This is a genomic window from Streptomyces sp. NPDC048696 (assembly GCF_043198895.1).
Taxonomy (GTDB): Bacteria; Actinomycetota; Actinomycetes; order Streptomycetales; family Streptomycetaceae; genus Streptomyces.
This window is the reverse complement of sequence record NZ_JBICVJ010000017.1, coordinates 114,232-155,604: the sequence shown is the minus strand read 5'-3', so window position 1 is coordinate 155,604 and position 41,373 is coordinate 114,232. Positions and strand designations below refer to the sequence as shown.

25 protein-coding genes and 1 pseudogene (1 of these 26 only partly in view) are annotated in these 41,373 nt (G+C 68.5%); 12 read left to right on the top strand and 14 right to left on the bottom strand.

What is annotated here, in order from left to right; translation table 11 throughout:
* The 5 genes and pseudogenes from ACGFRG_RS30210 to ngcE form a co-directional block, all read right to left on the bottom strand.
* Positions 1 to 342, bottom strand: a pseudogene (locus tag ACGFRG_RS30210) (ABC transporter substrate-binding protein); the annotation flags it as partial.
* Between the two features lie 120 nt (positions 343 to 462).
* Positions 463 to 1,662, bottom strand: coding sequence for an ROK family transcriptional regulator (locus ACGFRG_RS30205; RefSeq protein WP_393268997.1), 1,200 nt, complete (start codon positions 1,660 to 1,662; stop codon positions 463 to 465).
* Positions 1,663 to 1,879: 217 nt separating this feature from the next.
* Complete coding sequence (locus tag ACGFRG_RS30200) at positions 1,880 to 2,800, bottom strand: carbohydrate ABC transporter permease (protein WP_361426358.1); 921 nt, start codon at positions 2,798 to 2,800, stop codon at positions 1,880 to 1,882.
* On the bottom strand, positions 2,797 to 3,723 hold the full coding sequence (locus ACGFRG_RS30195; RefSeq protein WP_361426355.1) for a sugar ABC transporter permease: 927 nt from the start codon (positions 3,721 to 3,723) through the stop codon (positions 2,797 to 2,799). Before ACGFRG_RS30195 ends, ACGFRG_RS30200 begins: the two co-directional genes overlap by 4 nt.
* A 59-nt stretch (positions 3,724 to 3,782) precedes the next feature.
* Complete coding sequence (gene ngcE, locus ACGFRG_RS30190) at positions 3,783 to 5,234, bottom strand: N-acetylglucosamine/diacetylchitobiose ABC transporter substrate-binding protein (protein WP_393268992.1); 1,452 nt, start codon at positions 5,232 to 5,234, stop codon at positions 3,783 to 3,785.
* Positions 5,235 to 5,773: 539 nt separating this feature from the next.
* Between ngcE and ACGFRG_RS30185 the strand changes: the two genes are divergently transcribed.
* The 5 genes from ACGFRG_RS30185 to ACGFRG_RS30165 all read left to right on the top strand — a co-directional run bounded on the left by ACGFRG_RS30185 (position 5,774) and on the right by ACGFRG_RS30165 (position 14,373).
* Complete coding sequence (locus ACGFRG_RS30185; protein ID WP_393268989.1) at positions 5,774 to 9,625, top strand: GH92 family glycosyl hydrolase; 3,852 nt, start codon at positions 5,774 to 5,776, stop codon at positions 9,623 to 9,625.
* Between the two features lie 154 nt (positions 9,626 to 9,779).
* Positions 9,780 to 10,715, top strand: a complete 936-nt coding sequence (locus ACGFRG_RS30180) for an FG-GAP repeat domain-containing protein (RefSeq protein ID WP_393268986.1) — start codon at positions 9,780 to 9,782, stop codon at positions 10,713 to 10,715.
* Positions 10,716 to 11,031: 316 nt separating this feature from the next.
* On the top strand, positions 11,032 to 12,012 hold the full coding sequence (locus tag ACGFRG_RS30175; RefSeq protein ID WP_393268984.1) for an FG-GAP repeat domain-containing protein: 981 nt from the start codon (positions 11,032 to 11,034) through the stop codon (positions 12,010 to 12,012).
* Between the two features lie 253 nt (positions 12,013 to 12,265).
* The gene (locus ACGFRG_RS30170) at positions 12,266 to 13,204 is read left to right on the top strand and encodes a VCBS repeat-containing protein (protein WP_361426340.1); all 939 of its coding nucleotides are present in this window, start codon (positions 12,266 to 12,268) and stop codon (positions 13,202 to 13,204) included.
* Positions 13,205 to 13,452: 248 nt separating this feature from the next.
* Positions 13,453 to 14,373, top strand: a complete 921-nt coding sequence (locus ACGFRG_RS30165; protein ID WP_393268980.1) for an FG-GAP repeat domain-containing protein — start codon at positions 13,453 to 13,455, stop codon at positions 14,371 to 14,373.
* A 157-nt stretch (positions 14,374 to 14,530) separates the two neighbouring features.
* Here ACGFRG_RS30165 and ACGFRG_RS30160 read toward each other — a convergent pair whose 3' ends face one another.
* Complete coding sequence (locus tag ACGFRG_RS30160) at positions 14,531 to 16,108, bottom strand: FG-GAP-like repeat-containing protein (protein ID WP_393268977.1); 1,578 nt, start codon at positions 16,106 to 16,108, stop codon at positions 14,531 to 14,533.
* Positions 16,109 to 17,204: 1,096 nt separating this feature from the next.
* On the opposite strand from ACGFRG_RS30160, the gene ACGFRG_RS30155 reads away from it, so the two are divergent.
* The 5 genes from ACGFRG_RS30155 to ACGFRG_RS30135 all read left to right on the top strand — a co-directional run bounded on the left by ACGFRG_RS30155 (position 17,205) and on the right by ACGFRG_RS30135 (position 26,266).
* Entirely contained in the window at positions 17,205 to 17,690 is a 486-nt protein-coding gene (locus ACGFRG_RS30155; protein WP_393268974.1) for a hypothetical protein, read from the top strand.
* Positions 17,691 to 18,166: 476 nt separating this feature from the next.
* Positions 18,167 to 21,424, top strand: a complete 3,258-nt coding sequence (locus ACGFRG_RS30150; RefSeq protein ID WP_393268972.1) for an ALF repeat-containing protein — start codon at positions 18,167 to 18,169, stop codon at positions 21,422 to 21,424.
* 640 nt (positions 21,425 to 22,064) lie between these two features.
* Positions 22,065 to 23,738 carry a DNA/RNA non-specific endonuclease gene (locus tag ACGFRG_RS30145; protein ID WP_393268969.1) on the top strand — a complete coding sequence of 558 codons (1,674 nt, stop codon included), beginning with the start codon at positions 22,065 to 22,067 and terminating at the stop codon, positions 23,736 to 23,738.
* 31 nt (positions 23,739 to 23,769) lie between these two features.
* On the top strand, positions 23,770 to 24,816 hold the full coding sequence (locus tag ACGFRG_RS30140; RefSeq protein ID WP_393268966.1) for a hypothetical protein: 1,047 nt from the start codon (positions 23,770 to 23,772) through the stop codon (positions 24,814 to 24,816).
* A gap of 358 nt (positions 24,817 to 25,174) precedes the next feature.
* Positions 25,175 to 26,266 carry a hypothetical protein gene (locus ACGFRG_RS30135; protein ID WP_393268963.1) on the top strand — a complete coding sequence of 364 codons (1,092 nt, stop codon included), beginning with the start codon at positions 25,175 to 25,177 and terminating at the stop codon, positions 26,264 to 26,266.
* Positions 26,267 to 26,556: 290 nt separating this feature from the next.
* Here ACGFRG_RS30135 and acnA read toward each other — a convergent pair whose 3' ends face one another.
* The gene (acnA, locus tag ACGFRG_RS30130) at positions 26,557 to 29,271 is read right to left on the bottom strand and encodes an aconitate hydratase AcnA (protein ID WP_361426334.1); all 2,715 of its coding nucleotides are present in this window, start codon (positions 29,269 to 29,271) and stop codon (positions 26,557 to 26,559) included.
* Positions 29,272 to 29,850: 579 nt separating this feature from the next.
* Here acnA and ACGFRG_RS30125 point away from each other — a divergent pair.
* Positions 29,851 to 31,377 carry a UDP-N-acetylglucosamine 1-carboxyvinyltransferase gene (locus ACGFRG_RS30125; RefSeq protein ID WP_361426331.1) on the top strand — a complete coding sequence of 509 codons (1,527 nt, stop codon included), beginning with the start codon at positions 29,851 to 29,853 and terminating at the stop codon, positions 31,375 to 31,377.
* Positions 31,378 to 31,450: 73 nt separating this feature from the next.
* Here the strand turns inward: ACGFRG_RS30125 and ACGFRG_RS30120 are convergent, their stop codons facing one another.
* The 7 genes from ACGFRG_RS30120 to ACGFRG_RS30090 form a co-directional block, all read right to left on the bottom strand.
* Positions 31,451 to 32,998, bottom strand: a complete 1,548-nt coding sequence (locus ACGFRG_RS30120) for an MFS transporter (protein ID WP_393268959.1) — start codon at positions 32,996 to 32,998, stop codon at positions 31,451 to 31,453.
* Positions 32,999 to 33,157: 159 nt separating this feature from the next.
* Positions 33,158 to 33,868 (bottom strand): GntR family transcriptional regulator, encoded by a 711-nt coding sequence (locus ACGFRG_RS30115; RefSeq protein ID WP_361426325.1) that lies wholly within the window; start codon positions 33,866 to 33,868, stop codon positions 33,158 to 33,160.
* 61 nt (positions 33,869 to 33,929) lie between these two features.
* Complete coding sequence (locus ACGFRG_RS30110; RefSeq protein WP_393268955.1) at positions 33,930 to 34,865, bottom strand: ornithine cyclodeaminase family protein; 936 nt, start codon at positions 34,863 to 34,865, stop codon at positions 33,930 to 33,932.
* A gap of 8 nt (positions 34,866 to 34,873) precedes the next feature.
* Complete coding sequence (locus tag ACGFRG_RS30105; protein WP_361426319.1) at positions 34,874 to 35,875, bottom strand: proline racemase family protein; 1,002 nt, start codon at positions 35,873 to 35,875, stop codon at positions 34,874 to 34,876.
* 36 nt (positions 35,876 to 35,911) lie between these two features.
* Entirely contained in the window at positions 35,912 to 36,841 is a 930-nt protein-coding gene (locus ACGFRG_RS30100; RefSeq protein WP_393268950.1) for a dihydrodipicolinate synthase family protein, read from the bottom strand.
* A 121-nt stretch (positions 36,842 to 36,962) separates the two neighbouring features.
* Entirely contained in the window at positions 36,963 to 38,117 is a 1,155-nt protein-coding gene (locus ACGFRG_RS30095) for an NAD(P)/FAD-dependent oxidoreductase (protein ID WP_393268947.1), read from the bottom strand.
* Positions 38,118 to 38,196: 79 nt separating this feature from the next.
* Positions 38,197 to 40,554, bottom strand: coding sequence for a collagenase (locus ACGFRG_RS30090; protein WP_393269008.1), 2,358 nt, complete (start codon positions 40,552 to 40,554; stop codon positions 38,197 to 38,199).
* A 243-nt stretch (positions 40,555 to 40,797) separates the two neighbouring features.
* Between ACGFRG_RS30090 and ACGFRG_RS30085 the strand changes: the two genes are divergently transcribed.
* Positions 40,798 to 41,373: the 5' end (the start) of an aminopeptidase P family protein gene (locus ACGFRG_RS30085; RefSeq protein WP_393268944.1), read on the top strand. It continues 810 nt past the right edge of the window; 576 of the gene's 1,386 nt are visible here — the first part of the coding sequence; it begins with the start codon at positions 40,798 to 40,800; its stop codon lies off the right edge, out of view.

The window sequence follows — 41,373 nt, the reverse complement described above, 5'->3', positions numbered from 1 at the left end:
CACCGCGTCCACGATCAGCGCGTCGACCTTGTTCGTGATCATCGTGTCGACCTGCTGCGTCTGCGTCGTCGCGTCCTGCTTGGCGTTGGCGTAGATCACCTGGCCCTTGCCGTTGGTCAGGTCGCTGACCTTCTTCTCGATGAGCGGCTTGTCGAACTTCTCGTAGCGCGCGGTCTGGTTCTCCGGCAGGAGCAGACCGATCTTGATGGCGTCGCCCTTGGAGGAGCCGCTGGACTCCTTCGTCTTGTTGCCGGATTCCTTGGCGCTGCCACAGGCGGCGAGAGAGACAGCCATCGCGGTGGCGGCCACGGCCACGGCGGCACGACGCATACGCGTGTTCATTCTGAAACCTCCCTGACGAGGCCGCGACGTTGCGGCCGAGGTGGCTGGAAGTCAACTCGGCCGGGGGGCCACCGTCAAGGAGTAAATCCTTAACGAGATGACAACGGTGCCATCCGTTATCTAAGTGAAGGCAGGAGTGGCCGCGGGGAGAGCGTTCTCCAACAGGGTCGAATCGCCCATTTCACTCAGTACCAGAGCCAGCGCGCCGAGCACCTCGGCGCGCCCGCCCAGGGCCCCCGGAAGCACCGAAAGCTGGCGCGCCGCACTGGGGATGGCGTAACGCGACACGGAGTCCCTGATGGGCCCCAGGACCAGCTCCCCGGCTTCCGCCAGATCGCCGCCGAGCACGACCCGGCTGGGGTTGAGCAGATTGCAGAGGTTGGCGACACCGCTGCCGATGTGGCGGCCCACGTCGGCGACGACACGCCGGCAGCCGGGGTCGCCCTCGCGGGCCAGCTGGACCACGCGTTCCATGGTCAGATCGGCCCCGTGGCTGGACTGGAGCAGGGGCAGGACGTAGCGCGCGGCCGTGAAGGTCTCCAGGCAGCCGCGGTTGCCGCAGCGGCACACCGGGCCCGACTCGTCCAGGGTGATGTGCCCGATCTCGCCGGCCGTGCCGCCCGGGCCCCGGTACATCTGCCCGTCGATCACCAGACCGGCGCCGACACCGCTCGCGACCTTGATGTACGCGAGGTCCTTGACCCCGCGCCCGCTGCCCCAGACCAGCTCGCCGAGCGCGCCCAGGTTGGCGTCGTTGTCGACGTAGACCGGCACGCCCAGGCGGCCCGAGAGCTCCTCGCTGGGGTTGATGCCGGTCCAGCCCGGCAGGATCGAGGTGGAGCCCAGCGTGCCGGACACCACGTCGATGGGGCCGGGCACGCCCAGGCCCACGCCGATGACCTTGTCGGGGCCGATGCCGGTGGCCGCGATCAGGCGGTTGACCAGCTGTTCCGCCCGGTCGAAGCCCTCCGCGGAGGAGGCGTCGACATCCAGCGGCTCGGACTCCTCGGCGAGCACCTGGTGGGCCAGGTTGCCGACCGCGACGCGCAGGTGCGTATGCCCGAAGTCGACGCCGATCACGATGCCCGCGGAGCCGCTGAGCGAGACGCTGCGGGCCCGGCGGCCGCCCGCCGACGTGGGCGTGACCTCGACGGTTCCGCCGTCCTTCAGCTCCCGAACGATATTGGAGACGGTGGCCGCGGAGAGCCCTGTCGTCCTGGCGATCTCGGCCTGGGTGAGCGAGCCGGCCATGCGGACCGCGCGGACCACCCGCTCAAGGTTGGCCCGGTGCAATGACGTCTGCGACCCCGGAGTCTCCATCGACTCATCCACTCCTGCCGTAGGCAGGCGGCACGACGGCCGCCCCCGCACGGGACCGCCACTTCGAGGCCCCGTCCTATCTCCAACATGTGAACTCTAAGCTGAGCCTTTCGGGTTGTCTCCCGTCAAGACCTGAGCAGTGGGACATACGACGGGACCGCCCGTCGGCGTGTCGCCGACGGGCGGTCCCGGGATGAATACGGAACGTTACCTACCGCTACTTCAGCGCCCCCGCCGTGAGACCCGCGACGACCTGCCGCTGGAAGACGATGTACGCGGCGAGCACCGGCAGCATGGCCATGACCAGTCCCGCCATCAGCCCGGACCAGTCGCCCTTGTACCCCTGGCTGGTCGCGAGCTCGACCAGGCCCTGCGAGAGCACCCGCTTGTCCGGGTCCGTGTTGAGCACCGTCGGCAGCATGTACTGGTTCCACTGCCCCAGGAAGTTGAAGATGCCCACGCTGATCAGACCCGGACGGGCCATCGGCAGCATCACCTGGAAGAAGGTACGGGTGTGCGAGGCGCCGTCGATCATCGCCGCCTCGGCGACCGAGGTCGGCAGCGTCCGGAAGAACGAGGTGAGGAAGAAGACCGTGAACGGCAGCGAGTACGCGATGTAGACCAGGATCAGCCCGTGCGTGGTGTTCAGCAGGCTCAGGTTGTTCATCACATAGAACAGCGGCACCAGGGCCAGCATGATCGGGAAGCTCATCCCGCCGATGAACAGGTAGTAGATGAACCGGTTGCCGGGGAAGTCGAAGCGCGCCAGGACGTACGCGGCCATCGAGCCGAGCAGCAGCGTGCCGAAGAGCGAACCGCCCACCACGATCAGGGTGTTGCCGAAGTAGTCGCTCATGTGGGCCTGGGACCAGGCGCGCGACCAGTTGTCGAAGTGCAGCTTGTCCGGCAGCGCCCACGGGGTCGACAGGATCGAGTTGTCGTCCTTGAACGACGCCATGAACGCCCAGAGCAGCGGGATCACGACCATGATCGCCCAGATGATCAGCACACCGTGCGAGAAGACGTTGAGGATCCGTCCCTCGCCCTTGGACTCCCTGGCGGCGGGTGCGGCCTTCTTGGTCACGTCAGGACGCTCCTCCCCCTCGGCGAGGTCGGCGGTCGAGGTGTCAGTGGTCATGAGAACTCCAGCCGCTCGCGCCGCCCCAGCCGCATCACGATCGCCGCGAAGAGCAGCGTGACGACGAGGAGCGCGACACCGATCGTGGTCGCGTAGCCGGCCTGCCCGTCGCGGAACGCCGACTGATAGACGTACAGCGGCAGCACCGTGGTCGAGTAGTCGGGGCCGCCGGGGCCCACCGTCATGATCTGCACGGAGGCGAACGCCTCGGCACCGAGCGCCAGGATCCCCATGTAGACCCAGCCGGACTGCACGGTGTCCCACAGGAGCGGCAGGGTGATCCGGAAGAACGTGGTGAAACGGCTGGCCCCGTCGAGCAGCGCCGCCTCGTAGAAGTCGCGCGGAATGGAGGCCATTCCGGCGGAGAAGAGGACGACGAAGAATCCGACCGTGGACCAGACGAGCACGGCCATCACGCAGTAGAGGGCCAGCTTCGGATCGCCCAGCCAGTTCGGCTGGACGCTGCCGAGACCGACGCCCTTGAGCGCCGAGTTGATGACGCCGTTGTTGGGGTTGTACGCGAACTGGAAGAGCAGCGCGACGATCGCGATCGAGAGCACCTGCGGAAAGAAGTACGCGATCTTATAGAAACCGGAGCCGCGCACTCCGGCGATGGCGGCGCCTTTTCGGCGCCGCCCGCCGACATTCAGCATGAAGGCGAAGAACAGCGCGAGACCCAGCGTCACCAGCGGCAGCAGCGCCACGAACAGCAGACTGTGCCGCAACGACTTCCAGAAGACATCGTCGTGGAACATCCGTTTGTAGTTGTCGAAGCCGACCATCTTGAAGTCCGGGCTCAGGCCGGTCCAGTCCGTGAACGAGTAGTAGATGGACTGGACGAACGGCCAGATGACGAAGAGTGAGTACAACGCCAGTGGGAGTACCAGAAATCCCACGATGAACCGGTACTTGCCGTGTTGCATGGTTACCGACCCCGATCTGCTGGCGGGTGCCGCCGCTGGTGACGCTTGCCCACGTGCCGTTACTTCTTGTGCTTGTAGTGCTTGATGTTCTGGTCCTGGGCGGCCTTGTCGGCGTACCCCTGGATCTTCTTGATGGTTTCGGCCGGGGTCGCGCGGCCGGCCATCATCTCGCCGAGACCGGAGACACCGATCTGCTCCTTCTGGAGCTTCACATACCAGTCCTGCAGGCGCGGGTTGACGACATTGGTGCCGGCCTTCTTCAGCGCGTCGACACCGGACTGCAGCGCCGTGGAGAGCTGGAGGCCGTCGGTGCCGCCGTTGAAGGCGGAGAGCGACTTCACCTGGGTGGTGAAGTTCTTCGAGGACGCCTCGCTGAGCATGATGCGCAGCTGCTCCATGCCGCCCGCCGGGTTCTTGGCCTTGGCCGGAACGATGAACGGCTCGCCGCCGGACGCCCAGATGGTGCCGAACGGCATCTTGTCGTTGCCGTCCAGACCGGAGGGCGCGCCCACCATCATCTTGAAGTCCTTGGGCGTGGTGGGGGCCGCCTCGTTCTCCACCCAGGAGCCGTTGGGGATGAACAGCGCCTGCCCCTTGGTCCAGGCGGTCTGCGCCTGGATGTGGGTCATGCCCGGGGTGCCCTGGAGGATGTAGCCCTTCTTGTAGAGCTCGTAGTACGCCTCGAACGCGGCCTTGACGGCCGGGTGCTCCCAGGCCTTCGGCTCCAGGTTGTCGATGGCGTCGAGGACTTCCTTGCCGCCGATCTTGGCGATGAACGGGTAGAGCGAGAACGGCAGGTAGTACGGGTACTTGCCGGGGTAGGTCCAGCCGGCGATGCCCTGCTTCTTCGCCTTCTCGCACAGGGCGAGCATCTCGTCCCAGGTCTCCGGGTACTTGGCGTCCAGCTTGTCGAGCGCGGTCTGCGAGTACCAGACGCCGTACACGGTGTACGCGTAGTAGAAGATCCAGCACTGGTCCCCGTCGAACTGGCCCATCTCGACGATGCCGGGCCGCAGCGTGTCGCGGACCTTCTTGCCCGGGTCGTCGATGGACGGCGCGTCGAGCAGCGGGGTCAGGTCGGTGAGCTGGCTCTTGCCGACCAGGACGCCCATGTCCATCTGCTCGGCGCCCGAGTTGTCGATGAGGTCCGGCGGGGTGCCGCCGTTGAACTTCGGCTGGAGTTCCGACTGGATCTTCTGGGTCTTGTGGAAATTGATCTTTACCTTCGGGAACGCCTTCTGGTACACGGCATTCGCGTCGGTGGCGTACTTGGTGCCGAATCCGCCGTCGAAGATGACGACGTCGAGAGGCGCCGACTCATTGACCGCGAGCGGGTTCTTGTCGGTCTTGGTGCCCTTGGTGGGTTTCGTACTGCTGTCGTCGCTGCTGCTCGCACAGGCGGACAGGAAGCCCATCGCCGGAACGGTGATCAGACCGAGCGCCGCGGACCGCTTGATCAGATCGCGACGGCCCAGGCCCTCATTGGTGTCGTGGGCGGAGGTGGATCCCATGCTCAAGTCCTCGCCTTCTCCAGGACTCAGGCGGTGTACCGGTCGCCCGTACCGAATCGCCTGCAGGCGAAGGGCCCCGCCACCGCGGTCAGTTGTGCTGAAGCTTGGGTAGTGCAGGGTACGCAGCGGATACGTCGGACTTTGCGGAGGATGACGTGCCGTTGCTTCCCCGACGTCCCCCGTCCCCCAGGTCCGCCGGTTTCCCGGCGGAGCGGACGCCGACAGGTATAGTCCACTTTCCGTCAACTGAGCAAGATCGAAAGCATGGTTGGACGGCATCCTTTCCCGAGTTGAGACCTCCTGGATATCTGACGGCGGAGCGTGCCGGGCCGGACCCCCGCGACACTTCCGGCAAGATCCGAAACGACCGCGCCATTCCCCCTCAACACCCTTGACACCACCTATGACTTGCCTTCCTACTGGATCCTGCATTTTCACTCTGACAACGTTGTCCAGATCGTATGACCGCCGTACACCGGCCGGACGTGTCCCCGTTTCGGCCGAGGTGTGTCATGCGCCCGCCAATCGAAAGGCCCCTTATGCCGCTCGGATCCCGGCACGGACAAGGACCGGCGGCCGCCCTGGCGGCGGCCGCCTTCATGCTCGTCGTGACCGCCCAGTGGGCCGCGACCGCCCAGCCTGCCGCCGCCACCCCCGCCTCGGACGGCGACACGTTCCGGACATCGTTCGAAACCGGCCAGCCACAACCCGACTGGCTCAACACCGTGGACACCGGACCCGACGGCGCCAAGCGCGCGTCGGGTGTCGACGGCTCCTTCGCCAGCGGCATACCGGGCAATGTCACCGACCGGGTGACCGAGGTCCGGGCGAGCGCCGAGAACGAGGGCTCGGGCGAGGTGAAGGAGAACCTCGTCGACGGCCAGCCCAGCACCAAGTGGCTCGCCTTCGCCCCGACGGCCTGGCTGGAGTTCGATCTCGACGCCCCGGTCAAGGTCGTCACCTACGCCCTGACCTCGGCGAACGACGCCGCTCCCCGCGACCCCAGGGACTGGACGCTGAAGGGGTCGGCGGACGGCAAGAGCTGGAAGACGCTGGACACCCGGTCGGGCGAGACGTTCGCCTCGCGCTTCCAGACCAAGTCGTACGACTTCACCAACTCCACGGCGTACGCGCACTACCGCCTGGAGATCACCCGCAACAGCGGTGCGGACATCACCCAGTTGGCGGACATCCAGTTCTCCGACGGGAACACCCACACCCCGGTCCCGCCGGACATGCGCACCCAGCCCGACCGGGGGCCGGGCGGATCCCCGACCGCCAAGGCGAACGCCGGATTCACCGGAAAGAGGGCCCTGCGTTACGCCGGTACGCACAAGGCGGACGGCCGGGCGTACTCGTACAACAAGGTCTTCGACGTGCACACCCGGATCGGCCGGGACACCGAGCTCGACTACAAGATCTTCCCGTCGATGCCGGAGACGGACCTCAGCTACCCCGCCACGAACGTGTCGGTGGACCTCGCCTTCACCGACGGCACCTATCTGAGTGATCTGCGGGCCGTCGACTCGCACGGCGCTCCGCTCAGCCCCCAGGGCCAGGGCGCGGCGAAGACGCTCTATGTGAACCAGTGGAACCACGTGTCGTCGCGGATCGGCGCGGTGGCCGCGGGCAGGACCGTCGACCGGATCCTGATCGCATACGACTCGCCCAAGGGCCCGGCGAAGTTCCAGGGCTGGATCGACGACATCGCGATCGCCCCGAAGAAGCCCGCCAAGCGCCTCGCGCACCTCTCCGACTACGCGCTGACCACCCGGGGCACCAACTCCAGCGGCTCCTTCTCGCGCGGCAACACCTTCCCGGCGACGGCCGTGCCCAACGGGTTCAACTTCTGGACGCCGGTGACCAACGCCGCCTCGCAGGACTGGCTGTACGACTACGCGCGGCGCAACAACGCGGACAACCTGCCCGTGCTCCAGGCGTTCGGCGCCAGTCATGAGCCGAGCCCGTGGATGGGCGACCGGCAGACCTTCCAGCTGATGCCGTCCGCGGCGACCGGCACCCCGGACGCCTCGCGCACCGCGCGGGCGCTGCCGTTCCGGCACGAGAACGAGGTCGCGAAGCCGTACTACTACGGGGTCACCTTCGAGAACGGCCTCAAGGCCGAGATGGCGCCCACCGACCACGCGGCGACCATGCGGTTCACCTATCCCGGTGATGACGCGAGCGTCGTCCTCGACAACGTCAACAACAACGGCGGGCTCACCCTGGACCCGTCCTCGTCCTCGTTCACCGGCTACTCCGATGTGAAGAGCGGTCTGTCGGCCGGTGCCACCAGGCTCTTCGTGTACGGCGTCTTCGACGCGCCGGCCACCGCCGGGGCCAAGCTGCCCGGCGGCGGGGGCGCGGACGTCACCGGGTATCTGCGCCTGAAACCCGGCAAGGACCGGACCGTCACCCTGCGTCTGGCGACTTCACTCATCAGTGTGGACCAGGCCAAGGCGAACCTCGCCGCCGAGATCCCCGCCGGGACGCCCTTCGACCGGGTGAAGGACCAGGCACAGCGCGCCTGGGACCGGATCCTGGGCCGGGTCGAGGTCGAGGGCGCGAGCCAGGACCAGCTCACCACCCTGTACTCCTCGCTCTACCGGCTCTACCTCTACCCCAACTCCGGCTCCGAGAAGGTCGGTTCGAAGGACGTCTACGCCAGCCCCTTCTCCCCCGGCACCGGCCAGGACACCCCGACCCACACGGGCGCGAAGATCGTCGACGGCAAGGTGTACGTCAACAACGGCTTCTGGGACACCTATCGCACCACCTGGCCCGCGTATTCGCTGCTCACCCCCGCCCGGGCCGGCGAGATGGCCGACGGGTTCGTCCAGCAGTACAAGGACGGCGGCTGGATCTCCCGCTGGTCCTCGCCCGGCTACGCGGACCTGATGACCGGCACCAGCTCGGACGTGGCGTTCGCGGACGCGTATGTGAAGGGGGTGAAGTTCGACGGCGAGGCCGCCTACGAGGCAGCGCTGAAGAACGCCACGGTCGCCCCGCCGTCCCCGGGGGTCGGCCGCAAGGGCATGGACACCTCACCGTTCCTCGGCTACACCCCGACCTCGACCGGCGAGGGCCTGTCCTGGTCCCTGGAGGGCTGCCTCAACGACTACGGCCTGGCGCGGATGGGCGAGGCGCTCTACAAGAAGACGGGCAAGTCCCGCTACAAGGAGGAGTCGACGTACTTCCTTGGCCGCGCCCAGAACTACGTGAAGCTCTTCGACCCCAAGGCCGCGAGTGCCGGAGCGGGCGCCCCCGGCTTCTTCCAGGGCCGTGACGCCAAGGGCGACTGGCGGGTGCCGAGCGGCAGTTACGACCCGCGGATCTGGGGCTACGACTACACCGAGACCAACGGCTGGGGCTACGCGTTCACCGCCGTGCAGGACTCGCGCGGCCTGGCCAATCTGTACGGCGGCCGTGACGCTCTGGCCAAGAAGCTCGACACGTTCTTCGCGACCCCGGAGACGGCCTCGCCCGACTTCGCGGGTTCGTACGGCAGCGTCATCCACGAGATGACCGAGGCGCGTGACGTACGGATGGGCATGTACGGCCAATCCAACCAGGTCGCCCACCATGTGGCGTACATGTACGACGCGGCGGGGCAGCCCTGGAAGACCCAGGAGAAGGTCCGTGAGGTGACGCGCCGCCTGTACACCGGCAGCGAGATCGGCCAGGGCTACCACGGCGACGAGGACAACGGCGAGATGTCGGCCTGGTACCTGTTCTCGGCGCTCGGGTTCTATCCGCTGGTCATGGGCAGCGGTGAGTACGCCATCGGCTCGCCGTTGTTCACCAAGGCGACGCTCCACCTGGAGAACGGCCGCGAGTTGGTGGTGAAGGCGCCGCGCAACAACGACCGGAACGTGTACGTCCAGTCGTTGCGGGTGAACGGCAAGGCGTGGAACTCCACCGCGCTCCCGCACTCCCTGCTCGCCCGGGGCGGCACCCTGGACTTCGCCATGGGGCCGCGCCCGTCGGCCTGGGGCAGCGGCAAGGACGCGGCGCCGACCTCGATCACGAAGGACGACAAGGTGCCCACGCCGCCCTCCGACGCGATCTCGGGGACCGGCCCGCTCTTCGACAACACCTCGGCGACGGCGGCGACGTTCGACTCCGTAGAGCTTCCGGTGGCATCGCCCACGCGCGCGCTGCAGTACACCCTGACGTCGTCGGAGCGCGCCAAGGCCCCGACGGGCTGGGTCCTGCAGGGCTCCACCGACGGGACGACGTGGGTCGATCTCGACCGCAGGACCGGTGAGTCGTTCGCCTGGGACCGCCAGACCCGGGTGTTCGGCGTGGCCCGCCCCGGCTCGTACGGGCACTACCGGCTGGTGTCCACCGGCGGCCCGGCGACCCTCGCGGAGACGGAACTTCTGCGGTGACGGTTCCATCGGACCGGTGCAGATGTCGAGTTGGCCGCTTTTACATCAAGCAGATTGACATGTAAAGGAGTCATGGCAAGATTTCCGTGAAACCCGTGGCGCGTCTCGTCTGCTGAGGCGCGCCACGACGCATCTCAGCCCCATGGAGACCCACGTGGCCAAGACTCTGGCCAAGAATTCCGGCCGTAGGCGTGGACGGATAGCCAGCCGTCTCGCCGCCGCGGTGGCGGCCGCCGCGATCGTCGGCACCGGCACGTCGGCCGTCGCCGTCGACAACCCGCCGAAGCCGTACCACGGCGCCGTCGCCCTGACGCCGTCGCTGCGCTCCGGCGTGACCTCCGCAGCCGGCGCGGACGCCCCGCAGTTCGACCTGTTCGCGGCGGACCGGGCCAACACGCTGTACGGCTACTACCGTGACGGTGGCGGCGCGCTCAGCCCCCGCGCCAAGGTCGACACGGGCTGGGACAAGATCAAGAACACGGTCCAGGTCGACAACGACGCCGACGGTTACGCCGACGGCTGGTGGGAGTGGGACAACAACGGCACGATGTACTACGCCCCGGACGACGCCACCGACCCGTGGACCGTCGGCGGCGGCTGGAACACCTACAACATGCTGGTGTCCCCCGGCGACCTGGGCGGCGCGTCGGCCGGCGACCTGCTCGCCCGCGACGCCTCCGGCACGCTCTATCTGTACCTGGGCTACGGCAACGGCAAGGTCGCCTCCCGCTACAAGATCGGCAGCGGCTGGAACGCGTACAACCTGATCGCCGGCAACGGCGACCTGACCGGCGACGGCAAGCCCGACATCGTCGCGCGCGACACGTCCGGCACGCTGTGGCTCTACAAGGGCACGGGCAACTACAGGTCTCCCTTCGAGCCCCGCGTGAAGATCGGCGGCGGCTGGAACGCCTACAACGCCCTCTTCTCGATCGGCGACATAGACCTGGACGGCAGGACCGACCTACTGGCCCGGGACGCCAACGGCGGCCTGTGGCGCTACTCCGGCACGGGCAACGCGGCAGCGCCGTTCGCGGCGCGCAAGAACATCGGGACGAGCGGCTGGAACACGTACCGGCTGTTCTTCTGATCCCGTCCGCTGCGACGAGAGGGCCGTGCTCCCGGAGGGGGGTGCGGCCCTCTGTCGTACGCGTCCCCTGCCGGGACCGCAGCCTCTGCCGTGAACGCGTCCTCTGTCGTGACCGCAGCCTCTGCCGTGAACGCGTCCACTGCCGTGCGCGCGCCCTCTGGCCAGGACACGCCCCTTGGTCGGCGTTCCGCACTCAAACGCCTTGACACGTAAAGGAGTTGTGTAAAACTCTCGCTGATCGCGTGACGTGTCCGGTGCCCGGCTCCATGGCGCGCCGGGGCCGCGTCATGTCTCATCGAGACCTCTGGAGAGATACGTGGCCAAGACCGAGGCCAAGATATCCGGACGTACGCGTGGGCGGACAGCCGCCCGTCTCGCCGCCGCGGCGGTCGCCGCCGCACTCGTCGGCACCGGCGCCTCCGCGTTCGCCGCCGACAGTCCCACCCCGCCCGGCACCTTTGCCAAGGCGTCGGTGAAGGCCGCGGCGAAGAAGGCCGTCGCCGCCAGGAGCGGCGCGGCCAGGCACGGCGCCGCGCGCGCGGACGGCGACCCGAACGGCGCCTACCCGGTCTTCCCGCTCCGTGGCGTGGACCGCGCCGGCAACGAGTTCGCCTATCTGCCCGACTTCGAGGGCGGCTTCTCGTCGCGCATGCAGATGGACGAGGGCCAGGGCGGCGTCAAGAACGCCGCTCAGGTCGACAACGACGCCGACGGCGTCCCGGACGGCACCTGGAAGTGGGACACGAAGGGCAACATGACCTTCGAGCCCCTCGACAACCTCACCACGGTGCCGGTCGGCGGCGGCTGGAACATCTACAACACGCTCCTGTCCCCGGGCAACCTGGGCGGCGCCCAGGGCGGCGACCTCCTCGGCCGCGACTCGTCCGGCACGCTCTGGCTCTACCTGGGGTACGGCAACGGCAAGCTGACCTCCCGATACAAGGTCGGCGGCGGCTGGGGCCAGTACACCGCCCTGGCCGGAAACGGCGACCTGACGGGCGATGGCAAACCGGACATCGTGGCGCGCGGCGCCGACGGCACACTGTGGCTCTACAAGGGCACCGGCAACTACAGGGCCCCCTTCGAACCGCGCGTGAAGATCGGTGGCGGCTGGAACATCTACAACGCGCTGGTGTCCACGGGCGATGTGGACCTCGACGGCAAGACCGACCTGGTCGCCCGAGACGCCGCGGGCGCACTGTGGCTGTACCGGGGCACGGGGGGCGCGAAGGCGCCGTACAAGCCGCGGGTGAAGATCGGCACCGGGGGCTGGAACACGTACCGGTTGCTGTTCTGATCACCGTTTGATTGCTGTTCCGATCGCCGCCACAACCGGAGGGCCGCATTCCCAACTCAGGGGGTGCAGCCCTTTCGTGCCAAATCGGGATACACAGGGGTGAACACCTGGCGAGAATGACCTGTTGCTTTGATCCCCTTTGGCCGCAGGCGGGTTGACAGGTAAAGGAGTCGTGAAACGATTCCGCTGAACTCGTGGCTCGGTTCACCTCGTGAGCCGAGCCGCGTCTCAATCTCTACCAATGGAGACATACGTGGCCAAGATCTCTGGCCGTAAGCGTGGGCGGATAGCTTCCCGTCTCGCTGCCGCGGCGGTTACCGCCGCCCTCGTCGGCACCGGCGCCTCCGCGTTCGCCGCCGACAACCCGACGGCGAAGCCCTTCAAGGCTCCGACCGCCAAGCCCGCCAAGGGCCTCAAGGGTGCGGCCAACACCCCGGCTTCCGCGCCGGGCGACGCGCCGGTTTTCGGCCTGTACGGCATCGACAAGTCGAACACCGCTTGGTTCTACAACCCCGACGGCAACGGCGGCCTGGAGTCACGCGTCAGCTTCCCGTACAACACGAACTGGAACCTCAAGTGGGTCGGCCAGGTCGACAACGACGCCGACAACCTGGCGGACGGCATCTGGCAGGCCGACTACAACGGCAACCTGTCCTACGCCGCGGCCGACGGTTCCGACCCGTGGAAGGTCGGCGGCGGCTGGAACACCTACAACACCCTGCTGTCCCCGGGCAACCTGGGCGGCGCCGGTGCCGGTGACCTCCTCGGCCGTGACGCGTCCGGCACGCTGTACCTGTACCTGGGCTACGGCAACGGCAAGATGACGTCCCGCTACACCGTGGGCGGCGGCTGGGGCCAGTACACCGCGCTCGCCGGCAACGGCGACCTGACCGGTGACGGCAAGGCCGACATCGTGGCGCGCGGCGCCGACGGCACGCTGTGGCTGTACGAGGGCACGGGCAACTACAAGGCCCCGTTCAAGCCCCGCACCAAGATCGGCGGCGGCTGGAACATCTACAACGCCATCTTCGCCCCGGGCGACATCGACCTGGACGGCAAGGCCGACCTCATCGCCCGCGACAACGCGGGCGCGCTGTGGCTGTACAAGGGCACTGGCAACGCCGCCGCCCCGTACCAGTCGCGCGTGAAGATCGGCTCGGGCGGCTGGAACACGTACCGGCTGTTCTTCTGATCCGATCCGACCGGATCCGGTCGACCGGATCCGGTCGACCGAATCCGATGTGATCTGACGGAGGGTCGCACCGCTTCGGCGGTGCGACCCTTCGGCGTTGCCGGGGGACGGCCCGGCAACCGGACGTGACGATTCCCGCACAAACCTGTTTGGAAGATGTGAGAAACCCGTGAAACGATCTCGTTGATCCCGTGACGGGCCTCATGCCATGAGGCACGCCACGTCTCAACAACTCCATGGAGAACCACGTGGCCAAGACTTCTGGCCGTAAGGGACGCATAGCCTCGCGTCTCGCCACCGCGGCGATCGCCGCGGCCCTCCTCGCGACCGGCGCGAACGCCGTCGCGGCGGAGAACCCCGCCAAGTCGGCCAACAGCGCCAAGGCGAAGACCGGTGCCCCGGCCTCACTGCGCTCCGGCGCCGCGGCCTCGGCCGTCTCCCAGATGGCGCTGTACGGCATCTCGGGTGACGGTACCCAGTACGGATACTCGCCGGACGGAACGGGTGGCCTCGGCGGCCGCCAGACGCTCGGGTTCGGCTTCGCGGACGACCGGGACATCACCCAGGTCGACAACGACGGCGACGGTGGCGACTCCACCGGCATCTGGTTCCGGACCCCCGACGGCTACCTCCGCTACATGCCCTGGGGGGGCTCGGCCACGACGATCGGCGGCGGCTGGAACACCTACAACCACGTGTGGTCGGTGGGCAACCTCGGCGGCGCGGCGGCGGGCGACCTGCTTGCCCGTGACAACAGCGGCACCCTGTACATCTACCTCAACTATGGCAACGGCACGCTGACGTCCCGTTACAAGGTTGGCGGCGGCTGGGGCCAGTACACCCAGATCGCCGGCAACGGTGACCTGACCGGCGACGGCAAGCCCGACATCGTCGCCCGCGACGGCAACGGCACGCTGTGGCTCTACAAGGGCACGGGCAACTACAAGGCCCCCTTCGAGTCCCGCATCAAGATCGGCGGCGGCTGGAACACCTACAACACCCTCGTGTCCACCGGAGACGTGGACGGCGACGGCAAGACCGACCTCATCGCGCGCGGCAACGACGGCACGCTGTGGCGCTACTCGGGCACGGGCGACGCCTCTGCCCCGTTCAAGCCCCGCGTGAAGATCGGCACCGGCGGCTGGAACACGTACCGCCAGCTGTTCTGATCCACGGGACTCTGAAGTCCTGAGCAAGCGAATGGGCCGCACTCTTTACGGGAGTGCGGCCCATTCTCTTTGGCCTAGCGAATGATCACCTCTCAGCCCCCACTACGTGCGGGCCGGAGTGGGGCGAAGATCCGGGACTGTGGCGCCGAGCCCTGGGTCAGGGGCGGGTGGGCCACATGGAGCGGCCGTCGGTGAGTTTGCCCTTGCCGTCGCCCTGGTACCAGCGAAGGTTGGGCTGGGTGAGGGGCTGGCTGGAGGCGACGTCGGAGAGACCGGCGAGGTCGCCCTTGCCGTCGCCGTTGAAGTCGCCGCCGACGATGGTCTGAGTGTTCTTCCAGCTGGTGTCGGGCCACAGCGGGCTGGCCGTGTCGAAGGAGCCCTTGCCGTTGTTGGCGTACAGCTGGAGGGCGCCGGTGGGGCCGACGGTGGCGATGTCGTCGAGGCCGTCGGCGTTGTAGTCGGCGGTGGCGAACTGGGTCTTGCCGTCCCAGGTGCTGTCGGGCCACATGCGGCGCTTGTCGGTGCTCAGGGTGCCGTTGGCGTTGGTGGTGTAGGCGTAGAGCGAGCCGTCGCCCGAGACGGCGAGCAGGCCGTCGCGGCCGCCTCGGTCGGCCTTGAAGCGGGCGACCTGGCGCATGGTCCCCCAGGAGTTGTCGGACCACATCTTGGTGCGGTCCCCGAGGGAGCCGTCGACCTGGCCGGGGTAGAGGTAGAGGTCGCCGTCGTCCGAAATGGCGGCGATGTCGGTGCGTCCGTCACCGTTGAAGTCACCGGCCACGATCCGCTTGACCCTGCTCCAGCTGTTGTCCTTCCACAGCGGACGGCCGTATTCGAGGGTGCCGTCCGGGCCGGAGTAGAAGGCGTGGAGGCTGCCGTCGGTCATGACGGCGGCAACGTCGGTCCGGCCGTCACCGTTGAAGTCGGCACCGGTGACGACCTTGGTGGTCGAGATCGACTTCGTGGTCAGGCGGGTCTGCTGGATCCAGGAACTGACCGTGTCGACACGCGTGTCGACGGCGCCGTCGCGGGTTTCATCCGAGCCGAAGCAGCCGGCCTCCCAGGTGCGGGAGTGGATACCGACCAGCTCGTAACGGCCGTTGCTGGTCTGGCGGAAGGTGGGCCCGCCCGCGTCGCCCTTGCAGACGCCCGCGGTCTGCCCGTTGCTGCCGGCCAGGGTCAGAGTGGCGTCATCGGCCCCGGCGAGGGTGGGGGTGGCGGTGTGCGGGGCGTCGGGCACCCACTCGGTCTTGGTCCGCCCGTACCCGGTCACCCGCAGACTCTCGCCCGCCGTCACCGGCGTGGAGGCGACATCGATCGGATCCACCTTGAATGCCGGAGTCAAGCCGCCGATCGGGGAGATGGTGCGCAGTTGGGCCATGACCAGGTCGCGATCCGGATGCGGAACGAGCCGCAGCACAGTGACCGGGATCGCCCCCGACAGGGACGGCCCGTCCAGGGTCACGGTGGTCTTCTCGGCCGGAGCCCCGGCCGTCACATTGCCATTGGCGTCGGCGAAGCAGCTGGCGGCGGTCAGCACCCACTGCCCATCCACCAGGGCACCCGAGCAACTGCGCTTACCGTCCCCGATGTTCAGCTTCGCGGTGAACGCGTAGCTGCCGGAGGGAACAGTGTCGCCGGAGACGGCACCGGCGGGCGACGCAGTGACGAGGCCGCCAGCCGTGGCGAGGGCGACCAGTCCTGTGGTCCACGCGGCACGCGAACTCATTGCAGACATCAAAGGATCCTTCGGAAGGTTTCAGGAATGGGCCGGGCTCAGAGAAGGCTGCTGGCCGCAGCGAGAGCATGCAGAGGTGCGGCCCCATGCGGTGCGTGAACCCATCGCAGATATGAGAGTCCTGGAAATTTTTCGGAAAGGCTGGAGTCGGAATCATGAGTGGTCCCGCGGGCGGCCCGTGCGCAGCGCAGCGGCATTCACCCCGTGCGGCATGCCAAGCAGGCCAAACGCCCCACGAAGATGTGAACGTAAAGATCACTCTAGACGGGCGCTCACGTCAAGGGGGAGGTGAGTGATTCAGGTCACCGAAATCCCCGTGATGTACGCCGACTATGACGTCGTCATTTGGGGCCAAGACATTGGCTAGAAACAGACGAGTTCAGCAGTTGATGACATCCCGAAGCGGCGCCACGACGCTGGTAGTTGCAGGTGACAGGCGGAGTCATTTAGAGGACACCGTTCGGCAGACGAACCACTTTCAGCCGTCATCACGGTCCCAAATGACGACGCCATAGCCAGTCCGCCCTGGGGTATCCGATAACCTGCGAACCTGTGCAGGCGAAGGCTTCGCCGTCGCACACGTTCTGACGGCATGACACCTGGCGGGTATACCACTGGGATCGTGCCCTTCTACCGGGGGGTAGTGAGAAGTGCGGGGAACTTCCGTATCAGCGGCAATGGCCATTCAGCTGCGAGAAATGCCGATGTGCAACGTCCGATGGTCAGGAACGACCAGTGACCTTGGCTGAATCGGTTTCTCCGGCCTCCCCCATGCAGCCACTGGGACGACAGGTGGCGGGACGCTTTCGTACGGCGCCCTAGGTGCCCGTGCCCCTAGGGAGGCACAGGCGTGCGCGGCCGCGGCGAAGGCGGGGGTGCGGTGCTTGGCAGGGCCGTGAAAACACCGAACCGTGATGCATCGCATGATGAATGAGTGTTGGGGTGCGGTGCTGGGCCAATAACGCATGCAAGTCAGGAAAGATCCCGACCCCATGAGAAGCCTAAAAATTTCCGGCTGAACCGGAACTGACGAGTTTGGATGATGATGACGTCGCGTACCTCAGTCATGGCGAAGCCGTCGCGAAAGAGGTTCTTGGTGCGCACTCTCGGCGCCGCGTTGGGTGTCGGGACTCTGGCCTGGCTTGCGCTACCGGCAGCCGCCTCCAGCGGGGCTGGTCCGGTGAGCCCGATCGCGCAAGAGGGGCCGGGCTCCGCGGTCGAGACGTTCGACTACCCGGGTGCTGCAAAGATCCTTGCGGAGAAGAAAATCACCCTCAAGCGCGGCGACGGCCACATCACCTACGTCGACTGCGCCAGTGGCACAGGCTTCATCGAATTGTTGGCCCGTCAGCAGGATCAGAAGATCTGCTTCAAGGTCACCGGAAACTCTGGCTGGCTGACTATGGAGATCCCCTCAGTCCACTCCATCAAGGGCAACGACTACACGACAGAGGCCAATATGACTGTCGGCAGCGAGAGCAAGTCGTTCGACATCCTCAAGAACCAGTGGACCGGGGTCGGCGAGAGCGCCGACAAGGACAAACGCGAATACATGCTCGTGGAGCTCAAGACCGCCAAGTAGCGTTCGCTCGAGCCCGGCCCCGCCACTGCCGAAACCGGTCATGTCCTACGTGCCTCACGCTCCGGTTTCCGGCGCGCCGCCTACATCGGGGCTCGCCAGGGCGGTAGTACGACCGGCCGAGCTGAACAGCCATAGCCGCCGGGTGCCGTTCAGGCAGTGCGACCCGGTGAGCGAGTTGTATGAGGCCTACCGTGCCCCGGGGCCGGATTGCAGGCCAGGGCAGCCCCTTCAAGGCAGGGACGTGCGGGCCACTCATGCCTGCCGACGCAGTTCGGTCGAGTTGGTCGAGCCGATCAGTGCCGACTGCGGACTTGTTGTCCTGCCTCGCCATCTCACATCAGGAGAACCACATCCGTATGCAGACGACGTTTTGGAGTCGGAGACGTCTCCTTGGCACACTCGCGGTCGCTGCCGCTGCCGCCGCCTCCCCCTTACCGCTGGCGCGCATAGCTCGTGCTGACTCCCCAGGGGGAGCAGTGCCCGATCCGCTCCCGCTGCCGGACACCGACCGGGCCAAGGTGATCAAGGCCTGGATGACAGGCGGAAAGGCCGTCAAAACGGCTGCGGCCAGAGCGCTCATCGGCACCGACGCCGACGTACAGTCCTTCCTCACCACGACGCTTCCGAAGGCGACGGTGGAGGACAACCGCGTCGCCATCTCCACCTTCCTGGTGAAGGCCGGCAAGGGCCTGGGCCGCGAGGCATCCGCCGCTCTCGACCAAGGCGACAGCGCCATCGCGGCCTTCCTGCAGGGCGGCTTCAAGCCTGCCCTCTTGGAGGACCTGCGGGTAGGGACCTCCACGGTGTCGGTCACCGGCGGCAAGGCGGTGCAACGTGACGCTTCCGCCGCTCTGAGCGCGGGCAGCCGAGAAGCACTGGAAGCCTTCCTCACCGAGGGTCAGTTCACCGCCCACCTGGAGGACATGAGGGTCCAGGTGTCCAGCATGCTGATGAACGCCGGTCCTGAGGTGAGCAAGTACGCTGACCGGGCCTTGAGCGGCACCGAGGCTGAAATCGAGTGGTTCCTGGACACCGGCCAGCACATCGCCCGTGCCCGCGACCAGGAATCGGCAGCCATCGAGGAACTCGTCGCCGTCGTCGAGCGGGAGGGCAAGCGCGCCCAAGCCGAGACGAACCTGGCCGTCGAGACTTCCGAACGGGCCAAGACCGCCGCGAACAAGGCCAAGGATGCGGCGGAGGAAGCCGCGGCAGCGGCCAAAGCTGCCAAGAATGAGGTGGAGCTGTCCGGGGCCGCGGCCCGTAAGGCGGCCAGTGCGGCCAAGGGTGCGGCGAACGCCGCGCGTGAGGCCATCAACGCCTCTAGCGCGGCTGTGGCCGCCGCCCGCCGCGCCTCGTGGGCGGCTACCGCAGCGTCCCAGGCCGCCGCCACGGCCGGAAACGCGGCATCCGCCGCGTACAACTCCGCGATCGCGGCATCCAAGGACGCCACGCAGGCGCGGGCGGCGAAGGACGCCGCCGTAGCGGCCCGCAACGGTGCCGCGCAGGCGCGGTCCGCGGCCAAGGCCGCGGATTATGCGGCGACCGCCGCATCCCAGGCTTCCAACGCCGGGTCCGCCGCAGCCTCTGCCGCCCGTAACGCCGCGGCCGCCGCCAACGCCTCCGCCCAGGCCGCGACCGCGGCAGGGGCCGCGCAATCGGATGCCGCAGAGGCCCAGCGGCAGGCATCCATTGCCTCCAGTGCCGCGAACCGTGCCACCAACGCCGCCTCCACCGCTCAGGCCCTGGCCAACGCGGCTGCGACAGCCGCGAGCGCCGCGCGGGATCACGCCAACGCCGCAGCAACCCAGGCCGAGAAGGCAGCGGACGCGGCTGACGAGGCAGTCAAGTACGCGGGGCAGGCAATCGATTTCGCGAACAAGTCCACCGCCCACGCCAATGAAGCTGTGAAGGCGGCCGACATAGCGGTCAAGGCAGTCGAGGACGCCCAGGCCGTGGAGAAGGCAGCAAGGGACGCCGAGTTGGCCAACCTGGAGGAGGACAAACTCCGGGGCATGGAGGAGGCCAGACTGCTTGCCCAGATCGAGACCGCCGAGACAGCCGCCTACCAGAACAAGCGCGCGCAGTCTCAGCGGACCGACCAAGACATCAAAGACCTGATCGCCAACGCCGAGCAGGCACTGGCGGCTGACAATCTCGCACTGGCTGCCACGCTGGGCCGCAAGGCTGCCATCGGCCTGCTGAACGCCAAGGGCGTCTGGACCCGGCAGGCAGCCCAGTTCGCCCTCGCCGGTGCCGACTCCGACATCTATTCCTGGATCGACCTCGACCGGCACCTCGCGCAGCAGCAGGACGACCGCGAAACCGTCCTCTACCTCGCCCAGATATCCAGCCCCGCGATCGCGCAAGCCGCACAAGCCGCGCTTGAGGGCTCTGGCGACAAGCCCGTGGGCGATTTCCTCACCGCAGGGGTGATCAGGGCGTCCAAGGACGACAACCGCGTCCAGATCGCCCGCATCCTCACCCAGCGCCCCGGCAAGGCTGTCACCAAGGCGGCCAACGACGCGCTCAACGCAGACACCCCCGAGGCCCTGCAGGACTTCTTCGATCGCGCCTACCCCGCCGCGATGCGCGAGGACGACGCGGTCACCACCTCGACGCTCCTGACGACCGCAGGCCCCTACACCCAGGCACACGCCGAGGTCGCCCTGGAAGGGCCGACATGGATGCGCCGGAACTTCGTCCACATGGTCCAGTACCGGACAGCACAGCTCGACTACGATTCTGCCACCCACGTCTCGGCGATCCGCGGAGCGATTGCGGCCGCCGCGAAGATTGCTCACAAGGCTCAGAAGGACGCGGCATTGGCGTCCAAGGCCGCCGCCGACGCCCGCGGATGGGCGGACAAGGCAGCGGACTGGGCGACCAAAGCGCGCAATTCACAGGACAAGGCCGACGACTACGCCAGGCAGGCGAAGAAGAACGCCGATGACGCGGACACGTCCGCAGCCGCAGCCCAGGCGTCGGCGAATACGGCCAAAGCAGCGTCAGACACCGCGCGGGGCGCCGCACGCTCAGCCAACTACTCGGCGAACAAGGCGATCGACTCGGCCCGCAGCGCCCTGAACTCGTCCTACCAAGCCCAGGCTTCGGCTGCCAGCGCGCACGCATCCGCACTCGCTGCCGGCAAGGACGCGCAGACTGCCGCGGCAGCAGCCCGCGACGCTGTGCGTATCGCCTCCGACAAACGTATCGCCGAGGTGAGAGAAGCCGCGCGCAAGGCCGCCGAGGAGGCCCAGAAGGGCCGCGAGAGCGGGCGCGATCCAGCAGGGAATTCGACCCATGACCAGGTCAATCCCCACGGCACCTCCAGTGGCGACAAAGACGAGTGGTGGAACGACGCCAAGTGGTACGCCGACACGTTCAACAAGATCAGTGTGGGAGCGGGTTTCCTCGAGGCCGGTACCGGCCTCGCCAGCCTCGCGTTCCCTCCGGCGGCCCTTGGCTCGGCGTTCTTCGGTTCCGTGTCGATGGGAGCCGGCGGAATCAGTGCCATCGCCACAGGCATCGAGTACGGATTCACCAGCAGCCAGTTCATCGATTCCGCCAGCGAAGCCGCCCTCAACCTGGCCACCCTCGGCCAGGCCAAATGGCTCATCAGCACCGGTCGGCTCGGCGGCGCCAAGAAGGTAGTGGCCCCCGCGGTCAGGAAGGTTACGGAGGTTGGCGAGGAACTCGCGTCCTCAGCTGCCCACGCGCTGTCATCGTTTTGGTGACAGCACCCCGTCCGGTACTTCGCGCCATATGAGGCCGGCCTGAAGCTGCCCGGCACGCGAGTCACCCCTCGTCTGTGCCGGGCCCCAGGCAGGACAAGTCATCCCCCGCAACACAGCTCGTGCTATCCCGTGAACCCCGTGCAGCCTTCACCTATGCATGGGTTCATTACGACCTTCACCGAAATAGGACGACTTGAGGGCGACATCTCCTTCCTGGCGCAATCGACCCGAGAACCGGAAACTATTCGGCTCATCGTTCCCTACAGATGAGCGCTTCAAAATATGTATTCGTAAGAGGTCATAGATGAGATCAGGCATACGATTCAGGCGTACTCAGCGGACCATTTTAGTGCTGTCGGCTTCTATGATGTCGGGAATCACTACGGTCGGTATGAGCCACGCAGAGCCGATCCCGAGGGCGACTTATTCTCGCCAGGCAGCCAGGGTCGACCCGTCCAGTCCGCCCGCTGTCCCTACGCGTCCGGAGACCAGTCCTCTACCGCGGACGTCCGACGAACACTGCGAGCCCACGCGCGCGGGCTCCAAGGAACACAAGGCAGGAGCCACCGAAGCCTGCGTCAGCACACGCCCCGTGCTGGTGAAATCGGCGAGTCGTGGGGCGCCCCTCAAAACCGGGCGGATGGCGTTGGCAAGCCCTGCCGGTCAAGGCGACACAGGCAGCTGCGAGATAACGAACCCCGGCAGCTACACGTACAAGCGTTTCCAGTATTGCGTGACGGGGTTGAACGTCCTCTACACACTGAAAGACGCAGCGGGTAAGCAGATCGGGACGGGTGACCTGGAGGTGTCGACCAGCGCGACCCTTCCCGAGAGAGGCACGACGTGGGACGAGCACGTCACGGTGAAGATGGCCGGCGCGACCGGAGCTGTGACCGCCCTCAGCGCCAAGTTCAGGTCGGCCTGCACGCAGGACTGCACCGCCACGAAGACTGCGCCCTGGTACGGCGGCAACCTGACGGTCGGGCAGTCGGTCAGCGGCACCGTCTCCTACTCATCGAATCCCGCGCCCGACACCCAGGTCGAGTTCACGACCTCGTACAAGCTCTACGTCACCTCCCCGGGCGCCCAGATAACGGATCCGAACGCGTCATGGAGCAACCCCCGCAAGATCCGTTGCGATGACGCCGTCCGGAACGTCACGGGCAACCCCACGGGCACCCCATCGCCGGGTTGCGTCATACCCACGGTCATGGCCGTCGTACCGATGAGCACGCAGGGCTCGGACCCGGGTGGCGCGGTGGCCGCCTATCAGTGGGCCCAGCAGAACCTCTCCGACGGCTGGGGGCAGGCCAAGCCGCTGACCAGGGAGAAGAGCGGCACAGCCGACCGCACGGGACGCACCTGCGGAAGCGCGGGTACAGAGCCCTTCCAGGCCAACACGGACCTCGTCGAGACCGATACCTGCGGCGAATTCCCCTTCGCGGAGGCCAAGGAGGGAGGAATCGACGGCGCTCGGTGCGTCGAGGTGATTCCCAATGCCAGCAGTGGCGGATGGGACACCTATATCCTTGGCAACAGTCTGGACCTGGATCGCACCGCGCCCTGTGTGCGCGCCCATGTCCCGGCCGCCGACAAGCAGTTCGCCGACGGTAGGCTCTCCGAGGGCTTCGAGAACCAGCGGGTCATCGACGCCGAGCAGTTCAAGGTGGAGTTCACGACGCCAGCCGCCGTCCCGCAGGCATCCTGCCTGGCGAACCCGCCTGCCGGTTCGCTTCCCTCCGGCAACGGGTGGATCAAGAACACTACCGAGCCTGTCGCCCACGTCAACAAGACCACCACCCCGACCGGCCCGACCGGCACCCGACCGGCCCGGGCGCAGGCCTGCCTGGGCAAGGCGCTCGGCAAGGGCAAACCAGCCGTGGGGGACCCTACCGGCTGGCAGGATGGACAGGAATTCGCGCGCCCTTACGCCGCGCCCGGCGCCCCGCCGCCGTACGGGCTCGCCCGGTGTCACCTGATCGCGAACATCCTCGGCGGACCGGGCAGGATTCAGGACGGCGGGCAGAACAACCTCGTCCCCTGCTGGCAAGTGGGCATGAACACCGGTACGCCCAGCATGCGGACCTACGAGTTCGAGGCTCAGAGGACGGTGGATTTGAACGCCTTCGGGCCGAACGACGCGATCTTCTACCAGGTCACGCCCGTCTTCCGGGATGCCACCAGCACGATCCCGGTGGGAGTCACGATGAGCGCTAACATCGAACGGGCCAACGGTACGACGGAGCTGCTGTTCCCCAACGTCTACGTCCCCAACACCAAGGCAGACACCGGGCTGCTCAACCTCGGAAACTGATCTCGGCCAAATCATGCCGACAGGAGCCAGCATGAGTCGCACCACCCCGCCGCGGCCGTTCGACGTATCCGCGCTCTTCCCGCAACTGGGCCCGCTGGCGCGCACGGCGACCCGGCTGCATCCCCGCCCCGGGTCGCCGTCACCGTACGACAGCTCCGTCGGCGGGCCGCTGCTGTGGCCCGCCGACGAGCCGTGGCCGCACTGTGAAGGACCGCACGAGTGGGACCAGGTGAACGCGCCCCTTTCGCCGGAAGACGTACGGCTGTGGCGTCGTAACCGGGCGGAATCGGTGAGTCGGCGCCGCCGCGATCCTCATGGGCCCTGGGCCACGCCCGAGGAACTGGCAGCCGAAGAGCGGATCATGGCCGGCCGCCCGTGGCCCGAAGGCCCGATCGCCATGCTGCCCGTGGCTCAGCTCTACGTCCGCGACATCCCCCTGCTGCGCCCGCCCCGGCAGAGCGAGGCCGATCTGCTCCAGGTCCTCTGGTGCCCCTTCGACCACCCGGCACACCCCACAACTGCCCTGTTCTGGCGCTCCGCCACAACCGTCACCGATATCGTTGACGCGCCTCCCGAACCGCCCGCGATCCAGTTCTACACCTACCTGCCGCAGCCGTGCCTGCTCACACCGGAGCAGGTCACCGAATACCCCAACTATCTGGAGCTGAGCAAGGAGTTGCAGGAGCATTTGGGCGACTGGAGCAGGTGGCAGGCGGCCGGATCAGCGCTGGACAGCTCCTACGAGGTCGCCCCGGAGGAGCTTTACATGGACATGTTGTCCATCTCCCCCGGCTGGAAGGTCGGTGGCTGGACCCGCTGGGGCCTCACCGACCCCATCCCCAGGCTATGCCCCGAATGCGGCACCGAGGCAGACCCACTGCTGACCATCGCCACCACCGAATGGGACGGCGCCACCGAAAGCTGGGAACCCGAAGAGGACCGGGCGAACCCCACACCGCTCCTCCCCGGCACCCCTCCGGCCAACTTCACCATGATCGACCTCGCCCGGGGCTACGACCTGCAACTCCACGTCTGCCCGGCATCCCCGGATCATCCGCACATCGAACTGATCCAGTGAGCGACTCGACTTTCGCTGCTTTCACCGACTGGGGCTGAGTTGAGTCCGCAGGCCGACCGGAGTTGGTGAAGTCGGCTGTGACTTTGGGGAGATGAGAAGGGAAGCATTGGCAGCGCGCTCTCATCGCGCTCCGGGAGATCCGCCAATGCTTCCCTTCTGCCGACGGCCGTATCGCCGCAGTTGCCAACTCCCCAAGCTCTCCCCTTCGCTCATGCACGGGAGACCCTATTCGCGTCACCGCTCTCCCCCCGCTTTCCAGCCGTGCTTCGGCGCCAAAGCATGATGGCGTGGTCCCGCCCATGTGGGCGCGTGATGACCGTCTCTGAGAAGGGGACGGGAAGGGAATGAGGAAGAGATCGTGGGCAAGGGTGGGGCGTCCATACCGGACGAGGAGTGGGAGCGCTTCCTGCGGGAGGCGGAGGCGGGTACTTCGGGGGCGCCGGAGGAGCCGTCGGCGCGGGCTCGGATGGTGACGGAGCGGCTGCGCGGGGAGAGCGGCCGGTCGCAGGGGTGGCGGACGTATCCGCCGGCCCGGCGGCGTCGGCGCGCACCCTGGATTGTGGTCGGGGTGCTGGTCGTGCTGGGACTGCTGGTCGCGGCGGTGGCTCCGGAGCGGGTGGTGGGCTGGTTCGGTGGCGGAGGCGGTGACAGTGCGCCGCTCGCCGCGGAGTCGGAACGCCCCAGTGGGCCGCCCGCGCAGGCCTCGGGCCAACTGCCCACCCTGGCAGAGCCGTTCAGGGGATCCCCTGCGGCGCAGTGGGCCAGCGGGGCGGAGGGGGTTAACCTGCCCGAGCCGCGGGCGACCGGATGGATGGGCCAGGACCAGGTGGCGCAGGCGCTCGCCCGGACGCAGGACTTCCTCACCTCAGCCAATCTGGATCCCGGCGTGCTGCGCGGGGAGCGGCCCGGGAAGGCGATCGCGTTGATCAATCCGCACCAGCGTGATGTCCAGGACTACCTGGCGGCCGCGTTCCGTGCGCCCGGCCGGGACAGTGATCCACTGTTGCTGTTCAGCCGTTTCGCCCCGGCGAAGGCGAGGCTGGTCGGAGATGTCGTCAAGACCCGAGGCCGGATCACCTACCGGGAGGGCCGGCGCGGTGCGCTCGAGGTGACGGCCGATGTCACCTATGTGTATCCGGTCGTACGCGCCACGGCAGGCAGCGACGACGTCGCGCGGACCATCGTGCGCCGCGAGCTCGTGATGAGCTGGGACAACCCCGCCAAGGTGGTCACCGAGCCGGGAACGTTTTCTCTCGTCTCCTACAAGTCGGACACGACCAACGGCGGCTGCGACAACACCTCCGGCTACTTCATCCCCACCTTCAGGTCCGAGCACGCCGCAGGACAGGGAAGCGGCGAACAGGTCGACCCGTACGACCGGAGCAAGTCGATGGACGCACGGATGCGGGCGAGCGGGGAAAAGGAGTGCGGGACCGCTACGCGATCGTGAAGCGCAGCGCGGCGGACACCTCCGGCGGGCGCTGTCACGTTGAGTCCGGAGGGACGCGAACCATGAGTGCGGAACGCGCTCCCTCGGCCACTGCCGACCCGGTACAACCCACCGACAACCGCCGGAGCCGAACTGCCCTGAGCGGTCGGAGGAACAACGAAGGGCCGCACTCTTTACGGGAGTGCGGCCCTTCGTCGTTCCAGTATGACGCTCCGGGCCTCATGGCGGAAGGCCGCACCCCCCACCGGGGAGTGCGGCTTTCCGTGTTCAGGCCAAGGCCCGAGCAGTGGTTACTTGCGGATCAGGTTCCGCAGCACGTACTGCATGATGCCGCCGTTGCGGTAGTAGTCCGCCTCGCCGGGGGTGTCGATGCGGACGACCGCGTCGAACTCCACGCCCGTGTCCGTCGTGACCTTCACCGTGCGCGGCGTGGTGCCGTTGTTGAGCTCCTCCACGCCCGTGAACGTGAAGGTCTCCTCGCCCGTCAGGCCCAGCGACGCCGCCGAGGTGCCCTCGGGGAACTGGAGCGGCAGGACGCCCATGCCGATGAGGTTCGAGCGGTGGATGCGCTCGTAGGACTCGGCGATGACGGCCTTGACGCCGAGCAGCGCGGTGCCCTTGGCGGCCCAGTCGCGGGACGAGCCGGAGCCGTACTCCTTGCCCGCCAGGATCACCAGCGGGATGCCGGCGGCCTGGTAGTTCTGCGAGGCGTCGTAGATGAACGACACCGGGGCGTCCGCCTGGGTGAAGTCGCGGGTGAAGCCGCCCTCCGTGCCCGGCGCGATCTGGTTGCGCAGGCGGATGTTGGCGAACGTGCCGCGGATCATGACCTCGTGGTTGCCACGGCGCGAGCCGTAGGAGTTGAAGTCACGGCGGCCCACGCCGTGCTCCGTGAGGTACTTGCCCGCCGGGGTGTCGGCCTTGATCGCGCCGGCCGGGGAGATGTGGTCGGTGGTGACCGAGTCGCCCAGCTTCGCCAGCACGCGCGCGCCGGCGATGTCGGAGACCGGGGTGGTCTCCATCGTCATGCCCTCGAAGTAAGGGGGCTTGCGCACGTAGGTGGACTGCGGGTCCCACTCGAAGGTGTTGCCGGTGGGGATCGGCAGCGCCTGCCACTGCGCGTCGCCCGCGAACACGTCCTGGTAGGACTTGTTGAACATGTCCTCGCCGATGGCGTTCGCCACGACGTCGTTGACCTCGGCCTCGGTCGGCCAGATGTCCTTCAGGAAGACGTCGTTGCCGTCCGCGTCCTGGGCGATGGCGTCGCGCGTGATGTCGACCTTCATCGAACCGGCGATGGCGTACGCGACGACCAGCGGCGGGGACGCCAGGTAGTTCATCTTGACGTCGGGGTTGATCCGGCCCTCGAAGTTGCGGTTGCCGGAGAGCACCGAGGTGACCGCGAGGTCGTGCTCGTTGACCGCCTTCGAGATCTCCTCGTCCAGCGGACCGGAGTTGCCGATGCAGGTGGTGCAGCCGTACCCGACGAGGTTGAAGCCCATCTTGTCGAGGTAGGGGGTCAGACCGGACTTGTCGAAGTAGTCCGTGACGACCTTGGAGCCCGGGGCGAGCGTGGTCTTGACCCACGGCTTGCGGGTCAGGCCCTTCTCGACCGCCTTCTTCGCGACGAGGGCCGCGGCCACCATCACGTACGGGTTCGAGGTGTTGGTGCAGGAGGTGATCGCGGCGACGGTGACGGCGCCGTGGTCGATCTCGTACGAGGTGCCGTCGGCGGCGACCACGGTGGTCGGGCGGGTCGGCACGCCGTTGGTGGCGGCCGGGGCGTCGGAGGCCGGGAAGGACTCCTTGCCCGCCTCGTCGTCGTCCTCGACGTAGTTGCGCACGTCCTGGGCGAACTGCTGCGCGGCGTTGGCGAGGACGATGCGGTCCTGCGGGCGCTTCGGGCCGGCGATGGACGGGACGACCGTGGAGAGGTCGAGCTCCAGCTTCTCGGAGAAGTCGGGCTCGGCGGCCGGGTCGAGCCAGAGGCCCTGCTCCTTGGCGTACGCCTCGACGAGCGCGACCTGCTGCTCGGAGCGGCCGGTCAGCTTCAGGTAGTTCAGGGTCTCGCCGTCGATCGGGAAGATCGCGGCGGTGGAGCCGAACTCCGGCGACATGTTGCCGATGGTGGCGCGGTTGGCGAGCGAGGTCGCGGCCACACCCTCACCGTAGAACTCGACGAACTTGCCGACGACGCCGTGCTGGCGCAGCATCTCGGTGATCGTGAGGACCAGGTCGGTGGCGGTGGTGCCCGGGTTCAGCTCGCCGGTCAGCTTGAAGCCGACGACGCGCGGGATGAGCATGGAGACCGGCTGGCCGAGCATCGCGGCCTCGGCCTCGATGCCGCCGACGCCCCAGCCGAGCACGCCGAGGCCGTTGACCATCGTGGTGTGCGAGTCGGTGCCGACGAGGGTGTCGGGGTACGCCTGGCCGCCCCGGACCATGACCGTGCGGGCCAGGTGCTCGATGTTGACCTGGTGGACGATGCCGGTGCCCGGCGGGACGACCTTGAACTCGTCGAACGCGGTCTGGCCCCAGCGCAGGAACTGGTAGCGCTCCTTGTTGCGGCCGTACTCCAGCTCGACGTTCTGCGCGAAGGAGTCCTTCGTGCCGAACTTGTCGGCGATGACGGAGTGGTCGATGACCAGCTCGGCCGGGGCCAGCGGGTTGATCTTCGCCGGGTCGCCGCCGAGCTCCTTGACGGCCTCACGCATGGTGGCGAGGTCGACGACACACGGAACACCGGTGAAGTCCTGCATGATCACGCGGGCCGGCGTGAACTGGATCTCCTGGCTGGGCTGCGCCTGGGAGTCCCAGCCGCCGAGCGCCCGGATGTGGTCGGCGGTGATGTTCGCGCCGTCCTCGGTACGGAGCAGGTTCTCCAGCAGGACCTTCAGGCTGTAAGGGAGGCGCGCGGAGCCCTCGACCTTGTCCAGCCGGAAGATCTCGTACGACTCGTCGCCCACCTGCAGCGTGCTGCGGGCGTCGAAGCTGTTCGCCGACACGACAGTCTCCTTCATATATGTGCGCGTTCCACCGCAATCCTGCCGCCACGCTGGATAGCCAATCCGCTAAGGTAAGGCTAAGTTAGGTCACCCTTACCGCCACGCTTGACGATGACGTGCGGCTGCGATGCGCCTCGGCAGATATCTCGATGTCGAGATAACTCTAATACATGGGCGGCCGCTGGTCATGCGCGACCACGCGCCCCGGTGTGCCCGGGGTACCCGAAGCGCGCCCTCGCACACGGCCGCGCACACGACCGGTCACGGCCCGTCGACCATCGCGCCGCACATCACGTACACGCAGACGGCGCAGACCGGGACGAGCACGGCGAACGGGACGCGCGCGTGGCGCGTGTACGCGCACTCGGAGTGGATCCGGTGAACGCGGGTAGCGGCACCCGGATGGAGTCGGACGGATGCCTTCCGGTTGCCGTGCCACGGCTGCCGCCACAGCATCGGAACTGACGGTGTTTCACACCGGCCCCACGCGGGTCCCGCACACAGGTCCTGCACACAGGCCCCACCCGAACGGCGCACCCCAGCGCGAATCTCATCTCATATGTGAGATAACCTGCCGCTATGTCAGATGACTACCTCGTACGTATCGGCAAGCTCATCCGTGACGCCCGGCAGCACCGGGGCTGGACACAGACGCAGTTGGCCGAGGCTCTGGGCACCAGCCAGAGCGCGGTGAACCGTATCGAGCGCGGGAACCAGAACATCAGCCTTGAGATGATCGCCCGCATCGGTGAAGCTCTCGACAGTGAGATCGTCTCGCTCGGCTACGCCGGGCCCATGCATCTGCGGGTGGTCGGCCGGCGCCGGCTCTCCGGCTCCATCGACGTCAAGACGAGCAAGAACGCGTGCGTGGCGCTGCTCTGCGGCTCGCTGCTCAACAAGGGCCGTACGGTACTGCGCCGGGTTGCCCGTATCGAAGAGGTCTTCCGGCTCCTCGAAGTCCTCAACTCGATCGGCGTGCGCACCCGCTGGATCAACGAGGGCGTCGACCTGGAGATCGTGCCGCCCGCCGATCTCGACATGGACGGCATGGACGCGGAGGCCGCGCGCCGCACCCGCTCCATCATCATGTTCCTCGGCCCGCTGCTGCACCGCATGGACCACTTCAAGCTGCCGTACGCGGGCGGCTGCGACCTCGGTACGCGGACCATCGAGCCGCACATGATCGCCCTGCGCCGCTTCGGCCTGGACATCACGGCCACCGAGGGCATTTACCACGCCGAGGTGACCCGGACCTCCCCCGACCGCCCCATCGTCCTGACCGAGCGCGGCGACACGGTGACCGAGAACGCGCTGCTCGCCGCCGCCCGCCACGACGGCGTGACCGTCATCCGCAACGCGTCCTCCAACTACATGGTCCAGGACCTGTGCTTCTTCCTGGAGGCGCTGGGCGTACGGGTCGACGGCGTCGGCACGACGACCCTCACCGTGCACGGTGTGCCGACCATCGACGTCGATGTGGACTACTCCCCGTCCGAGGACCCGGTCGAGGCGATGAGCCTGCTGGCCGCCGCCGTCGTCACCGAGTCGGAGCTGACGATCCGCCGGGTGCCGATCGAGTTCCTGGAGATCGAGCTCGCGGTCCTGGAGGAGATGGGACTCGACCACGACCGCTCGGCCGAGTACGTCGCCGACAACGCCCGTACCCGCCTGGTCGACCTGACGGTGCGGCCCTCCAAGCTGGAGGCGCCCATCGACAAGATCCACCCGATGCCGTTCCCGGGTCTGAACATCGACAACGTGCCGTTCTTCGCGGCGATCGCAGCGGTGGCCCAGGGCAAGACGCTCATCCACGACTGGGTCTACGACAACCGTGCCATCTACCTCACGGACCTCAACCGCCTCGGCGGCCGCCTCCAGCTCCTCGACCCGCACCGCGTGCTCGTCGAGGGCCCGACGCGCTGGCGCGCCGCCGAGATGATGTGCCCGCCGGCCCTGCGCCCGGCGGTGGTGGTCCTGCTCGCGATGATGGCGGCGGAGGGCACCTCGGTACTGCGGAACGTGTACGTCATCAACCGCGGTTACGAGGACCTGGCCGAGCGGCTCAACTCGGTCGGCGCACAGATCGAGATCTTTCGGGACATCTGACCCGAATCGATCGCCGATTGAACCGGTGAGCGGACCGGTCCCCGGCCCCTGAGATCGTCCCCGCCGGGCGGCCTCAGGGGCCGGGGGTCATTCCACCCTGGAGGCGGGCCAGGTCCGAGGGGCGGACCTGGATGGCCAGCAGGGCGATCAGCGCGGCGACCACGGCGAAGATCGCCGCCACGATGAAGGCCGTGGAGACACCGTGCGCGAGCACCTGGTCGCTCCACGGGCGCGGCAGCTGGTGGGTGCGCGCGAACGCCAGGCGCTGGGCCGGAGTCGCCTGGGCCAGGAACTTGGGGACCTGGTCGGTCGCCTCGTTGCGGCTGGCCGTGCCGAAGACCGTGACCAGGATGGACAGACCCAGCGAACCGCCCACCTGCTGGGTGGTGTTGAGCATGCCGGTCGCCGCACCCGTCTCGTGCACGGGCACTCCCGAGACGGCCATCAGTGTCAGCGAGACGAAGTTCAGGCCCATGCCGAGGCTGAAGACGAGCATCGGGCCCAGGATGCTGCCCGCGTACGTGGAGTGGATGTCCGTCAGGGTCAGCCAGGACAGGCCCGCCGCGGCCAGCAGCGAGCCGGTCACCATGAACGGCTTCGGGCCGTACTTCGGCAGCAGTTGCGAGGCGATGCCCGCCCCTACCGCGATCACCGCGCTGATCGGCAGGAAGGCGAGGCCGGTGCGCAGCGGGCTGAAGCCCAGCACGTTCTGCACGAACAGGGTGAGGAAGAAGAACATGCCGAAGATCGCGGCGGCGAGGCTCAGCATCATTGCGTAGGTGCCCGCGCGGTTGCGGTCGGCGAACATGTGCAGCGGGGTGATCGGCTGCTCCGAACGCCGCTCCACCAGGATGAACATGGTCAGCAGCACCACCGCCGCGCCGAACGACGCCAGCGTGAAGGGGTCGCGCCAGCCGTCCTGGGCGGCCCGGATGAAACCGTAGACCAGCGCGACCATGCCGAGCGTCGCGGTCAGTGCGCCGACGATGTCGAAGTGGCCCGGATGGCGCTCGGACTCCTTGATGTACCGGGGTGTGGCGAGCACGATCAGCAGGGCGATCGGCACGTTGACGAAGAACACCCAGCGCCAGTCGAGCCATTCGACGAGGATGCCGCCCGCCAGCAGACCGATCGCGCCGCCGCCCGCGGAGACCGCCGCGAAGACGCCGAACGCCCGGTTGCGTTCCGGGCCTTCGGTGAACGTCGTGGTGATCAGGGCCAGCGCGGTCGGCGAGGCGATGGCGCCGCCGACGCCCTGGAGGGCGCGCGCGGCGAGCAGCTCGCCGGAGTTCTGCGAGAGTCCGCCGAGCAGGGACGCGAAGGCGAAGAGCAGGACGCCGACCAAGAAGACCCGGCGTCTGCCGAGGATGTCACCGGTGCGGCCACCGAGCAGCAGCAGCCCGCCGAAGGTGAGCGTATAGGCGCTGACCACCCAGGACAGGCTGGTGGTGGAGAAGTTCAGGGCGCGCTGGATGTGCGGCAGCGCGATGTTCACGATGGTGATGTCGAGGACCACCATCAGCTGGCACGAGGCGATGACAAGCAGTGCGATCCCCTTGCCGCCGCCTCCTTCGCCGGGGGCGGCGGTATGGGTCGTGGGTGTCGGCTGCGCACTGGTCATGGCTGACCGCCCTCGTGCGAGGACAGAACGGGATAGGGGGACGAAGGGCGATGGCCGTTTCGTCCACCTATCGACCCTAAGCCCGGGCCCCGGACCCCACCAGTCGATCAAGGGCGGCCGCCCGCCGCCGCACAGGCCGCTGGTGAGGACTCTCCCAGGTCAGCGGCCGCCCAGCGTGCGCTTGGGCCGGGGCTCCACCGGTTCGTCGCGGGCCTGGGCCCACAGCGAGCGGACATGGCCGAGGTGGCGGGCCATGCACTCCTCGGCGGCCTGGTGGTCGCCCGCCACCATCAGGTCCAGGAGCTCGATGTGCTCCTCGGCGGAGGAGATCAGCTGGCCGCGCTCGTCGAGCCGGGTGAGGCCGTACAGACGGGAGCGCTTGCGCAGGTCGCCGACGGTCTCGACGAGCCGTTCGTTGCCCGCGAGGCCGAGCAGCTGGAGGTGGAAGCGGCGGTCGGCGTCCAGGTAGCCGATGAGGTTGTGGTCGCGCGCGTGGGCGACGATCTCCTCGGCGACGGGCCGCAGTTCCTCCAGCTGCTCCACGGTGGCCAGCTGGGTCACCTTGCCGACCGTGGGCACCTCGATCATCGCGCGCAGCTCGGTGTACTGGTCGAGGTCGCGCTCGCTCACCTCGGTGATGCGAAAGCCCTTGTTGCGCACGGGCTCGACCAGGCCCTCGCGCGCGAGGTCGAGCATCGCCTCGCGCACGGGCGTGGCCGAGATGCCGAAGTCGGCGGCGAGGCCGGGCGCGGAGTACACGGAGCCGGGCCGCAGTTCACCGGCGACCAGGGCCGCGCGCAGGGCGTGGGCGACCTGGTCGCGCAGGCGTTCCTGCGCGGTGATGAGATTGCGCTGTTTCAGGTCGCCCATGGCACTTCCTCCGTGAATCCGCGGAGGCTCAGCGTACAATGTCACGTTGCTCCGCCGGGGGTCACAGCGCACGGTGCACTGCCGCCGCCACGGCCAGATCCTCCCAGGCCATGCCCACGCTTTTGAAGAGCCGGGGGCGATCCGGCGGCGGTGAGGTCCGCCCGGTGACGAGTTCGGCGAGCGTGCCCGCCACATGGTCGGGCCCGATCACGCCTTCGGCGAGCGGCACGAGCAGATCGCCCGCCTCGCGCAGGGCCGCCGCCCGCGACTCCACGTACACCGCCGAGCGCCGCACCAGCGCCGAGTCCGTCTCGCGGGCGTCCGCCTCGTGCGAGCCGACCGCGACCACGGCGGCCCGCTCCCCCACCAGCGCCCCGTCGAACAGCGGCTCGCGCGCGGTGGTGCAGCAGATGACGAGGTCCGCGTCCGCGACATCCTCCGGGGCGCCGCCGTCCGCCTCGACGCCGAGCGTACGGGCGTACGCCACCAGCGCGTCGACGGCCTCCCGGCGCCGGGACACCACGGTGAGCGAGGTCACCTTCCGTACTGCCAGGGCTGCTTGGAGATGTCCGTACGCCTGCGGACCCGCGCCGAACAGGACCAGGCGCTCCGCGTCCGGCTCCGCCAGGTGGTCGATGGCGACGGCGGAGACGGCCGGGGTGCGCAGGGTGGTCAGGGCCGCGCCGTCGAGGAGCGCGAGCGGCATCAGGGTCGCGCCGTCGAACAGCAGATAGCTGCCGGTGATCCGGGGCAGTCCGCGTGCCGGATTGGCCGGGGCGACGCCCGCGATCTTCACCCCGGCGTAGGTGCTGGAGGACGCGGGCATCAGCAGCAACTGTCCGGCGGGCACCGGGACATGGGTGCGCGCCGGGTCCGACTCGGGGTCGAAGCCGTCGCGCAGCACCGCCGCGATCGCCTCGGCGGCCGCCGCCGGGCCGAGCAGCCGCGTGATCTCGTCCGCGCCGATCGAGGGCAGCGGGGTGTCCGCAGGAGTCATGGGCCCCATCACAGCAGGAATCCGGCCGGGAACGGGTCGGACGGGTCCAGGAAGTACTGGGCCGTCCCGGTGATCCACGCCCGTCCGGTCACCGTCGGCACCACGGCCGCAAATCCGCCGACCGTCGTCTCGTCGACGAGGCGTCCGGTGAACTCGGTGCCGATGAAGGACTCGTTGACGAAGTCCCGGTGGAGCTCAAGCTCGCCCCGGGCGTGCAGCTGGGCCATCCGGGCCGAGGTGCCGGTGCCGCACGGGGAGCGGTCGAACCAGCCCGGGTGGATCGCCATGGCGTGCCGCGAGCGTACGGCGTCCGATCCGGGAGCGGTCAGATAGACGTGCTTGACGCCGCCGATCCCGGGGTTGTCGGGGTGCACCGGCCGGTCGGTCGCGTTGATCGCGTCCATGATCGCGAGCCCGGCGGCGAGCAGGTCGTCCTTGCGGGCCCGGTCGAAGGGCAGAGCGAGGTCGTCGAGCTGGACGAAGGCGTAGAAGTTGCCGCCGTACGCGATGTCATAGGTGACCGTGCCGTATCCGGGCACCTCCACCTTGCGGTCGAGCCCGAGGCAGAAGGCGGGCACATTGGTGAAGGTGACCGACTTCGCCTCGCCGTCCTCGACCCGTACGTCGACGCTGACCAGGCCCGCCGGGGTGTCGAGGCGGACCGTGGTCACCGGCTCGGTCACCGTCACCATGCCCGTCTCGACCAGCACGGTCGCCACCCCGATCGTGCCGTGCCCGCACATCGGCAGCAGCCCGGAGACCTCGATGTAGAGGACGCCGTAGTCGGCGTCCGGCCGGGTGGGCGGCTGGAGGATGGCGCCGCTCATCGAGGCGTGGCCGCGCGGCTCGTACATCAGCAGGGTGCGCAGGTCGTCGAGGTGCTCGATGAAGTGGAGGCGGCGCTCGGCCATGGTGGCGCCGGGGATGACGCCGACCCCGCCGGTGATGACCCGGGTCGGCATGCCCTCGGTGTGCGAGTCGACGGCGTGGTAGACGTGACGCGTACGCATGAAGTGCCCTTTCTTTGACGACAGTACGGAAGACGGCTACCGAAGACCCTCCGCCAGCGCCTTCTCGGTGGCCGCGCGCACGGCCGACTCCTGCTCCCCGGTGAGCGCGGCGCGCGGCGGACGGGTCGGGCCGCCGGGCCGTCCCGCGAGGTCCATCGACACCTTGATGGCCTGCACGAACTCGGTCTTCGAGTCCCAGCGCAGCAGCGGGTGCAGCGACTTGTAGAGCGGCAGCGCCACCTCCAGGTCACCGGCGACGGCCGCGCGGTAGAGGGCGGCGCAGGAGGCGGGCAGCGCGTTGGGATACCCGGCGACCCAGCCGACCGCGCCCGCCAGCGCGAGTTCAAGCAGCACGTCGTCCGCGCCGATCAACAGGTCGAGCTCCGGGGCGAGTTCGGCGATCTCGTACGCCCGGCGCACATCCCCGCTGAACTCCTTCACCGCCACGATGCTGGCGTCGCGGTGCAGTTGCGCGAGCAGCGCGGGGGTGAGATCGACCTTGGTGTCGTACGGGTTGTTGTACGCCACGACCGGCAGCCCGGCCCGGGCCACCTCGGCGTAGTGGGCACGGACGGCCGGCTCATCGGCGCGGTAGGAGTTCGGCGGGAGCAGCAGGACCGAGCCCGCGCCCGCCTCGGCGGCCTGCTCGGCCCAGCGGCGCGCCTCGGCGCTGCCGTACGCGGCGACCCCGGGCATCACCCGGCTGCCGTCGCCCGCCGCCTCGACGGCCACTTCGACGACGCGGGCGCGCTCCTCGTCACCGAGGGTCTGGTACTCGCCGAGGGAGCCGTTGGGTACGACGCCGTCACAGCCGTTGTCGAGCAGCCAGCGCACATGCGCCGCGTAGGCGTCGTAGTCGACGGACAGGTCCTCGCGCAGCGGCAGGGCGGTGGCGACCATGATCCCGCACCAGGGCAGCCGGGCGGAGGAGGAGCGGGCGGACTCGGCGGTCTGGGCAGACGTCATCGATGACTCCCTCGTGTGGTGTGTGACATTTTACTGTCGCTCGCATGGCGGCCACAAGGGCCGTACGGGGGTCATCGGACACTCACCCCCCGGATGGGTGTCCGGACAAGCGCGATCCCGCTCAGCTCACAGAGGCGGGCAGCCCCTCGGCGTCCACGCGCGCGAAGCGGTCGGGCCGGAACGGCCGCAGGTCGAGGGCGGGGCGCTGGCCCCGCAGCGCCGAGGCGATCAGCAGCCCGGTGCCCGGCGCGAGCCCGATGCCCGCGTCCTGGTGGCCGCAGGCGTGCAGCAACCCCGGCACCCGCGGGTCCGGGCCGATCGCGGGCAGCCGGTCGGGCAGACAGGGCCAGGAACCCCGGTAGGTACGGATGGTGCGGACGCCCGCGAGGAACGGGAAGAGCGCGGCGGCCCGGCCGGACAGGCGGTGCAACCCCTCCGCGGACAGCGGCCGTTCGCCGCCCGCGCGGCCGCGGGCGGCGCCGATGAGGATCTGGCCCGACGCCGTCGCCTCGATGGCCGCCGAGCCGCCTTCGCGGTCGGCGCCGTACACCCGCTGCCGTACGACACGCGGCAGCGGTTCGGTGACCAGGAGGAAGCCGTGCCCGGGCCGCACGGGCAGGGTGGCGCCGGCGAGCTCGGCGACCTCGCCGCCGCGGATTCCGGCGGCGTTGACGACGGCGGGCGCCAACAGGTCGCCCTGCGCGGTGCGCACCCCCCGCACCCGGCCGTCCGGGCCGAGCAGGACCTCCCGGGCCTCCTCGCCGAGTCTGATCTCGGCGCCGAAATGGCGTGCCGCGCGCAGGAGTTGGGCTGCCGCCCGCACCGGGTCGACCTGGGCGTCCTGCGGGTAGTGGACGGCGCCCGCGAGGTCCGGGGCCAGATACGGCTCCAGGTCGTACATGCGGTCGGGCGTGACCTCTCGCGCGTCCACGCCCGCTTCGCGCTGCCGCGCGGCGAAGGCGCGCAGCGCCGCGAGAGCGGCCTCGTCGGGCGCCACGACGAGACCGCCCCTGCGTTCGTACTCCGTCTCCGGTGGGAGGACGTGGGCGAGGTCGCGCCAGAGTCGGGTGGACAGCAGCGCGAGGTCGAGCTCGGGACCCGGCTCCTTGTCGGAGACGAGCAGATGGCCTTCCCCCGCACCCGTGGTGCCGCACGCGACGGGGCCGCGGTCGACCACGGCGACACCGAGCCCGGAGCGGCCGGCGTAGTACGCGCAGGCCGCTCCGACGACTCCGGCGCCGACGATCACGGCGTCCAGGGGGTGTCTCTTGGGCACCACAGTAATATGTCACATTCTTCTGACGCGGCCAAGGGCCGGAGCGGTCGGTGTCGCCCCGGCCCCCGGGTTCCCGGCGTCAGCTGCGCAGCGGGCCCTCGCAGCTGTAAGTGGACGTGCCGCCCTGCTTGTTGGCCCAGATGTCGACCGTGCCGAAGTAGCAGTTCATGTCGGCGAAGTTGTTCGCCGCGTTCCCCGCCCGGTCGAGGAGGAAGGAGTCGACGGTGCCGGACATGTCCTCGAAGACCTGGTCGGCGTCGTTCGCGTCGGCGAGGCGCGCGGTGATCCTGCCCGTACAGATGAAGCGGTGCTTGCCCGGGTCGCCGTTGTCGACGCAGTCGGGGTTGCTGTAGGTGGCTTTGGCGAACGCCTTGCGGACGTCGGACGCCCGGGAGTAGCGGAGCTTGGCGTTGGGGGTGTACGTCGTGTGGGGCACGTACAAGGTGTCCACCTTGGCTATCTGCTCGTCCAGGAACGTGTCGTACGCCTTCTGGATCTCGGCGTCGTGGCCCATCCGCTCGCGCCAGGCGTCGAAGCCCTTGGGGTCGTCGGCGCGCAGATAGCCGTACATCTCCCGCAGCAGCGACGGGTGCTCGTTCCACAGGAACTCGAAGAACGTGCCCGCGTAGTTGTAGAAGCGGAAGCCGTCGCCGTCGTACGTGGAGTGCAGCAGCTGCTCGACGCTCATGCGCGGGCCGCCGTTCGCGGTGTCCGCGATGACACCCTTGACCAGCGACTTGCGCACGGCGATGCCGTCGTCGCGGGTACCCCCGTCGAAGAACTCGGCGGTCCCCTCGACCATGGCGGTGGTGCGGTCGCCGGTGAACCAGGCGCCCTGTCCGAACAGCCCGGGCACCGCCCAGCGGCCGTTGAGGTAGTGCGTGTACTCGTGCCGGAAGAGCTCTTCGAGGGTGAGCGTGGAGTCCTGCGGGACCCGGCGCTGATACGTGTAGAACGTGGCGCCGTCCTCGATGTACATACCGCCGTTGTTGGTCGAGTAGCCGGTGAGGAACGGCTGGAAGACCTCGTAGTCGGCGCGCGAGGCGTACAGGTGGATGTGGAGCGTGGAGTTGGTGTCCCCCGCGAGCGGCTTGTCGGTGCCCAGCACCCGGAAGAACTGCGTCTTGACCTGCTTGCTCGCGTAGTAGAGCTGGTCGACGGTGGCCCGGTCGAGGGCGGTGCGGACCTGGATGGCGCCGTTGTCGTAGCTGTACGTGTGGGTGAACAGCTGCTTCTCGACCTGGTCCTTGCACACGTTGAAGGCGGCGCAGTCGCCGTAGAAGTTGAGCCAGGTGGCGAGCGACATCCAGGGCGCGCTCATCTTGCCGAAGCTCTTCTCGGCGGCCGGCAGCAGCGTGCCGAGGTCGGGGACGATCGCGCTCTTGAGCGAGTCGATCTGACCGAAGCGGCCGTACTCCGACAGGGCGTCGCGCGGCACCCACTCATTGGCCGTGCCCTTGAGGTGGGTGTAGCCGGAGAAGGCGCGGAAGGCGGCGCGGTAGGCGGGGGCGGCGGCCACGGCGGTCCGGAACGCGGTGTCGTTGTTGCCCGGGTAGATACCGAGGTAGTTCACCGAGAGCGCGGCGAGCACGGGACCGGACCAGTCCGCGTTGGTGGCGCTGGCGGACCCCGGCGCCATGGTCGCCAGCACCCGCTGGATCAGCGGCAGTTGGTACTGGCGAAGGCCGGGCGCGCTCGCCGCGTACAGCGCCTCGCGCAGGGTCTGGGCGTTCGTCGAGGTGACGTCGAAGGTGTGCGCGGCGGAGCCGAGCGCGTCGACGGCCTGGCGTATCGCCGCGAGCGTGGGCGCGTCGCTGATGTCGACCTCGTCGTGCGAGAAGTCCTGGTACGCGACCGCGTGCAAGTAGGTGAACAGCTCCAGGAGGTGACTGCTGTTCCTGCCGTCGTGGGTGGCGGCGAGGCTCGCGGCGCGGTTGGCGACGGCCTGGACGTGGGCCCGCGACATGACCGGCGCCAGACGCGCGTCCCAGGTCCAGATGAGCCCGCGCAGACAGCCGTCGGCGGTGACGGCCGGGTCGGTGAGGAAGTCGGCGAGCCCCTGCGGGGACAGACCGGTGACGCCGTCGAGGGTGCAGGCGACTCCGGCCGCGCGCAGCGGGGTCCGGGTCGGGGCGGCCGCCTTGGTCTGCGGGCCCGCGACGCGGCCGTCCCCCAGGCCGCCCGGGGCGGGCAGCGGCTTGGCCGTCTGCTTGACGGCCTTGCCGAGGTGCTGCACCTCGTCGAAGGGGTTGGCTTCCTGGCCGGTGGCGGGGGCGGTGCGCCCGGCGAGGGCGGCCGGGAGCGCCCGGGAGGCGTCCGCCTTGGCGGTGTTCGGCTGTGCGTGCGCGCCCGGGGCGAACTGCCCGGCGGTGACGAGCAGGGTCGCCGCGACGGCGGCGGAGAGCAGGGGCTTGCGCACGGATCTGAGCTGGGACAGCTGGGACACCGAAGTCTCCTGTGTGGGAGGTGAAATGGGGGGTGGCGCTGCGGTGCGGGGAGGTACGGCGCTGCGGCTCGCAGCGATGGTGCTGGTCAGGCCGTGCCAGATGGATTTCCGGAGCTCATACGGCACTTGGGGGACTGACGAGCCGTAACGTGAGCTGTAACATAGTAATGTGAAATTGCACTGACAACCCCTGTGCATCACTCCTTTCCCCGCCCGTTACCCAGGGAGCCGCTGATGACCGCGACACCGGCCCGCCCCAACACCCCGGCCCGCCTCCACACCGGCAGCCATGACCTCCCCGTTTCCCCGGAGTTGGCCGCCTTCATGGCCGCCGACTGGGCGCCCTCGCCGCTGCCCGCCGACGCGCGCGTGGCGGGGTTCTCCGTCACCCCGGCCCGCCGCGCGCGGCTGTCCGCCCGCTTCCCCGGGGAGCGGCTGATCGTTCCCGCCGGCGAGTTGAAGGTCCGCTCCAACGACTGCGACCACCGCTTCCGGCCGCACAGCGCGTACGCCTGGCTGACCGGTCTGACCGGCGAGGACCAGGTGGGCCACGTCCTGGTCCTGGAGCCGTCCGGGCCGCACGGCCACGAGGCGGTGCTGTATCTGCGCCCGCGCTCACCGCGCGACGGCGTCAGCGACGAGTTCTACCGCGACCGGCGCTACGGCGAGTTCTGGGTCGGCCGCCGCCCCGACCTCGCCGAGACCGAACGCCTCACCGGACTGCGCTGCGCCCACCTCGACGAGCTGGGCCCCGGCGGCCGCGACGCCGCCACCGACCCGGAACTGGCGGCCGCGCTCTCCGAGTTGCGC

Bases quoted from the DNA above. Each gene is read 5' to 3' on its own strand.
- ACGFRG_RS30140 (WP_393268966.1), top strand. From the start codon at position 23,770: ATGAGTCGCACCACCCCGCCGCGGCCGTTCGACGTATCCGCGCTCTTC.
- ACGFRG_RS30145 (WP_393268969.1), top strand. From the start codon at position 22,065: ATGGCGTTGGCAAGCCCTGCCGGTCAAGGCGACACAGGCAGCTGCGAG.
- ACGFRG_RS30120 (WP_393268959.1), bottom strand. From the start codon at position 32,998: ATGACCAGTGCGCAGCCGACACCCACGACCCATACCGCCGCCCCCGGC.
- ACGFRG_RS30205 (WP_393268997.1), bottom strand. From the start codon at position 1,662: ATGGAGACTCCGGGGTCGCAGACGTCATTGCACCGGGCCAACCTTGAG.
- ACGFRG_RS30115 (WP_361426325.1), bottom strand. From the start codon at position 33,868: ATGGGCGACCTGAAACAGCGCAATCTCATCACCGCGCAGGAACGCCTG.
- ACGFRG_RS30160 (WP_393268977.1), bottom strand. From the start codon at position 16,108: ATGTCTGCAATGAGTTCGCGTGCCGCGTGGACCACAGGACTGGTCGCC.
- ACGFRG_RS30200 (WP_361426358.1), bottom strand. From the start codon at position 2,800: ATGACCACTGACACCTCGACCGCCGACCTCGCCGAGGGGGAGGAGCGT.
- ACGFRG_RS30100 (WP_393268950.1), bottom strand. From the start codon at position 36,841: ATGACGTCTGCCCAGACCGCCGAGTCCGCCCGCTCCTCCTCCGCCCGG.
- ACGFRG_RS30110 (WP_393268955.1), bottom strand. From the start codon at position 34,865: ATGACTCCTGCGGACACCCCGCTGCCCTCGATCGGCGCGGACGAGATC.
- ACGFRG_RS30125 (WP_361426331.1), top strand. From the start codon at position 29,851: ATGTCAGATGACTACCTCGTACGTATCGGCAAGCTCATCCGTGACGCC.
- ACGFRG_RS30105 (WP_361426319.1), bottom strand. From the start codon at position 35,875: ATGCGTACGCGTCACGTCTACCACGCCGTCGACTCGCACACCGAGGGC.
- ACGFRG_RS30195 (WP_361426355.1), bottom strand. From the start codon at position 3,723: ATGCAACACGGCAAGTACCGGTTCATCGTGGGATTTCTGGTACTCCCA.
- ngcE (WP_393268992.1), bottom strand. From the start codon at position 5,234: ATGGGATCCACCTCCGCCCACGACACCAATGAGGGCCTGGGCCGTCGC.
- ACGFRG_RS30185 (WP_393268989.1), top strand. From the start codon at position 5,774: ATGCCGCTCGGATCCCGGCACGGACAAGGACCGGCGGCCGCCCTGGCG.